This is a genomic window from Enterococcus sp. DA9 (assembly GCF_008000875.1).
Classification (GTDB): domain Bacteria; phylum Bacillota; class Bacilli; order Lactobacillales; family Enterococcaceae; genus Enterococcus_B; species Enterococcus_B lactis.
The window spans coordinates 485,001-542,671 of sequence record NZ_CP042839.1 but is presented as its reverse complement, the minus strand read 5'-3'; the positions used below and the strand labels follow the sequence as shown (position 1 = coordinate 542,671).

Genomic DNA, 57,671 nt, shown 5'->3' with positions numbered 1-57,671 from the left:
ATCCTTTTATGGCAAATAACAATAGAGGACAGCTATTTGTTTTCATTCTTATTGTAAGCGGTATTTTTGTCAGTGTATTTATCCAGTATCGTTTAAAGAAAATTTCGCTCAATCAAGATCAGCAGTATATCCGTATAAAACAATATGAAAAAGCGTTGTATTTAGGAAAGGAGAATAATTAATGTTTGATTTTTTGCAGAAATACCTGATGGGACCTATGGGGAAAATTGCGCAACTTAAAATCGTTCGGGCTGTCATGGCAGCGGGGATGGCTTCTATTCCTTTCACGATTGTAGGTTCGATGTTTTTGGTTTTGAATATTTTGCCATTACCGTTCCCATTTTTAGAAGGATTTTTTAATGCAACTTTTTTCAAAGTTAGTGACTTGTACATGATCGTCAATACAATGACGATGGGTATTTTATCTATTTACTTTGCCATTGTGTTTGCTTATGAATTAACGTCAATTGAACGAGATGAACAAAAGTTGAACGTTAATCCGCTCACGGGGGCATTACTATCTGTTTTTGCATTCTTTATGTGTATCCCTGAATTGATCATGAACGATGGTAAAATCAGCTTGATTGCTTCTATCAATGAGACAGAAACTGTAGTAAATGGGATACGGATGGGCTCTTTTGTCGAACGTTTAGGAACTTCAGGAATCTTTACAGCTATTATTATGTCGATTATTGCGGTCGAATTGTATTGTACGTGTGTCAAGAGAAATTGGGTCATAAAAATGCCAGATGTTGTTCCGCCAGGAGTTTCTCGTTCTTTCACTGCTCTGATCCCAACATTTGTCATTGCGTTTGTGGTGATGATCATCAATGGATTATTAGTTGCGCTAGGAACGGATATCTTCAAAATGATTGCTATCCCATTTGGATTTGTTACGCAGCTGACGAATACGTGGCTTGGTGTCATGGTAATTTATTTCTTGATCCATGCATTGTGGATCGTAGGAATCCATGGAGCGAATATCATCACTTCTTTCTTGACCCCAATCGTATTAGCTAATATGGCAGCTAACGCACAAGGCGCAAATTATCCGTTGGCAGGAGAATTCAACAATTCTTATGTAACCGTTGGTGGATCAGGTGCGACCTTAGGATTGATCATCTTTATTGCATTCCTCGCGAAATCTGATCAGCTGAAAGTGTTAGGAAAAGCCTCTCTTGTACCAGGACTATTCAATATCAACGAACCAATTATTTTCGGGATGCCAATCGTTTACAATCCCTATTTAGCGGTTCCGTTTTTCTTAGCACCGATGGCTTCTGCTACACTCGCTTATTTTGCCATTCGGCTGGAAATCGTTAAACCGATGCTTGCACAGATGCCGTGGCCTTCACCAGTTGGAATTGGCGCATTTGTCGGCAGTGGGGGTGATTGGAAAGCGGCTGTGCTAGCTGTCTTTTGTGCAATCATCGCATTCATTATCTGGTTCCCATTTATTAAATTCTATGATAATAAATTATTGAATGAAGAAAGAGAAAAGGCAGCAGAATTAGCTGGCGAAAAGTCAGCTAACTGATTTCTAAGAGAGTGTGGGACAAAAGTAAAGAAAAACTTTTGTCTCACGCTCTAAACATGTGTAAACGGCGGAAGCAGAAGCAACTCCTTCGGAAATAAGCTGAAATTCACAAAAATTTGAAAAGCAATTTTCGTGAATTCCTTCTTATTTCTTGGAGTTAAACGCTTCTGTCCCAGCCTCTATTTCCTACGATTAGTCAAGTAAAAGGTGCAAGAAAAATAGCTCGTAAACGAAAGCGACAAAATCAAGGCACACCAAATAAAGCCCCGTTCGTAAAAAATTTTCGATCTGGGCAAAGAAGTGGTATACTGTAAGTGGTTTAGTTAATGGTCCACTGAGACCGCGTACGCATAGTCGTACTCTGTATGTGCCCTAACCATAGCGTGCATACATTTCAGAAGCTTGTTCATACAAGCAACTGTGGCAACCTTCTCTTTCTTAGGGATAGGTTGCTTTTTTAATTTGTAGTAATAATCGACAATATGATTAGGAGCTGCGCGTTGCTGGCGAATCATATTTCGAATGGTGAAGAAAATAATTTTCCGTGCTTTGGGATTACCACGCTTATTGATGCGGTCTTGGCCAGTATACTTACCTGATTGATACCGTCGGATGTCGATTCCGACAAAAGCATTCAATTGTTTATGGGTTTTAAATCGTGTGATATCTCCTAATTCACCGAGCAATAAAGCGGCTGTGAGTGCGCCAATCCCAGGGAACGTTTGGTACAACAAAAAGCAAGGAGAGCCTTCGGCTTTTTTGATCATTTGTGTCGCCAGTGCTTCTTTTTGTTCGAGTAAATCTTGGAGAAGTTCGGCGTAATAGATTGTTTTTTGACATTGGATACTGTCTTTTTCAACAGCTGGATAGGCACACTGTGCATAGTGGATGATTTGATCTGCCTTTTGCTCGGCACGATTCGCGGAGATTTTTTTCCGTGTTTCGTTGATCAGTTTATTTTTTATTTTTGTCCGAGTAGATGCCAATACAAAATCTGGATGGGGAAAAAGACGGATCAATGTCAATGCGTAAGGGGTCAGCCTGTTTGAAAAGAACTGTTCAAGCTCTGGAAAAGTCAACTGAAGACAGTTGTGTAAATCCATGCGCAGACGAGTGATTTTCTTCTCAATTTCTTGATAAAAACGGGCTAAATCGCGCATCTCTAAGTAAAAATTGCTTTGTACTTCTTTTGGCTGACGTTGACTTTTAAGATGAGTCTGTGCGAGCCGATGGGCATCCGATTTATCTGTTTTCCAACTGCGTAAGGTGCTTTCTTCCATCTGTTTTTTCGCTTCTAACGGGTTTAACAAACAGTAAGAAAAGTGATGATCTTGAAAGAACTTTTCGACTGGTCTGGAATAAATCCCCGTTGCTTCAAAAACAATCAATGGACGTTCAGGCAAGTGCTGGATCTCTTCGAGTAATGCATGAAATCCTCTTTGAGTGTGTTCAATCTCGTCTTCAAATAAGCAGGTGTCGTCTTTGTATAGGACACTGTAGCTGTGTCCCATTGAAACATCTAATGCAAGAATGTAAGGCATTTGTTTTCCTCCTTTTTAAGTTTTGAAAGAACTTTACTGCTTCATTTCGATTCCAATTTCCTATACACGGGCTCATGGCCCCAACATACGTAAACCTGATTCTAAAATGACAGTAAAGAAGTTCGGTTTTTGATAGGGACTCGTAGTCCTCAAGGCTTTGTTCGAACTTTCTTTCACTCTTCACTATAATCTAAAAATAGAAAATAGAGGAGAACATCATTCGTCAATGATGTTCCCCTCTAATCTTAGTATGTTTTATTATAGTCAATATGATTCGAACGAAGTATCAAGGCAGAATACCGAGCGACTGAAGCAAACCTAGACATGTGAATATCAGATAAACGACTAGAAAAAATAGAGCAACCCTTCCGCCTAAGCGCGCGAAAAACTTAGTCTGATGCTTCCGACTCATCAAGTAAGAAAAAAGTAGCAGTAACCATCCAACAATCGATGCATCAACTGGCAAATGGAGATTTCTAAAAATAACGACCCCCATTTTGCCACTTTGCAAATTCAAAGTTAGAAAAATGACAGAAAAAAGAGAAAGAAAAAAGATACCGTTTGCTAAGTTGAAAAATTTTTTCATAATAACCACCTTTATATTATTGAAAAAATAATAAACATATAGAAAAATAGGAATAATAAAATATAATTAAAGTATACTAATTAATTAGTATAAATACTATAAATTTTGGAGGTTTTATTATGAAAAATAGTTTTTTTAAAGCTATAGTATTAACAACGTTTGTTTCAATTAATTTAGGGATGGGACCTGTAGTAAAAGCCCAAGAGGTTCAATTTGATACTCAGCAAAGTATGTCTTCAGAAATGCTGTCTAATTTAGAATTAGAAATGAATGAAAAAATTGCGCTTGATTTAAACAAATTTATTAGTGAGAATAAACTAAAAGTAACGATAGAAAATCCGACCGTAGAAATAAATGAAAACGTTATCTATAAAGGGTATAATGAAGAAATAATAAAAGATAAAATTAGTGAAGATATAGAGCAATTTAAAGAAAATTTATATGAAATGACTTTAAACACAGAAAAGACAGATGCAGAAAAGAAAATCATAAATAATGGGAGTTATTATACTGCTCGAGTATGATCTGGAGTTCCAGCAATAGGGCATGGTTACATAAATCAGGACTTTAGAGTAACTATTTCAGGCGGACGTGTGATAAGTACTAATTTTTTGGGGTCAAGTTATTCTAGCGGATTCTTAATAGGAACATGGTCACATAATCGTTCTTGGGCTGAAACTCGAGGAGGAGGAACTTTATTGGACATATATATGAGAGGAACGTTGCGATATGGCATAGGAGATTTTTCATATAATTATCCGGCAACTTTTCTTGATAATTGTAGAGTCAGTGGTAACAGGCTAGTAAATGTTTAAAACAAAAGACATAGACGGGACGCTATGAAAAGTTTTCTTTTCATAGCGTCCCGTCCACTAGAACATAAATAACATTACTCTTCAATCAACCGCTTCACGATTGCATAATCCCCTTCATAAGGTTCATCTACACCATTGATTTTTTGATAGGGATCAACCCCTTTTCCCGCAATGACGACTGAATCCTGCGGAGTACTTTCTGCTAAAGCACGTCGAATCGCTTCAGGACGGTCCATTTCATAATGAACGATCAATTCTGGATTAGTAATTGCTTCATTGATTTCTTCCGCGATTTTTTGCGGATCTTCAAATGCTGGGTCATCTGCCGTCAAAAAGGCAACGTCAGCTGTTTCTGATAGCACTTTTCCAAAATCATGTCGACGGGAGATTGCTTTGTTTCCTGGGCTGCCTAATACAACAATTACACGACCATCTGGATGTTCATTTTTGGCAAATTCTAGCAATGTTTTCAAACTTAGATAATTATGTGCGTAGTCCACATAGACATGCGCCCCATTTGTTTGGATCAATTGATCCATTCGACCTGGTACACGAGCTTCTTTTAATCCGGCTTGTGCATCTTGACTGGAAGCACCGGTTAGTGCTGCGGCAATGATCGCACTGGCTGCATTTTCTTGATTGAATCCTCCGGCCAGCAAAATATCATAAGCAGTATCGCAGATAGCTAAGTGATCTTGACGAGAAGATAAAGTAAACCCGTGGGTACCTTTGTCTGAATGGATCACTTGATAATTGCTTTCTTCCGAACGGCCATAAGTGATCGTTGGGATCTGGAATAGATCGGCGGTTTCTTTAAGCAAATCAAAATAGTCACTTTCGTGATTCAAAACAACTGTTTTTGAGTTTAAGATCAATTGACGCTTGCAATAGAAATAATCATCGAATGTTGGATGTTCGATCGGACTGATATGGTCAGGCGAGATATTCAAGAAGATTCCTACATCTAAAGTCAACCCGTACACACGTTGTGTTTTGTAAGCTTGAGAAGAAACTTCCATCACTAGATGAGTCATACCATTTTCAACTGCTTCTGCCATCATACGATATAAATCTAATGACTCAGGCGTTGTTAAATGGGATTTGAAATACGTTTTGCCATCTAGCGTTGTATTCATCGTAGAAAGCAATGCAGTTTTTTTATTCGTTGTGTGATCCAAGATTGCTTTAGTAAAGTACGCAGCAGTTGTTTTACCTTTTGTTCCAGTGAATCCAATCACTTTCAATTTATTTTGTGGATAGTCGTAAAAGGCCATAGCAAGAAGTGCCATTGCTTTACGGATATCCGTCACAATGATTCCTACTGCTGAATTTTCGTATGGCTGCTCTGATACGTAATATTGGATACCTTGTTCGATCGCTGAATCCAAATATTCTTCTTTGAAATTCATTCCTTTACAGAAAAACAGAGTAGAAGCATCAGCTTTTCTTGAATCATAACTTAACTGAAGAAATTCAGCTTTTTCTGGTACATCAAGATGCCAGCCTTTTGTTGAAACAAATTCTTTTAATAGATGTTCTTTTAATAGTAAATGACGGATGTCTTCTAAAGAGAAGCTCATTGATTGATCCCTCGCTTCATTCAATTTCTTGATTTATTATAGCACACTCTTTTCAATATATCGTTTGATTCCGCTATGACAAAATCCAGCTTTATTCAAATTTTCTTGACACAGGGGACAAGCGGATGAGTATTTTCATAAACAATGAACTGACTGTAATAGATAGGAGAACGAACAGTGTCTCTAACCATCCAAATACATAATAATTCAAAAAGACGATAAGGCTATTCGTAAGTAACAGTCCTTGCGGCATTGGAAGCCGAAAAAATTTGTGGAAAATAATCGGCGGTATCGTTATCCCGCCATTTGAGGCTCCAACGGCGTACAATGTGTAAACCCCAAGACTGAACAAAAGACTTCCTGAAATCAGTGAAAAGAAATGTGAGGAGAGCATTTCCACTTTTGGAACAATCTCTAAAACAACAGGAAAAAGCAGACTTCCCGCTACAGTTTTAAAAAATACTGATTTTCCTAATAGAACAGCGGCTAGAAGCAGCATCATAAGGTTGATGATCCAAACAGTAACTGAGCGCTGGATAGAAAAGGCCGTTTCAACTAAATGTCCGATTGCGCCCACTCCGGCGGAAGCTATATCATGAGGGAGCAAGAACCAATTCAATCCAACTGTGATAAAGAAAAGACCTAAAAATATAACGGGTATTTTTTTATTTCTTGTGTCATTGATATCTCCTATAAATGTTAGCCATAAAAGGCTGTATATTTCTTTACTTTACCAAAAAAACGAAACCGAATTCAAAAAAACAATCGTTCTTATAAAAGTTATATAAAATCGATTGCCAGTTTCTGTTTTACCAATTAAAATGATAGTAATGTTTTGTAGAAAGTTGGAATCTGACCGATGGATAATCAAAGAAAACCAGCATTAGATCAATTATCACCGCAAGAAAAAATGGCACGAGGCTCTGCCTGGATGACCGCCAGTAATATCATTTCAAGGTTGCTAGGAGCTGTCTATATCATTCCTTGGTATGCTTGGATGGGCGAAAATGCTAAGGCTGCCAATGGATTATTCAATATGGGGTACAATATATATGCATTGTTTCTACTGATCTCTACAGCAGGAATACCCGCGGCGATCGCAAAACAAACCGCGCGATATAATTCGTTGAATGAATATGGCACTTCACGACGATTATTCATCCGGGCATTACAGATGATGGGCGGGTTAGGTCTGTTGTTCGCTTTGTTCATGTACATCGCCTCTCCTTGGCTAGCTCATGCTTCTGGTGGCGGAGAAGAACTGATTCCAACGATGCGCTCTTTGAGTATCGCTGTATTGGTTTTTCCTTGTATGAGTGTGATACGAGGGTATTTTCAAGGGAATCAAGAGATGATGCCTTATGCGCTGTCGCAGATCGTTGAACAAGTGGCACGTATTTTTTATATGCTATTGGCTACATTCATCATCATGAAAGTCATGAATGGCGATTATGTGACAGCGGTCACGCAATCAACTTTCGCGGCATTTATCGGTATGCTAGCAAGTATCCTTGTCCTTTTGTATTTTTTGAAGAAACATCAAGCGTATACATCTGCATTTATCCACTACAGCGAAAACAAAGTAAATATTGCAACGAAGGAATTGTTGTTAGATACCATTAAAGAAGCAATACCGTTTATTATCGTTGGTTCAGGGGTAACAATCTTCAAATTAGTCGATCAATTCACTTTTATGAGGATCATGTCCGCATCCACTGAATATTCCAACGCACAGTTGTTAGATCTTTTTTCGATTTTCAGTGCCAATCCAGATAAGTTGACGATGGTAGTTATCGCATTGGCAACATCGATCGCGTCTACCGGGTTACCGTTGATTACAGAAGCTGTTACGTTGAAAGATCGAGTAGGGCTGGCAAAATTGACGAGCGGAAATTTACAACTGTTTTCATTTTTTATGTTTCCAGCGACATTCGGTGTCATGTTACTCGCCTATCCGCTAAACACATTATTTTATACACCAGATTCTCTAGGAAGCAATGTACTGATCCAAGCAAGTTTTGTAGGACTCTTCTTAGGGTTATATATGCTAGTTTCCAACATGCTGCAAGGAATGTTTGAAAACAGGGCAGCAATCAGTTATTTGGTTGTTGGGTTTCTGGTGAAACTACTTCTTCAATATCCAGCCATTCGTTTATTTGAAGTGTATGGCCCTTTATTAGCGACAATGCTCGGTTTTGCTGTGTCTTGTACCTTAATCTTAAAGAGGATCCATGAAGTAGCCCGCTTTAAACCAAGTTTTGTCTGGCGTAGGACATTACTGATCTTTATTCTTACCTTGATTATGCTTTTTGCTTCGTGGATCACAAAGATAATTTTTGGGACTTTCTTAAATGAAGATAGCAAATTCCAGTCTCTATTATTGATTCTTGCAGTAGCAGGTATAGGGGCATTGGTGTACGGTTATTTAGCTTTGAAAATCCGTTTGGCAGAAAGACTACTAGGACCAGGAATAGCGCGTTTACGACACAAATTAAAAATAAAATAAGTGAATGGGAAGAGCAGAATCAATGCTCTTTTGAAATGGGGGAAACGCATGCGTTTAGATAAATTTTTAGCAGATATGGGACTTGGTAGCCGCAAAGAAGTCAAAGGATTGATCAAAAAAGGAACGATTGAAGTCAATGGGCAAGTGGTCAAAAGCGATAAAACGCAAGTAAACGAGTTTGAAGATACGGTTACTTATTTAGGAGAAATCATTGCGTATCAAAAAGATTTTTATTATATTTTGCATAAACCTGCAGGAGTCATTTCTGCTACTCAGGATAATCATGACCAAACCGTAATCGATTTGTTGAAAGATCAAGATTATCGGGAAGATCTTTTTCCAGTTGGCCGATTGGATAAAGACACGGAAGGCCTCCTGATTTTAACGAATGATGGGATATTTGCTCATCAGTTATTATCACCAAAAAAACACGTGGAGAAAGAATATCTAGCTGAGGTTAGCGGTATAATGACAGAAGAAGATATCCGTTTATTTGCAGAAGGATTAATTATTGATGGCGATGAGCAGACATTGCCGGCAAAACTCCAAATTGATCAAGTAGATCAAGAGTCAGAAACTTCAATTATCCGACTGATTTTGCATGAAGGGAAGTTTCACCAAGTCAAGCGAATGGTCAAAGCAGTAGGAAAAGAAGTCTTATATTTAAAAAGAATCCGTATGGGGAATTTTTGGCTGCCTAAAGATTTGAATAAAGGGCAGTATCGCCCCATGACCAAAGAAGAGCTAGAACAAGTGAGAGAAAAATAAGTGAATGGACAGTTAAAAGAATAAGTAGCGTAGTTGTAGCGCCATCTGAAAAGCAGACTTATCCGTCTGACTTTTGGATGGCTTTTTTGTGAAATTTCGACTTATTTCCGTAGAAGCTACTTCTGGAACACTGTTTGTTCAGAATAAGGGACTGTGACAAGACTTTTGTCACAGTCCCCATTGCTCCTTGTGACTCGGAGTTAGATAGTAAGGTCACGATCTCCCTAATATTCAGGACAAAACGCTGATTTCACAACCTCTGACAAACGGTGTGCAATCAGCTGACCCTCGGTATTAGCTCAAAAAACGGCAAAATATGAGAAACTATTTTTCCGTTCTTTTCTCTAATACTCAGGACAAAACGCTGATTTCACAACCTCTCCTATACTTTGTTTCATTTTCCCTATACTTTGTTTATTTATTCTCATTATTGAAAGCGCTATAATTGCGTTGGGAATGAATCGAAAGGGGTTTTTAGATGAAAAAACGAAAGGGGTTCAATCATTTTTTTATGAATCTATGGCGTTATAAAGCACTTGTCCTGATGGCTGTACCGGGTATGCTTTGGATGATTTTTTTCTTTTACATACCTGTAATGGCGAATGTCGTAGCATTCAAAAATTTTCATATTTCAGCAGATGGGTTCCTGGCTAGCCTGAGGGAAAGTCCTTGGGTGGGTTGGGAAAATTTCAAATTTTTATTTTCTTCGGACCAAGCATTTCTCATCACTAAAAATACAATTTTATATAATGTGACATTTATCCTTTTAAATCTGCTCATTTCAGTCGTATTTGCAATCATTATGAGCGAGTTGAGAAATAAACGACTTGTTAAAGTTTATCAAACGATGTCCTTGCTCCCTTATTTTCTATCTTGGGTCATTATCAGTTACTTCGTTTACGCCTTTTTAAGTCCCGACAAAGGAATATTCAACCAGTGGATTACTGGACACGGAGGAGAAGCTGTCAATTGGTACAATGAACCGAAATATTGGCCATTTATCTTAGTGTTCATCGGTACATGGAAAGGGATTGGTTATAACAGCATCATTTACTTTGCATCTGTTATGGGAATCGATCCGACTTATTATGAAGCTGCTATGGTTGATGGAGCTAGCAAATGGCAGCAAATCAAACATGTGACGATACCACAACTGATTCCATTGATGACGATTTTAACGATTTTAGCCGTAGGAAACATTTTTCGAGCTGATTTTGGCCTGTTTTATAACATTCCTAGGAATTCCGGTGCATTGTACGATGTGACTCAAGTTTTGGATACGTATATCTACAATGGGCTGACATCCACAGGAGATTTTGGTATGACGGCTGCTGCAGGACTTTATCAATCAGTTGTTGGTTTTGTCTTATTGATGATCACAAATACGGTCGCCCGTCGTTTTGATAGCGATTCTGCATTATTCTAAGGAGGAAAAAAATGAAAAAAAAGAAAGTGGAGAGAGTCCAAGTCCGTTCTTTCAATAAGACGACCAATTTTTTCTCTAATATAATGATTGCACTCTTTGCTATTTCCTGTATTTTGCCATTTATATTTGTTATTGCCATCTCTGTTACCGATGAGTCCGTATTGTCGACGCACGGGTACAGTTTTTGGCCAGAAAAATTCAGTCTATTTGGTTATACGTATTTGTTCGACCAGATGCAGGATAAAATTTTCCAAGCGCTTTATGTTACTATGCTTGTCACTGTTTTAGGTACACTGATCAATAGCACGGCTACTTCTTTATATGCTTATGCGATTTCGCGGTCAAATTTTCCATTCCGTCGTTTTTTTACCGTTTTTTGTTTGATTACGATGTTGTTCTCACCCGGTATGGTAGCTAATTATCTTGTTATGACAAATCTTCTCCAGTTAAAAGATACGATTTGGGCATTGATCTTGCCAATGGCTGTCAGCCCCTTCAATATTATTGTGATGCGCACATTCTTTAAACGTTCGGTCTCTGATTCGATTATTGAATCGGCGCGGATCGACGGAGCTAGCGAACTTCGAATATTCGTTCAAATCGTTTTACCGTTAGCTGTTCCTGGTATCGCAACAATCAGCTTATTTGCCGCATTGGGTTACTGGAATGACTGGTTCAATGCTTTACTATACATTCAAGATGATAAGCTAGTTCCACTACAGTATCTTTTGATGAAAATCCAAAGTAATATTCAATATCTGACGCAAAATTCAGGAGCAGGAAGCCAATTGACAGGTGGGCTAGCTTCAGTTCCAGGAGAATCCGCCAGAATGGCGATCGTAGTTATCTCTACGTTGCCTATTGCGATCAGCTATCCATTTTTCCAGAAACATTTTGTCAAAGGTCTAACGATCGGTGGAGTAAAAGAATAAAAAAATATAAATCATAAAATTAGGAGGAAGAAAAATGAAGTTATGGAAGAAACTAGCCTTTACAGGTGTTTCAGCATTATTGGTAGGTACATTAGCGGCATGCGGAGGTTCTGGTTCTAAAGAGCAAGCAGAAGCTAGTGATTCGGACACTTTGCAGATGTATCAAATCGGCGATAAACCGGATAATTTCGATCAATTGATGGAAGTGGCAAACAAACGAATCGAAAAAGAGATCGGTGCAAAAGTCAATATCAATTACATTGGTTGGGGCGATTACGAAAAGAAAATGAACGTCATCATTTCTTCCGGAGAAAATTACGATATCGCCTTTGCGAACAACTATGTTTCCAATGCTCAAAAAGGAGCCTTTGCTGATTTGACTGAATTAGCGCCTAAGTACGCTGAAAAAGCGTATAATGATTTAGATGAAGCTTATATCAAAGGAAATTTGGTGAATGGGAAATTATATGCCTTTCCAGTAAATGGAAATGTCTTTGCTCAACAAGTACTTACTTTTAACAAAGCTTTACTAGATAAATATGATCTTTCAATTGATGGAATCCAATCTTACGCTGATGCAGAAAAAGTTTTGAAGGAATTCCATGAAAAAGAACCAAACACGGCCGCTTTTGCCATTGGACAAGGATTCAAAGTCCAAGGAAACTTTGACTATCCTTTAGGGAACACTTTACCATTTGCTATTGATCTGGATGGAGATGATTCAAAAATCATCAATCAATACGACAATGAAACGTATATCGGCCTGTTGCGTACGATGCATAGCTGGTACAAACAAGGACTCATTCCAAGTGACGCTGCAACGAGCAATAAGGACTATCCACTAGAAGGAAATACTTGGCTGATGCGTGGAGAAACACAAGGACCCTATGATTACGGCGATACGATTTTGACAAATGCAGCAAAACAAGAACTAGTTTCAAAAGCAATTACTGTTCCATTGAAATCTACAGCTCAAGCACAAATGGCAAATTTTGTCGTATCCAATACTTCAAAAAATAAAGAAAAATCAGTAGAACTTCTAGGGCTGCTTAACAGTGATCCAGAATTATTGAATGGACTTGTTTGGGGAATCGAAGGAGAAGCATGGGAAAAAGTCGATGGTTCAGAGGATAAAATCAAATTGCTAGATGGTTATCAGCCAAACACACATATGTCTGCTTGGAATACAGGAAACAACAAGATTCTATATACACAAGAGTCCATTACGGATGACATGATTGCCAAACGCGACCAATCGATTGCTGAAGCAGAAACTTCACCGATTTTAGGATTCAGCTTCAACACGGACAGTGTGAAAACAGAATTAAGTAATATTTCAAATGTCATGAACCAGTATTTGGATGGATTGAATACAGGAACTGTTGATCCAGATGAAACATTGCCGAAATTAAAAGAAGCTTTAGATAAAGCTGGTTATGACAAGGTATTGAAAGAAATGCAAAAACAATATGACGAGTTTCGACAAGAACAATAATGAATAAAGACAAAGAGGTTGTGACAAAAACGTGTCGCAACCTCTTGTTCCGAATAAACGGTGTTCAAAACCTTGCATCTGCGGCAATCAGCCCAACCGAACGAAAAACGTAGAGAGCTATTTTTGTTCGGCTGTTCTTATTACTTGATGCAGGGCAGCTCTTTTACAACCTTTAATACTCAGACCACCGTGCTGATTGCCCAACCTTTTTTGTATAATGAGAAAGTAGAAACTTAATGTTTGGAGGAGAAGATATGTTAGGGAAGGTTTTGGAAGAGTTGTTTATCCGAATCTGGGTCGTTATAAAACTAACCTTATATTTCTGGATATACACGTTTGTCGGCGGAATCATCTTTGGATTAGGTACGGCATGGAAAACAGTCAATGAGTTATTTTATTTATATGGATTCGAGTATAAAGAAATCACGTTAAAAAGAGGCTGGAATATATATAAAAGAAATTTTTTAAGAGGAAATCTGCTATTTGGTTTATTTTTATCTAGTACTGCTTTATTGAGCTACAATCTATATCTATCTGTTCAAATCAAAGGACTCATTTTTTTAGCTATTGATTTTATTTTGCTTTTTGCCTTATTTTGTCTATTTGCTACTTATCAATACAGTATGATTTTAGACAGTGAATATACGATCTCTGTTCCTAATCTACTAAAGCTGAGTTTTATTTCGGTTTTTTCCAGCTTTTCGTCTTTTCTAAAAACAATTATTGGTAGCGGTATAATTATAGCTGTGACTTGGCAATTCAAAGGATTGATCTTATTTGGTGTCATTGGTCTTTTGACGGTTTGGAATGGTACGACGACGAAACAGTGGCGTGAAGAGTTAGATAAACAGTTGGAAAGTTATGAATAGGATCCGGATTCTATTTTCAAAAGGAACGTTACTGAATCGGCTGTTGCGGAAATATGCGGTTATCATGATTGGTGTAACGATGACTGCTACTATTATTTTTAGTGTCCATACGTGGGATCAAAACCAAAAGCAAGCAGAAAACATGACAAGTGATGCCGTTCAAAGTACAAGCAGAATGCTGAATGACAAAACAACTTTGAGTAGGATCATTAAAAACCAACTCGTCGGTGATTCCGAAAAAATCGAAAATGTCACTACCTACTTAACAAAACCCATAGATCAGTATTTGATGTATGTATATGAGCAGCAAAACAGTACCGACGAATTAGTTTCTTTCCCAAATCAAATCAAAGATCTTTATATAAATTATGAAGAACTAAGTGCGGTATATATCGTACTGAATCAGCTACCGGAGTATTATGAATCCTCTAGAGAAAACAAAGGCGGAGAAGTAAAAGCAGGAACGCCAAAATTACTAGACGCCTTTTATATCAAGTTGCCTATCACACAAGGAGGAGCTGAGTCAGGCAGTATTTTTATCGGTTTCCAAAAGAAAGAGCTAGATACGATTTTAGAGAATCTAACGTCATTCAATGGACTCTCTTTATACATGATTTCTGGCACGACAAATCGCTTGTATACGTTCCATGATAATAAAATAGCTAAAGAAACGTTTGGAAGACAAGAAACGATTATCTCAGAGAGTCTTCAGAAAAATTCACAATTGCCAATTGCTAATCTGAGAAAAAATAATTTTATCCAACATCAAGAACTGTCGGATGATTACCGAATATTAGCTGTATTAGATAAAAAAAGCGTAAAAATCGAAACGGGGAAAAACCTTGCCCCGCTGATTGTAGGTATCATTGTTTTAGACAGTATATTGCTTATCTTTCTTTATAAAACATTCAAACGATATTCACAGCAAATATCCATCGTCATGCAGGCAATGGAGCAAACAGCAGCAGGGAATTTAGAAACCCGGATTGATACAACAAAAACGGAATATGAACTAAAGGAACTTTCAATCGGTATCAACGAAATGTTGGATAGCATCAATCAATTTGTCGAAGACATCTACAAACTAGAAATCAAACAGCAAGATGCACATATGCGGGCGCTTCAAGCACAGATCAATCCGCATTTTTTATACAATACATTAGAATATATCCGAATGTATGCAATCAGCGAAGGAAGCGAAGAATTAGCAGATGTTGTATATGCTTTTTCTGCCTTGCTCCGAAACAACACAAATCAAGAGAAGACGATCACTTTGAAAGAAGAACTGGACTTTTGCGAAAAATATGTCTATTTATATCAAATGCGTTATCCTAATCGAGTGGCCTATCATTTTATGATCGATCCTGATTTGGAAAAGATCGAAGTACCTAAATTTGTGATTCAACCATTAGTTGAAAATTATTTTAAACATGGTATTGATTTTACTCGATTTGATAATGCCCTAAGTGTCAAAGTCTTACAGGAAGACAAGCGGGTAAGAATCATCGTCAAAGATAATGGAAGAGGGATGACTGAAAAACGGCTAAAACAGGTGGAAGAAAAACTGTCTCATCCCAAAGTGGAACTTCACGAATCAATCGGTCTGCAAAACGTGAATGAACGTTTACGTGCCAACTTCGGCAGCAGTTATTACATGTCGCTTGAGAATAATGAGACAGGTGGACTGACTGTTTCTATTACATTCAAGGAGGGGTGAACATGTACCAGGTGTTATTGGTAGATGATGAATACATGATTTTGAATGGGTTAAAAAAGATAATTGATTGGAAAAGTTTAGGGTTCCAAATAGTAGCAACAGCGGAGAATGCCAAAGAAGGACTATCTGTCCTTGAGCAACAGCGGATTGATCTAGTGGTAACGGATGTGACGATGCCAGAAATAAACGGACTGGAATTTATTGAAGCGGCTCAAAAAGAACATCATAATTTTGAATTTATGATTTTGTCCGGGTACCAAGAATTTGATTATTTGAAAGAAGACATGCAATTAGGCGCAGTGAATTATTTGATGAAACCCGTGAATAAGTTCGAATTGATTGAAAGCCTCAAGAAAATCAAAACACGGTTAGACCAGCAAAATGAACAAAAAAATCAGCAAGAAATCTATCAGGAACTATTATTCAGTCAATGGTTGAATGAAGAGTTAGATGAAGCAAGTGAAGAAGAAATAATAGGACAAATCAGTGAGAAACAGCATAGAATAGTATTGATCCAATTATCAAGAATTCATGATCCTCTTATCAATACATGGTTGAAAGAACACCAGCAAATCTTTTATTATCAAAGAAATTATGGAGACCGTATATTGATTACGCTGTTGTTGGAGGCAGATGAAGTTGATGGATTTTGCTGTTTTGTCCAAGAAAACATCCCTGATCAGGAATGGCTGATCAGTATCGGGGAAGAGACAGATTCATTGGACAAGATCCCTGAAACATTTCAACAAGCGAAAGACAATCTACAATTACATCAATTTTATGGAGATAAAGACGAGCATGTTTTTTACGCAATACAAGCAACAATAAAAGAGCAAACCATCGATTTTTCAAGTTTCAGACGTGTGTTGCAAAATAAACGATTAGATGATGCCCAAAAAATGATCACTGATTTTTTCGAGCAATTTCAGTTAGCAGCCATGATGCCGGAAGACATCCGGTACTCCAGCTTTTTACTGTTTATGGAGATTCAACGGGAATTGATTGATCTAGAAGATGAGGAATATTTACAAGGAATCGAAAAAATTCATCAGGCAAAAACGGTGCAAGAACTCCATCAGCTTCTTCTGTCGTTCGTCCAAAAGCACCAGAGACAGAAAAAATACAGTGGCAATGTAGAAAAAGTAATCGAAATCCTGCATCAGCATTATCAAGAACCACTTACACTCAAAGAAGTGTCAGAAAGTTTGCATTTAAATGTCATGTATTTAGGGCAGTTGTTCAAAAAAGAAACGAAAAAAAGTTTTTCAGCTTATTTGAACCATTTGCGTATGGAAAAAACAAAGCAGCTGCTTTTGCACAGTAATCAAAACGTCAATGAAATAGCAAGTGAGATTGGCTACAACAATACCACGTATTTCTCTAAATTATTCAAGAAGATTGTCGGCAGATCCCCTAAGGAGTATCGGGAAAAAAGAGGAGAATCCTAAAAAAAGAAGCGTATGGAATGAATCAATGTTCAAAAGTTTGCATCTGCGGTAATAAGCCCAACCAAACGAAAATAGGAGGAGCTATTTTTGTTTGGCTGTTCTTATTACTTGATGCAGGACAGCTTTTTCACAACCTTTTGTTAGTTATCGTTTGATAAAGAAAAAGGCAAATCTTTTGATCGATACTTCTTAGGATGAGGGACGATACCTAATTGGTAAGAAATCTTGCCGCCTTTCAGCAAATCTTGATGGGTAAAATATAATTTCGTATATTCTTTGTCCATCCGATTGATTTTATGGATAAATTGCTGTTGCGGCCGATTAGGAGTGGCTTCAATCGTCAATTCCTTTCCATTTGACAAAAGCACAACAGCCTTGTCCATTAAAGGCATACCGATAACATATTCACCGGTTCCTGGTGTGACAGGATAGAATCCCAGACTATTGAAGATATACCAAGCAGCCATACTTCCGTTGTCCTCATCTCCAGGGTAACCCGTTGAAGAATCGTTGAAAGTTTGAGTCATCAATTGTTTAAGCAATGGCTGTGCCATTTCGGGTTGTCCAATATAGCTGAACAAGTATGGGTAATGAAAACTTGGCTGATTGGAGATAGCTAACTGCCCAAATTCTATCGCAGCCATCTCGCTCATTTCATGAATCTCAAAACCATATCCTCCTGTTTCAAATGTCGGAGATTGATTGCACAAATCAATGAGTTTTTCTTTGAATCTCTCACTGCCGCCATATTTTTCGATCAACCCTGCAAAATCATGATAAACAGCAAAGCTGCTTTGCCAAGCACTGCCTTCTGCATAATCTTGTCCCCAACGATGAGCAGAAAATGGTTCTCTGAATTTGCCATTTTTATCTTTGGAACGCATCCATCCTGTCTCATAGTCAAAAATATTTTGATAGTTCAATGATCGTTGCTGATATTTTTTCACCGTTTCGTCCTCTGCTAGTACTTTGGCAACTTGACTAATACAAAAGTCGCTGTAAGCATAGTCTAGCGTATGATTGACCGATTCATGGTAGTGATTAGGAACATAGCCGTATGTCAAGTAATCCTCTGTCCCTTGTCGTCCATAATTTGGATGATTACTTTGAACTGTAGCGCCTTTCTTCATTGCTGTTAGAATTTCCTGCATCAAGTCTGGCCGAATATCTTTTACAGCAGCATCTGCAATGACTGCATCAATTAATGTCCCAGGCATTAGTCCACGTTCGTCAGGAGACAGCCATTTTGGCAAATAGCCACTTTCTCTATAGCTGTTCAAAAAACCTTCCAGCATTTCTTCGTACTTTTCTACAGCAATCAAAGAATAAAGAGGATAAACCGTTTTATACGTATCCCAAAACCCATTATTTGTATAGAGAACACCAGGTTTCACAGATCGACTAGTCGTATCATAGTGGATTTTTTGCCCACTAGGATCCATTTCATAAAATGTCTGCGGAAATAAAAACACTCGATAGAAGTTATGATAAAACGTCCGCAATTGTTGTTGATCATGGTGTGTGAGCTGTATACGATCAAAATAGGATTGCCATTGTTTCTGGCTGTTAGCAAGGTAAGTCTCTTTGCTTTGGTTTTGTTCTAGTTCCAGGTTATAAGCTGCTTGTTCCGAGCTGATAAAAGATGTCCCGAATCGGATGATTTGTTTTTTTGTCTGTTCAAAATACAACGGGATCGAATCGCTATTTTTGTTGGAAACAGCTAACTCATCAATTGTTAAAGGATATTCAAATCTCAATATAAAATAAAAAGAAAAATCAGGATCTTCTGAACCAGCAAAATGTGTGATTTTTCCTTCCACTGTGTAAGGATCTATAACAAAGAGCTGATGACGTCCCGGAAAGGATAAAAGTAAACCGCTATCATTTCTGCTGTAATCAATAGATAAGATTCCGCCATACATACTGGGTATCAATGTAGAGCGGATGCCATAACGCAATTGACGGATCGACAGATGAGTCGGACAAAATATACTTTCTTCTGGGCGGTAAGAACTTTGAGCATGAAAAAGGGTATTTTCCTGTAATTTACCATTGATTGGCGTGAGCAGCATATGACTAAAATCGCCCATCCAAGGACTTGGTTGGTGGGTAAGTCGATAACCTTGAAAAACACGATCCTCAGGATGAAACCACCAGCTGCCGTTTTGATCGGTCGTTTGCGGTGCAAAATAATTCATCCCAAAAGGAACGCCAGTGTAAGGCTGGCAGTTCCCGTTAGAGAAATTTGGCTGATTAGCTGTGCCATGTCTAGTATCTATTTGACCGATATTCATTTTATTTCTCCTTTGTTGATTGTCTTTTGATAAATGAAACTGGAAATTTGCTGTCGGAAGGACGTTCGTTTGTCTCTAACCAAGTGATCAAAGCCTCTCCAGCAAGCTTGCCTAACTGTTCAAAATCTTGTGCAATGGTTGTCAGCGGTGGATCAACAAGAGCGGCTGCTTGGATATCATCAAATCCGATGATTGAAAAATCTTCAGGAACATGATAATCATGCTGTCTCAAGAAATTCATCGTCTGGATAGCAACAACATCGTTTTCGCAAACAAAAGCGGTCACTTCATACTTAGTGATATAAGAAAGCAATTCATCGAATGTCGCGCTTTTGTCATCCAGCGAAGTGTGGAAAGCCAAACCAGCTTTGTCTAATGCTTCAAGGTAACCAAGGTAACGCTGACGTACGGATTGTGGATGAGTCTGTGCACCAAATAAATAAGCGATTTTTGAATGTCCCTGTTCGATCAAATGAGAAGTAGCGAGCACACCACCTTGGAAGTTGTCGGAAAGCACGGTAGGAAAAGGCAATTCATAGATTTTTTTATCCAATATGATAACAGGGAATTCCTTTAATGAAAGCTCAAAAAGCAAGTCAAGATGCTGTTCTGTATCAAAGGCATAATAAATCAATCCATCAAATTTATGGATGAGTTCTTTTGCCGTTTTATTTTGTAAAAAATCATGTGTCGTCATCATGACATCCATCTGTTTATCCTGCATCACAGGATTCAATCCCTTGGTAAAATCACCAACAGACAAATCAGCGACATATGGAAGAAGAAACAGAATCCGCCGTGTTTTTGTAGGTGAAGGAAGCATCTGCTCCGGAGAAGCTGATTTAACAAAACTGCCTTTCCCACGAACGCGATAAATCAGCCCTAATTGCTCTAATTCAGTCAATGCACGTTTTGAAGTGATTCTGCTTACTTTATAAGTATGGGAAAGTTCCTTTTCAGTTGGTAGTTGGCTATCTACAGGTAATTCACCAGTTAAAATAGCCATTTGCAAATCATTAAATATTGTCTGGTACAATGGTTGATTCATATAAACACCTCTTAATGATATATCATATTTAAATAATACCATAATAGATGAAAAAGTAAATAAAAATTTATTTTTTTGAAAGCGTAGACATGAAATGACACAAGAGGTATAATCTTTAAAGATATATCAAATGAAAAGAGGAAATTTATATGGTTTATAAAGATATACCAAAGTCAGTACAAAAATTTATGAATGATATCACACAAAAATGCGGGAAAAACCATGCGGACTGGGCAACGAATTTTACAGCAGCATTTGCCAACACATTATTGACAACAGTCAAAAAGCAAAATGACGGTACTACTTTTTTATTGACAGGAGACATTCCTGCAATGTGGTTGCGAGATTCTACTGCACAAGTTCGTCCTTATTTAGTGATTGCAAAAGAAGATGAGGAACTAGCTGACATGATTAGTGGGTTGGTCAAAAAGCAATTTTTTTATATCAACATCGATCCATATGCGAATGCCTTCAATGAAGAAGCGAACGGTGCGGGACACCAAACAGATCACACAAAAATGAACGATTGGATCTGGGAAAGAAAATATGAAATTGATTCTTTATGCTACCCGATACAGTTGGCCTATCTTCTTTATAAAAATACAGGAAAAACGGACCAATTCAACCCAACTTTTATTGAAGGGATCAAAAAAATCTTAGGCGTGTTCGAAACAGAGCAGGATCATGAACACTCTCCTTATACATTTATACGAGATACGACAAGAAAAGAAGATACGCTGATCAATGACGGACGAGGAGCCAAAACAACTTTTACAGGTATGACATGGTCTGGGTTCCGTCCTAGCGATGATGCTTGCCGTTACGGATATCTGGTACCATCCAATATGTTTGCGGTGGTCGTGTTAGGTTATGTGGAAGAAATTTTCCAAACGATACTCGATGATAAAGAAATCGTACAGAAAGCACAAATATTGAAGAAAGAGATTCAAGAAGGTATCCAAAATCACGGACGGACGGTTAATCAAAAAGGGCAAACGATTTATGCATACGAAGTAGATGGAATGGGGCACGCGACGGTCATGGATGACAGCAATGTGCCCAATTTGATCGCGGCACCTTATTTGGGTTACTGTTCGGAAAAAGAGGAAGATTATCTTCAAACAAGAAAAACATTGTTGAGTAAAGAGAATCCATATTTTTATGAAGGAAAGTACGCAAAAGGAATTGGTTCTTCCCATACGCCAAAAGAGTATGTTTGGCCAATTGCACTAGCTATGGAAGGAATGACAACACCAGATAAATCTGAAAAAGAACGGCTATTGAATTTGCTTGTAGCAACTGATGCAGGAACACATCTTATGCACGAAGGATTTGATGTGAACAATCCTGAAAATTATACAAGAGAATGGTTTTCTTGGGCAAACATGATGTTTTGCGAATTAGTCATGGATTACTTTGATATTCGAGTAGAAAAATAGGAGGTACTGTAAATGAAAAAGAAAGTATATATCATTTCTCATAGTCACTGGGATCGTGAATGGTATATGGCTTACGAACAGCATCACATGCGGTTGATTGAATTGATAGACGATTTATTAGAGCTATTTGAAGTTGATCCGTCCTTCAACAGTTTTCATTTGGATGGGCAAACGATTATTTTAGATGACTATCTTCAAGTAAGACCAGAAAAAAGACAGGCGCTCCAACAAGCAATCAATGAAGGAAAATTGAGAATCGGACCATTTTATATCTTGCAAGATGATTTTCTGATCAGTTCGGAATCAAACGTGAGAAATATGCTGATTGGCATGGAAGAAAGCCGTAAATGGGGAACCCCCGTCATGTTAGGTTATTTTCCTGATACATTTGGAAATATGGGACAGACGCCTCAATTAATGAAACAAGCTGGTATTTCAGCAGCGGCGTTTGGCCGTGGGGTAAAACCAATTGGCTTTGACAATCAAGTTCTGGAAGCAGAAAACTATTCTTCTCAATACTCAGAGATGTGGTGGAAAGGACCTGATCAAACAGAAATTTTTGGTCTGTTATTTGCCAATTGGTATAGCAATGGGAACGAGATTCCCGTAGAAAAAGAAGCTGCTCGTGTCTTTTGGAAGCAGAAATTAGCAGATGCAGAACAATATGCATCTACTGATCATCTATTAATGATGAATGGTGTTGATCATCAACCAGTACAAAAAGATATATCAAAAGCAATTCATCTCGCAAATGAGCTGTTTCCAGATTACGAGTTCATCCATTCTAATTTTACTGACTATCTGGAAGCAGTTCGACAAGAGTTGCCAGAAGACTTAGGTTCAGTAGAAGGAGAATTGACAAGTCAAGAAACGGATGGCTGGTATACTTTAGCCAATACAGCATCTGCTCGCGTTTATTTGAAACAATGGAATACCAAGGTCCAACGGCAGCTAGAAAACATCACAGAACCACTTGCGACGATGGCTTACGAAGTTACAGGGATTTATCCCCACGATCAATTAGATTATGCTTGGAAGACATTAATGCAAAATCATCCTCATGACAGTATTTGCGGTTGTTCAGTCGATTCTGTCCATCGGGAAATGATTCCTCGTTTTGAAAAAGCAGATGAAGTCGGAAAGTATCTTGCACAAGATTCTTTAGAACAACTGGCCACAGCAATCGATACAACTGGATTTCCAAAAGACAGCTTTCCATTTGTCGTTGTAAATACTGCAGGAATGGATAAAACTGGCGAAGCAGAAATAACCATCGAATTAGAAAGAAAAAGATTCGCTGAGGGAATACCGGAACATCTGTATCAAGAGTTAGAACAGTTGCCTAGACGGAAGTATCACGTAGAAACAAAAAGCGGGGCCACTATACCAGCTATTTTATCTGAAGAAACTGTACAATTTGGTTATGATTTGCCGAAAGATCGTTTCCGTGTGCCATATATGGCAAGGACAATCAAGGTAACTTTACCAATAAAAAACATGCCAGCTTTTTCTTGGGAAACATTCGCGCTTGTAGAAGGGGAAGCGAAAGCAGAAGAAAAGGAAACAATGATCCGTCAGAGTGGACGAATCGTCGAAAACGCCCACCTGCGTTTGACGATTAAAAAAAACGGTACCATTACAATGGAAGATCGTAAAAACAAACGAAAATGGAATAACCTGCATATTTTTGAAGATATCGGTGATATAGGAAACGAGTATATCTTTAAGCAACCTGTCTATGATCAACCAATCCTATCCAGTAATCAAGAGGACTCTGAAGTAAAAGTATTAGTAGATACACCAGAAATAGCAAAAATAAGTATTCTACAGGAAATGGAGATCCCAGTTTCTGCAGACGAGCGTTTAGAGAAAGAACAACGGATGGTTGTAGAATTTCGTTATCGAAAAGCAGAACGATCTAAAGAAAAACGGATCCTTCAAATAGAAACGATCATGACAGTCAGAAAAGATAGTAAAAAAATCGACTTTGAAACGACTCTTGACAATCAAATGAAAGATCATCGATTGCGTATCTTGTTTCCTACAAAGTTACATGTGGAACATCACGAAGCAGATAGTATTTTTGAAGTAGTAAAGCGCCCAAACCATGTATCTAGGAGCTGGGAAAATCCCACGAATCCGCAACATCAGCAAGCATTTGTCAATATTCATGATGAACAGAACGGTGTAACAGTTGGTAACTTTGGTTTGAATGAATACGAAGTAACAGCAGATGGACAAATCGCGGTGACGCTACTTCGCTGTGTGGGAGAACTAGGAGATTGGGGGTATTTTCCAACACCAGAAGCACAGTGTTTAGGTAAGCATCAGTTCAATTACAGTGTTGAACTACATGGACCAGAAGAAACATTCTCTACTTATTTGCATGCATACGCGGCACAGATTCCTTTTTCCACTCAACAAATCAAACATCATGAAGGAACATTGGCATCAAAACAACAATATTTAACGATAAAAAGTGAAACGTTTGCAATTACAGCTTTGAAACGGAGTAAGTTTAGTGATAAAGTAGTAGTGAGAGGTTTCAATATGTCTAGTCATTTAGAAAAATTAGAAATAACTAAAGACAATCGAAAAACGGTCATATTGAATCTGCTTGAAGAACCAACGCAGCAATCGGTTGTCCCGATAATCCAACCTTATGAAATTCGGACAATCGGATTCGAGGAGGAAAACTAAATGTATGGCGGAATAGAAGCAGGCGGAACAAAATTTGTGTGTGCGGTTTCAGAAGATGGAGAGATTTTGGAAAAAACAAGTATTCCTACCACAACACCAGAAGAAACATTGGATCAAGTATTTGAATTTTTTGATCGTTATGAACTGAATGGAATCGGGATTGGCTCATTCGGCCCGATTGGTATCGACCAAACAAAAGATAATTACGGATACGTTTTGGCAACTCCCAAAAAAGGATGGGCACAATTTGATTTTCTCGGCACAATCAGGAAACGCTACAATGTTCCTGTTGCTTGGACGACGGATGTCAATGCGGCTGCATACGGGGAGCTGAAGCAAGGGGCGGCACAAGGAAAAAATAGTTGTATTTACCTTACCGTGGGAACAGGAATCGGTGCAGGCGTTGTGATCAATGAGGAAATTTTTTCAGGAATCGCACATCCTGAAATGGGACATATTTGGGTAAAACGCCATCCAGATGATCAATATGAAGGCACTTGTCCTTATCATAAAGACTGTTTAGAAGGATTAGCAGCAGGTCCGTCTATTGAGGCACGTATAGGAATCAAAGGGCAAGATCTGCCACAAGATCATCCGATTTGGGATATTCAAGCTTTCTATATTGCTCAAGCACTGATCAACTATACGTTGACGTTAGCACCTGAAAAGATTATTTTAGGCGGCGGGGTAATGAATCAGGATCATCTCCTTCAAAAAATTCGTCAGCAATTTGTTGAATTGATGGGTGGCTACATGGAAACACCTCAAGTAAGTGAATATATCGTTCGTTGGGGACTGCCGAATGAAAGTGGGATTATCGGTAGTTTGCTGTTAGCAGAACACGAACATCAAAAGTAAGCAGACAAGTTACACAAAAAGAACGTAGTCTTATCAGCAGATAATGATAGGACTACGTTCTTCTTTCTATTTCCACAATCCGGGTAAAGCTTTACCAACTATTTTTTCTTGAGTAAATGGATGAATCATGTGCAGTTCTAATGCATGGAGCATCAGCCGTTCAGCTGGTCTATTTTGGTAAAGAGGGTCTCCGACGATTGGATGCCCTATATGAGCTAAGTGAACTCTGATCTGGTGCGTACGACCGGTTTCCAAAACACAATACACTTGTGTTTTTCCAGAAAGTACTTTGTCGACAGTGACATGTGTCAAGGCGTTCTGACCATTTTTATCATCTACGACCCGTTTTCTCCGATCATGGCGATCGCGTCCGATTTTATTGGTAATAGTCCTATCTTTGGCGATTTTCCCCCATACGATGGCTTGATATCTCCGATAGATCATTTTTTGTTCCAACATTCTTCCAAGTATCGGCAAGACAAATGGGTTTTTTGCAAATAAAACAGCGCCGCTTGTTTCTTTGTCCAAACGGTGGACAACATAAGGTCGTTGTTTTTTCGTATCGAGATAAGCAGCTAAGTGATTGAGCAAGGTACTGTTTTCTGTTGGTTCGTTTGGATGAGTCTTCATTCCTGCAGGCTTATCCACTATAATCAAATGTTCATCTTCATATAAAACACGGATGTGCTTCGCATCTCCTAATTGGACTTCTTGATAATTATAATCTGTTTCTTCGAATAACAATGTGATCTGGTCATTGCCTTTTACTTCATGATGGAACAAAGCAGGTTGTTGATTGATCCAAACGTTTTTACGTATACGCAAAAAGTGCCGAACCTTTCTAGGAACTAACCATTCCTTTTCAAGCAAGTCGCGAATCGTTGTTTCAAGGTGGTTCATAGGTAAAGTAATCGTGATTTTCACAAGTGTACTCCTTTCGGTAAAATTGCAGACTAATTGTACCATTTTTAAAACATATTTAAGAAAAAACTTACATTTTTCTGTTCATTCTTATGTTACTCTACTTGCACTAGCGAAAAAAAACAAATCGAACTACAACTTAAGCAGGAAGAAAACACTCTTTCATTATGGTAAAATAAGACGATTGAATTGAATAGACAGGAGAAGAAGCGAATGGATTTTCAAAGCATTTTAGGAAAGATAAAAGCTGCTTTGATCAGTTTTTGGCGATGGATCAGACCATATCTCGGACAATTCCATCGATGGCGAAAGCGCATTTGGAAAAAATATCATGTGAACAAATTGATTTTGCTGATTGGTTTGATCTGTGTCTTAGTGACAAGTATCTACCTTTTTATTTTAGCCAAACAAGCAAATGTCGAAACGTTAAAATCTGGATTAAGCCAATCGACAGTCATTTATGACAAGAAAAATGAAGAAGCTGGCACACTGTACGCCCAAAAAGGGACATACGTAGAATTAAACGCGATTTCTCCCTATATCCAAGATGCGGTGATCTCGACAGAAGATAGGAATTTTTACGAACATCACGGATTTGATATCAAAGGAATCGCCCGTGCGGCTGTTCGGATGGTTTTGTCTGGCGGAACATCAGGGGGCGGAGGAAGTACGATCACTCAGCAGCTTGCCAAAAATGCTTATCTGACATTAGATCAAACATTTGATCGAAAAGCGAAGGAATTATTTTTGGCAATCGAGATCGAAAAGAAGTACAGCAAAGAAGAAATCTTGACCATGTATCTTAACAATGCCTATTTTGGCAACGGGGTATGGGGTGTCCAAGACGCTTCCAGAAAGTATTTTGGAGTAGATGCAACGAATGTTACGCTATCTGAGGCTGCTACTTTGGCAGGAATGCTGAAAGGTCCTGGTATTTATAATCCGATTGATCACCCAGCAAATGCGAATGATCGGAAAAACACAGTATTAAGCGTAATGGAAGAAAACGGAAAAATCACAAAAGAACAAGAACAAGCAGAAAGCCAGACAGACATCAGTGCTTATCTTCATGACACATACGACAATTCAGATTCTGGTTATCGTTATCCTTATTATTTTGATGCAGTGATCGATGAAGCAGTTAACGAGTATGGTCTTGATGAAGAAGATGTCATGAATAAAGGCTATAAAATCTATACAGCTTTAGATCAGGATTACCAAAAGCAATTAGAAGCTACTTATCAAAATAATGCATTATTCCCAGCAAATGCTTCAGATGGTGCCATGGTCCAATCTGCTTCAGTAGCTTTAGATCCGAATACAGGCGGTGTACAAGCATTAGTAGGACGAAGAGGAGATCATGTCTTTAGAGGATTCAGCTTTGCTACACAGATGCGCCGTTCTCCAGGATCAACGATCAAACCATTAAGCGTGTATACACCAGCGTTGGAAGCTGGCTACAAGCCTTCTAGTGTCTTGAAAGATGAACCGCAAAGTTATTACGATGCGCATAATTTTGACGGGACATACCAAGGAGAAGTACCGATGTATCAGGCTGTTGCACAAAGTTTGAACTTGCCTGCTGTATGGCTTTTGCATGAGATCGGTTTACAAAAAGGATATGATAAAGCAGAAGAATTCGGCCTGCCTTTAGCAAAATCTGATAAGTATTATGGCTTAGCTCTTGGCGGATTAGAAAAAGGAGTATCTCCAATGATCATGGCGGGTGCTTACAGTGCATTTGCCAATGAAGGTCAGATGTATACGCCGCATCTCATCACGAAAATCGTTGATTCAACTGGAGCGGTGATCATCGATAATACAAACAAAAAGCCAAAACAGGTCATATCAAAGGAAACAGCCGATGAAATGACTAGCATGCTTCTTGGTACATTCTCAAATGGGACAGCAGCTGCTGCGAATCCTGCAGGTTATACGATAGCAGGGAAAACAGGAACCACAGAAACTAATTTCGATGCCACGAAAGCAAATGACCAATGGATGATTGGGTATACGCCAGACGTAGTGATTTCGACATGGATGGGGTATGAAGAATCCAGCAAGCTGCATTATTTGGAAGGGACAAGTGGAAATGTTGTCGGGAAAGTCTTCAAATCAGCGGCAGAAGGTATCCTTCCTTATACTTCCAAAACAGGATTTAGTGTAGCGGATGCCTATGCCACAGGAGGGCAAGTAGTAGCAGCAGATCAAGTTGGAAACACAGGTAATTCTAATGGAGAGTCTGGAAATTGGCAAGATAACTTGAATCAATACGGTGAACAAGCAAAAGAAGGATTGAAGAATTTCGGCGATATGGTGAAAGAAGGCGTTCAGGGAATTGGTGAAGCGGCTAAAGACCTCTGGCGGAAATATCAAGGAGAGTAGACCCTTTGAAAACGAATAACCCCATGTTACAATAGAGAGTAACTACTAAAAGAAAAGAGGGCATAACATGTCAAACATCTACGATAGCGCAAATCAGATCGAACGTGAGATCCGTGAATTACCAGAATTCAAAGCGTTGAAAGAAGCGTACGAGAAAGTACAAGCAAACGAAGAAGCACACAAGCTATTCAAAGACTTCCAAGCGATGCAAATCGAATTACAAGAAAAACAAATGAGCGGACAAGAATTCAGCGACGAAGATGCAATGAAAGCACAAGAAATGGCTGTAAAAATTCAATCAGAAGAAGTAATCAATGATTTAATGCAAAAAGAACAAGGGTTCAGTACGATCATTAATGACTTGAACCGGATTATCATGACGCCAGTTCGCGACCTTTACAGCGAATAGAACTATTTTATGAAACAACAGAGGTTGTGAAAGAGCTGTTCAGCCTTGAGCGATGACAAAATTGCTTCTTATTGCCGATAGACTGTCGCTTGAACACCATTTACCAAGAGGTCGTGAGCCTACCGTTTAACTCTGAGTTACAAGGAACAATTTCAAAAAAAGCTTCTCATGTTTGATGACTATTGTGATTTGTGACCGAGGAGTTGGCAGGAGAACACCGTTTATTCAGAAAAAGGAGAGACGACAAAACTCTTGTCGTCTCTCCTTTTTTTGTCATTCATTTTTCAAACGGTAAAAATAGCCCTCTTGAGCTAACAGCTCTTCGTAAGTACCCATCTCAACGATTTTTCCTTCATCGATCACGACGATTTTATCTGCCTCTTTGATTGTTGAAAGCCGATGAGCCACAATAAAAGTAGTGGGTGTTTCTGTCAGGTAATTCAGGGCCTGCTGGATTTTTTTCTCTGACTGGTTATCTAAAGCTGAAGTTGCTTCATCTAGCAAAATGATTTTCGGCTGACGTATCAATGCTCGTGCAATAGAGATACGTTGTTTTTGGCCACCAGACAGCTTGTTGCCATGTTCGCCTACTAAGGTATCCAGACCATCAGGAAGCTGGTCAATCAGTGAAGAAAGTTGCGCAGCTTCGATGACTTCATCTAAACGTTCTTTTGATACGTTTTTCAAGCCATAAGTGATGTTCTCTTTGATCGAAGCGGAGAACAACAAAGTGGTTTGAGGAACAACGGCTAAATAATTACGCACACTTCGCATATCCAATTCATCCAAAGGCTGATCATCCAAGAAAATCCTCCCTGAAGACGGCTGGATAAATCCAATCAATAAGTTAAGGAGTGTAGATTTTCCAGAACCAGATGGCCCAACAAAAGCAATTGTTTCTCCAGCTTTCACCTCTAGAGAAAAATGATCGATAATCGGCTTGAGTGAGTCCGGGTAATGAAAAGAAACATCCTCAAAACGAAAATTTCCATCCAAATGTTGGATTTTTTTCTTACCGTGATAAGTTTCTACATCGCCAGCAATCAACAGTTCACCAATAGAAGTAATAGATTCCATGCCTTTTGAAATCGTAGGAATCAGTGTGATCATTCCAGAAACGGAATTGACGATCGTTGTGAAATATGTCTGATACATCACGACATCACCTGGTTGGATACGCCCTTGTAAAGCTAATATCCCAGTGAAAATCAAACAAATCAGCTGAAATATCTGAAAACTAGCCCAGCTGACTGATCCGAAAACAGATTGCAGGATATCTAAGTGGAATCCTTTTTCATAGATTTGGGTAAAATGCTTATTTAAGCGAGTGGTTTCGTGTTTTTCTAACCCATGAGCTCGAGCAATCGGTGCTAATTCGATCACTTCGATCACTTTTGCAGAAGTTTCTTCCATTTCTTGCCGGAAATCTGAATTGGACTGTCTGATCCTTTTCCGGAAAAAAAGAGTAACTAACGCGGCGAGAGGGACAGTCAATAAGAAAAACAAGAAAACGACAGGACTTCTATAAAGCGTGATACCTAAAGCCACGAATAAATTGACAGCAATGTTCAATCCGCTGACAAATACTTGAGAGGACAATGTTTGGATGGCTTCTACATCACGGATGATCTTTGATTGGATCCGGCCAGATTGCAATTCTTTTTGATAGGGAATAGAAAGTTCTTGGATTTTCTTGATAAGGGTCGCTCTTAGTCCAGCTTCTACTTGCCGGATCGAAGTGCTATGGTATTTTACATGAAAATAATTCGTCAATATATTTTGACCGATCAGACAAGTCATCAAAAAAGCGTTGAAATAAATCGCCTGCAATTGAGAGGAATCTTTTGATGAAGCTGCATTGATTACATTGGCAATAGCGATCGGCATTAACCAAGATGGAAGATGTTTGATAATAAAAAAGAGTCCTGACATAGCAAAGCGCCAATAATTCCCCTGATAAAGATGCAGCAATGTCTGAAAAGCATTTGCATGATATTTTTGATAACTTTTCTGTATTCGTTCCTCCATAATCTTCTCCTTAACAATCTTGGTAAATAAACTGCAAGTGTTCTATTGCTTCAGGAACATAAATCTCAGGAGTAGCTTCAAGAGTGGCGTACATTAGAGGACGCTCATATTTGATATAATGCAGTACCGGTCGGAAATCTAAACAGCCTTTGCCAACAGGAACCATGCGGATCTTTCCATTTTCCATGATGTAGTCTTTGAGATGAAGGGCTGTAATACAACCCTGTAAATTGTCCAAGGCACCTTGGATCACTTTCTCCTGATCAGTATGATTTTCTTTATGCATCAAATTCGCACAATCTAAAATAATTTTTAAATTTGGTGAAGCTACTTCATCGACTAAACGTTTGGCTAACTGATAGTTATAGATTGGATGATTGATCCCTGCTTCAACAGCAACAGTTACGCCAAAATTTTCTGCATGAGCGACTAATTCAATGACAGAATTTCTAGCGATCTGATAAGCTTCTTCAGTAAAATTTTCTTTTGTGTAACCGACAGAGACACTACCAGTTTCTGTAGCGATCATCTTGGCTTGATAGGCAGAGCACAGAGCAATTTGCTGTTTGAAAGTTGCTAATGCTTGTGCACGAACTTCTTGATTTTTGCTGGATAGGTTGATATAGCATCCTAAAATGGAAAGTTCGATATTGTTTTTTTGGAAGTATTCACCAAAATAGGCAGCACTTCCAAGTGTCATGGCATTTAATTTAAGTTGTTCAGGAAATGCTTTTTGCGGTGCAAATTGGATATGGGACAAGTGAAGCTGTGATACTTTTTGAACGATTTCTTCACGATTTCGAACCTCTAGATCATGGGCACGAATGCCTAAATTTAATGGAAACATTTCAAACTCCTTTTTGTAAATAATCAGCAAGAGGCAGACGGGATTCTTTTATCAATTCAGCAATTATTCGGGCAACTTTATCAGCGCCTTCTGGACTAAAGTGGGTATTATCCTTTAGTCCTTCTGGGTAATTTTCACAACTATTAGGCATAAGATGCAGATAGAATTTTTTTGTCTCTTCTTTTGAAAAGGTCTGGAAATATTCTTGTGATCGTGAGAAAACATCTAAAAGCGGAATATGGTATTTCTCAGCAAATGCACGCATCGCTTTTGGATAGTCTCCAAGTATATCTGGATTCAATGTTCCATTTTCTAAGTAATCTCGTCGCGTCACAGATGTCAGCAAGACCATGTGGACATTCGCTTTTTTTGCGCATTCAAAAAATATCTGCAGATTTTTTAAATAGCTACCGAAGGGAAGCGTACCTCTTTCTTCTTGGATTTTCTGGTCGTTATGTCCAAATTGTACAAATAAGAAATCATTTGGCTGAAACTGTGAAGCTAAACGGGCTAACCTTCCTTCCTGGATAAATGTTTTAGTGCTGCGTCCATTCTTTGCTTGGTTATTAATCTGGATCTCAGGTGAAAAATAAGCAGATATTTTTTCTCCCCAACCTGTCTCGGGACGCTTGTTTTCATCTTTTTCTGCCGCAGTAGAATCACCGGCAATATGGATAGTAGGCATGTTATCTCTTCTTTCATAAAGGTTTATAGGCAATGAAGCAGAACAGCAAGAGAAGAAGACGGAGCAAATTTGGTCCGTCTTCTTCTCTAAAACGTGGATAAACGGATTCCGTTATTTCGCTATCCTGTTTTTGATTCGTTACTGTTACTATTAATCAATTAGGCAAAAAAGCCAAAGTAATTTTTAGCATTTGTATAACTAATCGCTTGAACGAGACTTCCTAAAAGTTGTTCATCCTCAGGTGCTTCCCCTCGCATGACCATTTCGCCTAAAAATTCACAAAGAACACGACGGAAATATTCATGTCTAGTGTAGGAAAGGAAACTTCTTGAATCTGTCAGCATGCCGACAAAATTCCCCAAAGCACTACCATCAGCAAACTGTGTCAATTGATCGCGCATACCAGCTCGAGTATCGTTGTACCACCATCCAGAACCTAACTGCAGTTTTCCATTCTGTTCTTTTTGGAAACAGCCCATCAAAGCTAAAATCGCAGGGTAGTCATTTGGATTCAGTGAATAGAGGATCGTCTTTGGCAACTGATTCGTTTCTTCTGCACGATTCAATAATTTTTGCAGAGGAATAGTCAAAGAAAGATCATTCATTCCATCATAACCGGTATCGGGTCCTAATTTTTCCAACATTTGTGTATTACAATTACGATAAGCATGAATATGCAGCTGCATTGTCCAATTATGAGAATGATAGAAGTGGGTCAAACGTATCAGTGTTTCTGTACGATAAGCATCGATTTCATCTGAAGATAATAGTTTGTTAGCTCGTGCTTTTTGAAAAATCTCTTCTAATACTGTTTCATCCGCTTCTTTATAGCGTAAGGTGTCTAAAGCGTGGTCGGAAACACGACATCCATGTTGATGGAAGTATTCTATCCGCTGCCCTAAAACTTCGATCAGTTCTTGATAGGTGGTAATCGTTTGGTCAGCTGCTTCTTCCAGTAGTGTAATCCATACATTAAATCCTTCTTTTTCAATATTGAGTGCTTTGTCTGGACGGAATGAAGGGAGAACTTTCAAATCTGGTTCTTCATGAGCAAGCAATTGATGATAGTGTAAGTCATCTGCTGGATCATCTGTCGTACAAATCACTTCTACATTCGATTTTTTCGCGATTTCCCGCCGACGGAAATCAGGAGATGCCAAAATTTCATTTGCTTGTGTCCAAATTTTCTCTGCGTTTTCTTCATTTATCAACAAGTCAATATCGAAGAAACGCTTCAATTCAAGATGTGACCAACTGTAAAGCGGATTGCCGATAATTTTTGGTACGGTTTGACACCAAGCTAAAAATTTTTCAAAATCAGAAGCATTTCCTGTGATTTTTTCTTCAGGCACGCCGCAAGCTCGCATCAAGCGCCATTTGTAATGATCGCCTCCTAACCAAGCTTCTGTCAGATTGCTGAAATTGTTGTTTTCGTAAATTTCTTTTGGATCTAAGTGACAGTGATAATCAATAATGGGCATATTTTTTGCGTAGGAATGATAAAGATTTTTCGCCCAATCGTCTTTTAATAAAAAATCATCAGATAAAAACATAAATCTTCCTTCTTTCTTTTTATACTGTTTTATGAAAATCAAAGTGTTACTCCGTTTTTAAAAATGGCAATTTCTCTAACGTCATTTTGTTCATTTTTCGTTTCTTCTCCACTAGCCACAGCGATGATTTTTTGAACAAATGATTCTAAGATCACTTCCATTGGTTGTTCTAATAAGACGCCTGCATTAAAGTCCATCCAATGACCTTTGCGTTCAAAAAGAGTCGTGTTCGTAGATACCTTGACCGTAGGGACATATGAGCCAAACGGAGTCCCTCTTCCTGTGGTAAACAAGACCAACTGGCAATCGGATGAAGCAAGAGCAGAGGCAGCTACAAGATCATTCCCGGGAGCTTGCAATAAACTAAGTCCTGGTTTTCTGATTTTTTCGCCATATTGCAGTACATCAACGACAGGAGAGCTTCCTGATTTTTGCGTGCAGCCTAAAGACTTATCTTCTAATGTAGTGATCCCACCTGCTTTATTACCAGGAGATGGGTTTTCGTAAACTGGTTCCCCGTAAGACAAGAAATACTGTTTGAAGTCATTGATCAAGTCAACGATTGAACCAAAAACTTTTTCATTTTCCGCTCGTGCCATCAATACTTGTTCTGCACCAAACATTTCTGGCACTTCTGTTAAGATCGTGCTACCTCCTTGAGCAATCAAGTAATCAGAAAATGCACCAAGCAAAGGATTGGCAGTTATTCCCGATAGACCATCAGAACCGCCGCATTTCAAACCGACATTCAACTTAGAGAGCGGGACTGGTATGCGCTGGTCGTTTTCGACCGCGGTTAAAAGTTCTTCTAATAGAGCTACGCCTTGTTCGATCTCATCATAGACATCTTGAGCCACTAGAAATTTCACTCGTTCTTCATCATATTCACCTAAAATTTTTTTGAATTCAGGAACGGTATTGTTCTCGCAACCTAATCCAAACACTAAAACTCCGCCAGCATTTGGATGGTTTACCGCGTCTGCTAAGATTTCTCGAGTATTTTGATGATCTTTTCCAAGCTGTGAACAGCCGTAGGGATGCTTTAAAATCGTAATATGATCAAACTGTCCCAGATCCGGATGTTTTTCTTTGAACTGTTTGACGATCAGTTCAGCAATTCCATTCACACACCCAACGGTAGGGACTAAGAACAAGTCATTACGAATCCCTACTTTTCCATTTTTTCGTAAGTAGCCTTGAAATGTTCGGTTCTCAAAAGGATAATGACTTGGATGGACATCTTTTTCATATCGATAATCCAATTCACCAGAAAGGTTGGTTTTTACATTATGAGTGTGCAGCCATTGACCGGCAGTTACGTCTGTCGTCACGTGCCCGATTGGATAGCCATATTTGATCACGTTGTCTCCAGCTTTCAAATCACTCAATGCAATCTTGTGACCTTGCGGGATATCTTCAAGAGTGGTGATCGTTTGCTGATCAATCGTCAGTTGTGTTTGCTTTGGGATAGGTGTTAATGCGACAACAACACTGTCTCGTTGATTTAATTTCATTGTTGGTTGCAGGGTTTCAAGCATGGACCATCGTTCCTTTCATTTCTTGTAATACTGCTCGGACACCTTTTTGATCGATTTTTGTAGCCATTTCTTGAACAGTATCTGCCACATTCGGTAATTGAGACAAATCTTCTCCCCAAAGCGCAGCGTTTTGCAATAATCGAAGAATAGCTGTTTCATTATCAGACCAAGCATCAACAAATTCGCTTATCGTCTTTTCATCATCATGGGGCTTTACTTGATCGCCTCGATACATAAGAAGTAACGCAGCTAGTGAAACAGAGATTAGCGGTGGTACTTGATTTTTTTCTTCGATATACTTCTTGAAGACCGGAAGCAGACGGGTGCTGAATTTTGAAACACTATTTAATGAAATCGCTTCTAATTTGTGATGGGCAAAAGGATTCAAGAAACGTTCTTTGATTTGATCAGCATAAATGGCTAATTCATCTTTAGGTAAAGAAAGCATAGGAATCAATTCTAGATCGAATAGCTGATCAACATAAGCGGAGAATAAAGGATCTTTCATTACTTCTTCTACAGTTTCCAATTCCGCCAACAAAGCAAGAGGGACCATCGCTGTGTGCGGTCCATTAAGCAAATGTACCTTACGTTCACGATAAGGAGTCATATCATCTGTGATGATGACATTCAAGCCAGCCTGTTTGAATCGTAGTTGATTTTCCAACTCTTTAGGTCCTTCGATCACCCAAAGCATGAATGGTTCCGCTTTGACCATCAATTGATCTTCATAGTTATGTCGTTGATTGAAAACATCTGCATCCTCACGAGGATAACCTGGTACGATGCGATCAACTAAACTACAACAAAAAACATTTTCTTTTTCTAACCACTCAATAAAAGCAGGTTCTAAATCCCATTTTTCTGCATAGCGTAAAATAATTTCTTTTAGACGTTCACCGTTTCTGTCAATCAATTCACAAGGAATAATGGTAAAACCAGCTTTGTTTAATTCAAAACGTCGATATAAAAAGGCTGTCAGTTTGCTCGGGAAGCTCTGTGGTGGCGTATCTGTTCGTTCATCAGTCTCCACAAATTGGATTCCTGCCTCTGTTGTATTGGAGACGATATAGGCTAAGTCGTCATTTTCTGCTAGAGAAAGATAAGCATCCCATTCATGATAAGGATTGATCATCTGTTCTACTATGGTGATAATCTCGGAAGTATCAACGATTTCGCCATTGCTGAGTCCTTGTAAAATGACCGTATATAAATTGTCTTGCTGGTTCATCATATTCCCAAGACCTTGTTCTAAAGGCTGAATGATGGCGACATTTCCTTTAAACAATTGTTGGTTATTCAGTTGCTGAATCTGCCAATCAACAAATCCGCGCATAAAATTGCCTTCGCCGAATTGAAGAACTTTTACGGGAGCCTCGTTTTTTTTCACTAATTCTTTTGTCAGTTTATTCATAGATTACTTCCTTTCTGTGTTATGCACACGTTAACATTTTTATATAAAATTACTTGCAGTTTACAAGTAATTGATCGACTCACGAAGCATCAGTAAGGTGGAGAGCTCCATTTTAGATTGTTCGATCGGCCTGTCTTCAATCAAATCCAATAAAAGCTTTGTTCCTACTTGACACATTTCTTTCAACGGTTTGTGTACTGTAGTAAGCGGTGGATTAAGATAGGAGACGACTGGAGAATCATCGAACCCAATCAGAGAAATGTTCTGGGGAACACGAAGACCAGCTGAATGTACAGCTCTCAATGCACCAATCGCTATGTCGTCGTTGCCACAAAAAACCAGAGTAGGCAGGTCAGAAAGCGATAATAGGTACTCCATGTTTTGGAGGCCGCTTTCTAAGCTGTAGTCCCCTGTTAAAAAATAGGCTGGATTGGCAGGGATGCTTGCTTTTTTTAGACTGTCCAATACACCTTTTTCCCGTTCTTTTGTCGAACGAAAGTTTTTTTTCCCACCAATATAAGCGATCTTCGTATGTCCGCACCCAATACCGTAATCTACTGCCTGCATAACACCGGCCGCATCATCGGCAGTAACATTGATAACCGCTGGATCATTGATGTGACGATTGACAACTACGAAGGGAAACTCTTTTTCTTTTAGATAATCGATAAAAGGCTGATCTTCATCACTTTGACTCATAACGATTAGACCATCATAACGTTGCAAATTGATTTCTGTTAAATCAACAGCATCGATACTTTCGACAGATAAGCTGTAGTTTGTGTCCAACACTGAATGGATACCTGCAATGGAATCTGCTAGGAAATTTGATGAAGTTCCTTTATGCAAACTTGAGAAAAACAGTCCGATAAGATATTTTTTTTGATTTACTAAACCTTTTGCACTATAGTTCGGCAAATAATTCATTTCCTTAGCTAGTTGCCGTATTTTTTGTTTTGTTTCATTTTTGATTAAACTGCTGTTATTCAAAGCACGAGAAACTGTCGTATGAGAAACACCAGCTGCTTTAGCGATATCTTTGATCGTTACCATTCCATCATTTTCCTTACTTTTTCACTTTTTGTTAACGCATTCATCATATTACGATAACTACGATAAGTCAATAGATCTTTGGTATGAAAAGATTGCACACGTTAAAAATTACTTGGCTTTTTATTTTTAATTATGCTATTCTTAAAAACGGGGAATGCTCATTTAATTAGATGAGTATCAATTTTACAGAAAAATGAAAGCCTTTTACTTAAAGGGAAGAGAGGAAGAAAATGAAGAAAAGTACAGTGTTTTATAAAATATTTTTACCGATGTTTTTATTAGGAGCCGTACTTGTCATAGGATTTAGTTTATTTATTTATCAGAATACCTATGAGTCGATCGAATCGAGTTATTTAACAGATAAAAAGAACCTACTCAGGCAAGTCAAAACGAACGTTGAATGGAAAATCAGAACAATCGAATATTCGTTTTCTACGTATGGTTCGACCAAAAATTTCTCGGATATATTCAAGCATCCGCTGACATATACAAATTACTCCACTTATTCTGAAATCAGGAAAGAGCTAAACTTTATAGAAACAATTGTTATGGATGATAATAATTATGATTTACTCAGTTTAGCTGGTAAATGGGGAGTAATCAATGGATCGTTGACTCAACTGACTGAAGAGGAAGTTGAAAGGTATCAACAAAAGTACATAAATAACAAAGATAATTTATTTTGGCAAAAGAAAAATAAAGGAATCGAAATGGTGATTCCTTTACCAATGTTTGAAAAAGAAAAATATGCATTGGGAATTGCTACGATAGAGAAACATACAATAGAACAAGTTGTTGGGGAAAGTGGAGAAGATATACTTTCTATCGAAAACGAAGATGGAAAGCTTTTTTCTACACAGAAAGTAAAAGAAGAAGAGCAGCCAGAAGCATTAGCGGATGTGGATCTAGAGTACAACCAGTTGAAAGTGATAAGAGAAAATGGGACATCCTATATCGTACTGAAATCAGATTATAATAATTGGATTTACAGATTAGAAGTTGATTCTAGTGCAATTGGAGCAACGATTCGCAATCTGAGAATCGGGTTAGTTGCAGTGTCTTTGACACTGGTAGGACTGATCGGTCTCCTTTCCTATTTATTTTCGGACAGATTTGCCCGTCCAATTTCTCAAATTCAGGAACGTTTGAATCTTAAATCAAAAGGATTCAGTGGGAAAGAACTAGATTTGGTCGCTCAATCAGTCAGTCGGATCATAGGAGAAAAAGAAGCGTTAAGTGCACACTTAGTTACCCAAAAGCCACAACTAGAAACGTTATTTGTACTTAGTTTATTTAGAAATCGAGTAGAAAGGCGAGAACTAGACCAGCGGTTGCAGCAATTTGGTTATAGTTCTCAAAATGACTGCTATTATACGGCCTTGGTTCAAATCGATCTGTTAGAAGATAGTCACGGTGGGGAGCGTGATTTGCTACTTTTAGCAATCAACAACATGATCACGGAAATTGTGCCAAAGGAAAATCGAATGCTGCCGATCGTTTTGAATGAAGAAATGCAAGCCACTATTTATCGAATGGATAAAGACGATGCAGAAGCAAGCAAAAAAGTCATGGAGTATTGCCGACTCATTCAAAAACGTGTAAAAGAATACTTGAAATTAACTGTGAGTATAGGTATCAGTAACCGATTCGAAACGCTGAATGAAAGCAAGCAATCGGTTGACCGAGCAAAAGAAGCCCTGTATTATCGTGTAAATACTGGTCCGAGTTCGATCATATTTTATCAGGAAATTGTTCCTGCTGCGCATGAAAAAACGCTTATTAGATATCCAGTAGAAGAACAGAATCGATTGTTTGAAGCTATTCGTTCCGGAAATCAGGAAGTAAGGAAGCTGGTACATGAATTAATTAATGCATTGTTCGCACAAAATAAAAATCCTCTGAGCCGAGAAGTAGTTTCGGTCCGTTTGATCAATGAGCTCGTTCAATTAGGGCAGTTATTGGGAGTAGATTCAAAAAATTTTGATAACATGAAACAAATCTATGTAAAAGCATTGAATAATTATCATCCTAAAGAGCTAGAAAAACTTGTTTTAGAACAATTAGTCTTGCCAATCACAGAATGTTCTCAAGCAATCACTGATCATGAATTTAAAAATCTTTCGGAGAATATCATGCACATCGTCTATACAGAATATGACCGTGATCTATCTCTAGATGTGATTGCTGATAGGTTGCATTATAACCCTAATTATTTAAGCAATGTATTTAAAAAGGAAACAGGAGAAAAATTTGGTGATTTCGTCCAAAATCATCGTCTAGAGGTAGCGAAAAAGTGGTTGAAAGAAACAAATCTCTCTGTAAAAGATATTGCAGAAAGACTGCAATATCGAAATCCGCAAAATTTTATTCGTTTCTTCAAAAAGAAAGAATCGATCACTCCGGGAGAATATCGAAAAAAATATTTGTGAATCAAGAGGCTGTTTTTCTTGTGATCTGATTCAAGCAATAAAAGAGGACAGCGAAAAACAGCATTTCATGTTTTGTGCTGGCTGATTTTATTGCCGCAGAATCAACAAGATAAACGCCGTTTAATCAAGAGGCTGTTTTTCTTGTGGTCTGATTCAAGCAATAAAAGAAAGGAGAATAACCTTAGTATTTGACTTTATGGATAGTTAAATTTCAAGGCTAAGCACGCAAAAAGGACTGTGACTAAAGCTTTGTCACAGTCCTTTTTGCGAATAAACGGTGTTCAAGAGACAGCTTATAAACAATAAGGCTGAACGTCTCTTTCACAACCTCCATTTTATGTCCCATACACAATCAACCTTTAACAGAACCTACGAGTGCGCCTTTGACAAAGTATTTCTGAACAAAAGGATAAGCAATCAGCATAGGGACTGTGGCAATAACGATAACAGCCATTTTAACTGTTTGTGCTGGTGGAATCACATCAACGGCACTACTTTCTGCTTGCATCCCGCTTGATACAATGACGATCTGACGTAAAAGGATCTGTATCGGCCATTTAGATGAATCGTTGATATACAAAATAGCGGTCATATAAGTGTTCCAGTAAGTAACAGCATAAAAAAGTGAGATAGTAGCAATAGACGGTAACGCTAATGGTAGCATGATTTTGAAAAATACACCAAAATCTGTGCAACCATCCATTTTTGCCGATTCTTCCAAACTATCCGGCAAGGCTTGGAAAAAGTTTCTCATAATGATCATGTTCATTGCATTAACAGCTACAGGTAAGATCATTGCCCAATAAGAATTGACCAGTCCCAGAGAACGAACAACCAAGAATGTGGGAATCATTCCCCCGCTGAACAACATAGAAAATACAACAAGAAAGTTGACGAATCCTCGACCAAACAAGTACTTTCTGGAAAGCCCGTATGCCATCAGTGAAGTTGCGCACATGCTGACGATCGTTCCAACCCCGGTAACGCCAATCGAAACAGCAAGTGCTCTAAAAATAGTTGGCGTAGATAGAATATAGCGATACGCGTCTAGAGAAAAGGTAGTAGGGAAAAGGATAAATTTTTTCGCGACGACTTCTTGTGTAGAAGCGAAAGATGTAGCGATGATATTTAAAAAAGGCACGATACAGATCAAAGCTAGCAAGATCAGAAACGTATTGTTGAAAAATGTAAAACTTCTTTCTCCTATAGAGACTCTCTTTTTCATATAGATAGGCTCCTCCTCAAAATAAATTAAATGTTCTGTTTCTATGTATTCAATTTATCATCGGTGAAAGATTACGTATATAATCATTTCCTACGTTAAGTGCCAGATAGAAAAAAATAGAATAGTTACTAGGCGTATCTTATTTGTGAAGAAATACACTTTTATATTTTGCGAGTATAAAAATCATTGTCGTGTAAGCGTTTTTACGTGCGATAAAAATGATTATATACGTAATTCGGATAGTTATCTATCATAAAGTCATAAGCAGCAAACATTCATAAAACTAAGGAGGGGCTTATGGAAAGTGTAAAGAAACAAGAACCATTTCAACTGACGCTATCGAAAAAAGAAGAAAAGCTCAGAAGACGAAAAAAAATAATTGCAGGAATCAAAACGAATAAATTTTTATACGTGATGATTCTGCCGGGGGTCCTTTATTTCCTGATCTTTAGGTATCTTCCTATGGGAGGGCTCGTTATTGCTTTTCAAGATTATCAACCATTTTTAGGGATAATGGGCAGTCCTTGGGTGGGATTCAAACATTTCATTCGTTTGTTTACAGAGCCGACTTTCTTTACTTTATTAAGGAATACTTTGATCTTGTTCGGGTTAAATATCTTCGTGTTTTTTCCGATGCCAATTATTTTGTCCCTACTATTAAACGAAGTAACGAACAAGCGACTGAAAAGTGGGATTCAAACGATCATTTATATCCCTCATTTCATGTCTTGGGTAATCATCGTTTCGATTACTTATGTATTTTTGAACGTTGACGGAGGGGTATTGAATGAATTCCTTGCAACGATGGGATTCGAAAAAATCAGTTTTCTGACATCTCCTGAGTGGACACGAACAGTCTATATTGGACAAGTAATCTGGAAAGAGTTGGGCTGGTCTACAATCATCTACCTTTCAGCAATCACTGCAGTAGATACACAGTTATATGAAGCAGCTGAAATGGATGGCGCAGGACGCTTGAGAAAAACATGGCATGTTACATTGCCGGCGATTCGTCCAGTAATCATTACCTTGCTGATTCTAAAAATCGGTCAGACACTGGACTTAGGTTTCGAGCATATGTACTTGTTATTGAATTCATTGAATCGAAGTGTTGCAGAAATTTTCGACACCTACATTTATACAGCTGGATTGAAGAATGGACAATTAAGTTTCAGTACAGCAATGGGATTGTTTAAAGGGGTCGTAGGATTATTCATGGTAATTTTAGCTAACAAGATCGCCAAAAAGCTAGGAGAAGACGGCGTTTACTAATTTAGAAAGAGAGGAAAAGACATGCTGCAGTCATTAGATAAAATAAATGGAAGGCTAAATCGTATTTTACAGTTGGTTTATTTGAATTTTCTGTGGGGTGGTTTAGTCATTGCAGGTCTGGGGGTTTTTACTTTTGGTCCTGCATCTTATGCAATGGTTGCAGTGATTAGAAAATGGCTGCGCACAAAAGAAACATTTCCTTTGACGAAAACGTACTTCTCATATTTTAAAGAAAACTATCGTGAAACCTTGCTGATGAGCTGGATATACGGCGTCATCGGAGTTGTTTTACTTGTGGATCTTTCTTTCATACACAATTGGTATCTTAGAATCGCTTTGTATATTGCTGCGTTCTTGTATTTGCTCTCAGCACTCTATATTTTTCCAATTATGGCACATTATGATTGGAAAGGATATTTTTTCAAAATGAAAATGGCATTTTTGTTCGGATTCTCTCATCTTCATTATTCATTAGTATTAATACTAAGTCTGGTGGGTATTTACCTGATGATCATCCAAACAATGCCAGGTGTTTTAACCTTTATCGGTGGCAGTCTCTTCTTTTCCGCAGTCACGTGGACAGCAAATTCTATATTTTGCCATTTGGAATGGAAGAACTCATATACAGAAAAAACAGAAGAAAACAAAAATATCATTAAAACAGTGAAGGAGAAAATTTATGAAAAAAGCAACGCTCGTAAAATTAGGTCTTAGTTTTGCAGGAATTTTAGCACTTGCCGCATGTGGCAACAGTTCAAACAACAGTTCTTCAGAAACAGAAGATGGGAAAACCAAAATCACTTGGTTGAATATTTTACACCATGCTTCCCCACCAACTGACACAATCGTGAATCTAATAGAAGAAAAAACCGATACGGAACTTACATTCAATTGGATTCCTGATGCTTCAAAAGAAGAAAGACTGACAACTGCATTGGCTTCTGACGAACTAGGAGATATCGTTACACTTCAAATTGCTATGCTGAAAAACTCTTCTGTCCGAAGTGCGTTGAAATCAGGCGTATTCTGGGATGTATCGGAATATTTAAAAGACTATAAAAACTTAAGCCAAATCTCTGAGGATAGAATCGAAGCTGCAAGTATCGACGGAGCATTGTATGGTGTGCCAATGCAAAAGGACTATGCTCGTGCTGGTTTAGTCATTCGAAAAGACTGGTTGGATAATCTTGGATTAGATGTTCCAACTACGATGGATGAACTTTACGAAGTAGCTAAACAATTTACAGAAAACGATCCAGATGGAAATGGTGTGGATGATACAGTTGGTTTTGGTGATCGTGCGCCTAGTGATATTCGTTATACCAGCTTTAAGCTGTTCACTTCTTATTTTGGAGCACCGAATGGCTGGGCTGTAGATGATAATGGCAAATTTACTCCAGAATTTGATACAGAAGAATACATGAAAGCGTTGAACTTCTCAAGAGATCTATTTGAGAATGGCTATTTGGCACAAGATTTTGCGGTTACTCAAAAGACTGACCAGCAAGAACAATTTGCACAAGGAAAAACAGGAATCTACACTGGGATGGTGGATATCAAGAACCTGAAGACAATGGGACAAGGTATTCAAGATGATATGGAATTAGTCCCTGTAAACAAGATTTCAGATGGTGAAGGCGGCGGTTATCATGTTTGGTCAGAAGGAAATGGTATTGGTGGTTTGTTAGCATTCCCTAAATCACAAGTAAAAGACGAAGCACAATTGAAGAAATTACTGCAATTTGTTGATGATCTTCTAGAAGAAGATATGTATAAATTGATGACTGGTGGTATTGAGGGAACACATTATGAATTGAATGATGATGGTTCTATTGAATTTATCGATATGGATCTTTGGCAACAAGAAGTGCAACCGCTATCAAGTTCTCGCCCTAGTGAAGTGACGTTCTCTTTCAAAGATGCAGATCCTGAAAAAGAATTGTCGAATCAATTGATCAAAGAAAACGAAGAATTCGCTGTAATGGATCCTTCTGTACCATTGGATTCTGCAACGAACAATGAAGTAGGGTCGGAAATCGAAAAAATCGTTATTGATGCTACAGTGCAATACATCATGGGACAGCTTGACGAAGACGGATTCAAGAAAGCTGTAGAAGACTGGAAAGCACAAGGTGGCGACCGAATCACACAAGAGTACGAGGAAGCTTACAAAGCCGCACAATAGTATAGATGATTGGGACAAATACTTCTTGGTATTTGTCCCAAATCCTATTTTAACTTTTAAAGGAGAGTAAATAATGGAAAACTGGTCAAAGAAATTAGCAAAAAGCATCATGGAAAGAACACCTCGCTTATATGAAGAAAAGTGGTATAAAGGAAAATGGTCTTATGACTATGGCGTCGTACTTAAAGGGTTCCAATTACTTTGGGAACAAACCCAAGAAAAAATTTATTTTGATTTCATAAAAGACAATATCGACTATTTCGTGCAAGAAGATGGAACAATCCGTGGCTACAGCGTTGAAGAATACAATATCGACCATGTAAATACCGGAAAGCTTTTCTTTTTATTGTACAAAGAAACAGGCGAAGAAAAATATAAAAAAGCAGCAGAACTCCTTTCCCAGCAGTTGGCAAACCATCCGCGTACATCCGAAGGGGCTTTTTGGCATAAAGAAATTTATCCTTATCAAATTTGGTTAGATGGATTATATATGGGCTCACCATTTTATGCTGAATTTATCCAGAATTTTAGTGAAGAAAAAGATTACCAAGATGTCTTGAGACAGTTTGAAATCAGCTATAAACATTTATTCGATCCAAAAACAAATTTATTAATCCATGCATGGGATGAAAAGAAAGTCCAACCATGGGCTGACCCAGAAACAGGTTTATCTCATCATTTCTGGAGTCGATCGATTGGCTGGTATCTGATGGCTGCGGCAGATACCTATGAATTGCTTCATGCGGAAACGGATTGTTCTTTGCTGAAGGAAATTTTAGAAAAGACATTGACCGCACTACTTCCGTATCAAGAAGAAAACAGTGGGACATGGTATCAAGTAACAACAGAAACAAAACGGAAAGGAAATTATCTGGAAGCTTCTGGCAGCAGTATGTTTGTTTACGCAATGGCTAAAGGGGTACGCTTAGGCTTGCTGAACAAAGAAGAGTGGCTGCCGCAAGTGAAAAAATCTCATCAAGGACTACTCGATGAATTTGTTCTTGAAACAAAAGAAGGCTGGTTGAACTTGAACAAAAACTGTCAAGTAGCAGGGTTAGGCGGAGCAGAACAACGAGATGGTTCATACGCTTACTACATCAGTGAGCCGATTATTTGTAATGATCAAAAAGGTGTCGGTGCATTCTTGCAAGCATTAATCGAAGTGGAGGCATTATAAATATGTATGATATTTTGACATTTGGCGCATCAATTGATGAATTGAATACTGAAGCAATACAACAAGCGATTGATGCAGCAGCAAGCGCAGGAGGCGGGACCGTAGTTGTGCCAGCAGGTGAATTTTTAACAGGGGCTTTATTTTTAAAAAGCAATGTAGAACTTCATTTGAGCGCAGGGGCGGTTTTGAAATTCTCTGACGATCCAAAAGATTATCCTATTGTTCATTCACGTTGGGAAGGAGTCCATCGAAAAGTCTATGCTTCCTGTATCTATGCTCAAAATGTAGAGAACATCTCTGTCACTGGTTTTGGTACATTAGATGGAAATGGAAAAAAATGGTGGCATACTTTCCGAAACGAACCAGATAATCTGGCTTATCCTCGTCCTAAATTGATGAGTTTCCATAACTGCCATCGAATCACTGTGAAAGATATCAAACTGATCCAGTCACCAAGCTGGACGATCAACCCAATTCTTTGTAGCAACGCGACGTTTGACAACTTGACGATTTTGAACCCAGCAGATTCACCAAATACAGACGGAATCGATCCAGAATCCTGCAAAAATGTGCGTATTAGTAATTGCCATATTGACGTGGGAGATGACTGTATCGCAATCAAAGCAGGGACTGAAGATACGTACGAAAGGATTGCTTGTGAAAATATCACGATCACAAATTGTACGATGGTCCATGGACACGGAGGGGTCGTGTTAGGAAGTGAAATGAGTGGTAGTATACGTAATATTACCATTTCAAATTGTATCTTCCAAGAAACTGATCGAGGAATACGATTGAAATCTAGACGAGGTCGAGGCGGGATCGTTGAAGACATTCGAGTATCCAATATAGTCATGGATAATGTGATGTGTCCATTTATACTGAATCTTTATTATTTCTGCGGTCCGCGAGGAAAAGAACCATATGTATGGGAAAAAACGGCTTATCCGATAGATGAGCGGACACCAGCATTCAGAAGGATCCATTTTTCGAATATCACGGCAAGGAATGTCCATGCTTCTGCAGGATTTATTTATGGATTAGCAGAACAGTTTATACAAGAAATCACATTTGATAATATTGATGTTTCAATGGCCCAAGATGCAGTTCCCGGTGTCCCTGCTATGATGACAGGGATAGAGGAAATGAGCAAGCAAGGATTTTACATTGGTTTTGCGGATAAGGTTACCTTTAATCAAATGACGATTGAGAATCATGAAGGACCAGCATTTCTATTAGAAAATACGAAAGAAATAAGTATTGAGAAATTCCGGTCAACTCAATCGGAAAATATGGATGAGCTGGTTGTTCGTAAAAACTTTGCTTATGCAGTTGAATGACTTTTTAGGTGATCCATCTAGCATACTTACTCCTAGTGGAAAGCGATTATACAGAGAAAAACAAAATGGGTTTATGCTTGAATATTATCAACTGTACTTAAATGAATTGGAAACAGTACCAGCACTTTATGCTTATCCGGAGAAAGAAGGACCGTTTCCGACGGTCCTTTACCTGCATTCTCACGGCGGAGATTTTTCAGTCGGGAAAAGTGAATTGATCCATGGTGCTCCTTACTTAGCTTCTCCATCTTTTGCAGAAGTACTGACGGGAATGGGATATGCTGTTTGGTCGATTGATGCTTGGGGATTTGAAGAACGCGGAGGTATTTCCGAAAGTGAGTTGTTCAAACAATTTTTATTAACAGGAAAAACGTTATGGGGAATGCGTATTTATGATGTGATCAGCTTGATCGATTATTTGGAGACAAGGGAAGACACAGATACTCAACGGATTGCAACGATTGGTCTTTCTATGGGAGGCTTATTAAGCTGGTGGGTGGCGGCATTGGATTCTCGTGTCAAAGTTTGTATTGATCTAGCAGCACAGGTGGACATCGAAACACTTTTGCTACATCGTCGCCTAGATCATCATGGGTTTTATTACTATGTGCCAAACCTACTGACAGCTTATACAACGTTAGCAATCCAAGAAAAAATCGCTCCGCGCCCTCGTCTTAGCTTAGTTGGAAAAAACGATACGATGTGCTTGGACGAAGGCGTACTGAAGCTGAGAAAAGGGCTGGACAAAAAGTATCAATCAATGGGTAGTCCAGAAAACTTTTCTTCTTTTTCTTTAACAGGCGGTCATATGGAAACACAAGAAATGAGAAACATTTGGAAACAATTCATAAAGGAGCATTTATGAGGATGAAAGACAAACTGATAATTGGAAAAAATTCTATAGATACCCCGACGGATTTTGAAACTATCCAAGAAGGAATCGATTATTTGGCAGACCTGCCGGATAGCCATCCAAAGGTCTTGATAGTAAAAGAAGGAAGATATGATGAATATATAGAAAGCAGATTATCCAATTTTAAACTTGTGGGAACAGGAACAGTAGTGATCTCCGGTAATCGTTTTGCAAAACAGGAGTATCTTGACGGTAGCCAGTTAGGGACTTTCCGAAGTGCTACTTTCTTCTTAGAAGGATCGAATGTCGTATTAGAAAATCTTCACATCGAAAATACAGCAGGTCCAGGAGAAAAAGTAGGTCAAGCTGTTGCTTTATTCAATTCAGGAGATCGCGTGTTGTTAAAAAACTGTCGACTAACTGGTTATCAGGATACTTTATGCACGGGTCCGTTGCCTGACTTGCAAAAAGATGGTACACCTTTTTGTACACCGGCTTCTGTCAATCCTGATTATTGTCGTCAGACCTATGAATATTGCTGGATTGAAGGAACGGTGGATTTCATATTTGGTGGGGCAGATGCAATTTTTCGCCAGTGCCGTATCCATAGCTTAGCCAGTAAAAATCCTGGATATATCACAGCAGCATCTACGCCAAAAAAACAAAAATCAGGGTATCGTTTTGAAAGCTGTACCTTGACTGCAGAGCCTGATACTAGAAACGTCTATTTAGGAAGACCGTGGCGTCCGTATGCAAATGTCGTGTTTGAAGCATGTAAGATAGGTGGGCATGTTCACCCAACTGGTTGGGATAATTGGGATGACAAGAAAAATGAACAGACTGCCAAATTCTCTGAACGAAATAACAATTATGAAACACCAATCAAAAGACCTGAATGGATCCATTTAGAAAAGCAGGGGGTTCTGAAATGAAAAGAAAATGGGAACTATTGCTAGGAATGATCGGTGGCAGCCTATCTCTGATTTTCTTTGGCGGGTTAGCAGTTACTTTAAGTAATATGTCTGCGTCAGAGTTTAAAAAAAGTTATCAGTCGCTTGCTGTCGATCATCCATCTTTGTCTTTAGAAAATACATTTGAGCTATTAAAGGACATGACTGGTCTGTTTGCCGTTGTATTGTTTATTTCACTTGCTTTTTTAGCAGTAGCACTATTTTTGACGGCTAAAGGAAAATACTTAACAACTGCCACTGGCTTGTATTTTATAACAGGAGTTATATTGTTGGTCGGCACTCAGTTTATTGCGTTTCCTTTTGCGTTTTTTTATTTTGCCGCTGGGGCATTCAGTTTGTATCGAGTAAGAATAAGAAAGGAAGCCTGAATCATGCAGACTATCAAAGTGAAAAATCCTATTTTGAGAGGGTTCAATCCAGATCCTAATATTTTAAGAGCGAAAGACCGATATTACATTATTGTCTCCTCTTTTGAATGGCTTCCAGGAATTCGAGTATATGAGTCGAAAAATTTAGTCAATTGGTCACATACAACGGATATTTTGACCACTCAAGTATCTTTGCAAGGAAATCCTACAAACGGAAGCATATGGGCACCGCAAATCAGTTATGCTGATGGATTGTTCTATCTTGTTTACACAGATGTCAAAAGTGCAGGCCGTCCGTTTAAAGATGTCCACAATTACTTGATTACTGCATCTGAGATCACAGGACCTTGGTCCGAACCGATTTATTTAAATAGTAACGGCTTTGATCCTTCTTTGTTTCATGATTTGGAAACAGGAAAAAAATGGCTTGTCAATGAATTATGGGATTATCGTCTGGACACACCGAATAAGTCCAGCGGTATCGTATTGCAAGAGTATGATGCAGAGAAGAAGAAGCTTGATGGTCCCATCTATAAAATATTTGCAGGTACAGAATTAGCGAAAACGGAGGCACCGCATTTGTATTTTCGTAACGGGTATTATTATTTGATGACGGCAGAAGGAGGTACAGGAAGAGGACATTCAGTCACAGTCTGCCGAGCAAAGAATATTATTGGTCCTTACGAGCTTGATCCTGGTTTTCCTATGCTGACAGCTAGTGACAAACCTGCTTCTACATTGCAGTGTACAGGACATGGGAGCTTAGTACAAACCCCGTCAGAAAAATGGTACATGATATATCTTTGTACCAGACCATTAAACGGTGCGGCTATTTTGGGAAGAGAAACCGCTATCCAAGAAGTGTATTGGACGTCCGACGATTGGTTAAGACTAAAAGATAGCCAGACAGCTCCGATGGAAGAAATAATGATTGAGACGAATGAAGAGGTACAACAAGAAAGAGCGTATCAGTTTATGGATACATTCGAAGGAGAGCTAAAAAAGAACTGGAATGCCAGACGTATTTTGCCAAGGGCTGATTGGTGTGATACAAAAACTAGACCTGGTTTTTTACGACTGATTGCCGGTGAATCTCTTCAATCTACCTTTGACCATCACTTATTAGCTATTCGGCAAACGGATTTTACTTTTGATGCGGAGACAGCATTTGAATATACACCTAATAATTTTAATCAGATGGCTGGACTGGTATTGTACCTAAACGAATCCAATTATATTTATTGCTATGTTACTTGGGATGAAAACAAGGGAAAATGTCTTCGTATGATAGAATCAGAAAACGGAGTTGCACAAATAGAAGAGTGGAGGATTCCACTCACAGAAAAGAAGACTTTCTTGAAAGTAGCCGTAAAGAAAGAGACAGCACAGTTTTATTTGAAAGACACACCATCTGAAGAATGGAAGGAAGTAGGTCTACAAAAAAACATGTGTATACTCTCAGGTGGATTTACGGGGAATTTTATCGGGATAGTCGTACATGATTTAAATAGAAAAAGAGGAAGTTATGCTGACTTTGAATTTTTTAAGTATGATGGAAAAGATCATGAATGATCTATCTCTCTAATAAATAGAGATTCACTAACTCGTTTTTGCTAGTTAGTGAATCTTTTTGTTTATCTATGATATTATGAAAATAATATTAATGCCTTTTTCTGCCAATATTTTTAAACTTATTTTTGTTTTTTCTCTGTCAAGATAATGCAATAAAATGTCAATATTGTGAATATCAAAACAAGAAAAAAAGAGTTATAATTTTGAAAACGTTTACTAGAAGAGGTAGGAGGAATTCAAATGCTTTCACAAAATGCTGTTACAGCAAATACAGTAAAAAAAGAAAAAAAGGAATTTGGGATTTCCGATAAGATAGGCTACATGTTCGGTGATTTAGGTAACTGTTTTATTTTAGGTTTGGTCAATAGTTTCTTGATGATTTATTATACGAATGTTCTTGGTGTTTCAGGAGCAATCGTAGGTACGTTATTCTTGATTTCAAGAATTTTGGATGCGTTTGCTGATGTGATGGTTGGAAGATTATGCGATGTCTCAGAGTTAACAGAAAATGGTCGATTTATTCCTTGGATCAGAAAAATGAAATATCCATTTTGCTTAGTGACAGTCATTTTGTTTTTGCCATTCGTCCAACATCTTCCAATGACGGTGAAGGTTGCATATATTTTTGTTTCATATATTGTTTATGGTATTTTTCTGTCAACAATCAATATCCCTTACGGAGCAATGGCAGCAGCCATTAGTTCAAATCCTAATGACCGCACCTCGTTATCCACATTCCGAAGCATTGGTTCTGCGATTGGCGGGTCAACTACAGGGTTCTTTATCCCGATTTTGATGTACACCCATAACAAGAGTGGGCAGCAAGTCGTTTCGGGGAATCATTTCTTTTGGATTTCCATCGGATGTGCGGCAATTGCATTTGTCGCATACATGCTGACTTGTAAATTGACTACTGAACGAGTAAGAGTTGTCAAAAACGAAAAAGTGTCTGCTTCTCAGTTGGTAAAAGGTTTGTTAGCTAACCGAGCACTGATTATTTTAGTCATTGTTGACATTTTCATTGTGATCAATCAGATTTTAGCTGGGACGAATATGACTTATTTATTTAATGATTACTTCCATAATAAACAAGCAATGTCTGTCGCTCTTTTATTTACTTACGGAACAGTAGTAGTTTTAGCACCATTTGCTACAAAGCTGACAAAATTATTTGGTAAAAAGGAAGCAAGCGTATTTGCGTTACTCGCTTCTTCATGTATGTACTTGCTGATGTATTTCCTTCATATAACAAATGCATGGGTATATCTGATTCTTTTATTTATTGCTACTTTAGGATCTGGTTTATTCAATTTGATGGTCTGGGCATTCATTACTGACGTGATTGACTATCATCAATATAAGACAGGCTTAAGAGAAGATGGAACAGTATACGGAGTGAATTCTTTTGCGAGAAAAGTAGGACAAGCATGCGCAGGAGCAGTCGGAGGATTTATGCTAGCACTCATTGGTTACCAATCGTCTACAACAGGTGGAGCCATCCAATCAGTTTTAGTACAAGAAAGAATTTATACGATGGCAAACTTGCTACCAGCATTCTGTTTATTTGTATCCGCAATCATTTTATTAGTAGGGTATCCGCTGAATCGTTCGAAAACTGTGTTTATTGGTGAAGAATTAAAAAAAATCAATGAAAGATAAGGAGAAAAGTATTGCAGACAAAAAAAGAGTTCATCAATGCTTTAGACTTTAAAACAAACGACATTCAACAAGATGATACAGTAATGCTGCAAAAGGCAATCAATCAAGGTGCAAAAGAACACTCGCCCGTATTTATTCCAAAAGGTATTTATTTAGTCGGCGCACTTTTTTTAAAAGATAAGAGCCATCTCATTTTCGAAGAAGGGGCTGTTCTCAAGGGAAAAACAGAGATCGAAGCATTTCCAGAGATTGATACACGAGTTGCTGGAGTAGAAATGAAATGGCCAGCAGCGATTTTGAATGTTCTCTCAGCAAAAGATATTCTTATAGAAGGAAAAGGAATAATCGACGGTCAAGGAGAGCATTGGTGGGAACTATATTGGGGGAAAGACCAAAAAAGCGGAACAAGAGCTGAATATGATCGAAAGGGACTGCGTTGGATTGCAGATTATGCTATTAAGCGTCCGCGGGCGTGTTTACTGTATCATGCAGAACATGTTGTCATTCGTGATTTGATTTTTCAAAAATCAGGTTTTTGGAACCTGCAAATCACTTATTCTAACGATGTATTAGTAGAAAAAATAATCATCCGTCATAATGATGGGCCAAGTACAGATGGGATTGATATTGATTCTTCAACAGATGTGCGTATCTATGAATGTGATTTGGCCTGTGGTGATGATTGTATCGCTATTAAATCTGGCAGGGACGGTAACGGTGCAAGAGTCAATCGAAAATCATCAAGAATCGAGATTGCGAGATGTAACATTCGTTCAGGTTACGGTGTAACTATTGGTAGCGAAGTTAGTGCTGGAGTTAGTGATGTGTATATTCACGATATCGATTTTTTTCAGTCAGACTGTGGTATTCGAATGAAATCTTCAAGAGAAAGAGGGGGAGTGATTGAAAATATCAGGGTAGAAAACCTGAATATGATGGATGTACAATTTCCGTTTTCTTGGATAATGGACTGGCATAATGAATATAATAGAAAAAATAGCAATGATCTTGAACGAATGCCAGAAAGCTGGCAAGCAGTGGCTGAAGAAATACCTGAATCAAAACAAATGACAAAAGTCAGAAACATACATGTCAAAAATGTACAGGCAAGTCTTTCTCCAGGCTATCCACTTCCTTCCCGGGCTTTTGACTTGGTAGCATTTCCTGAAAAAACTATAGAAGATGTCTGCTTTACTCATTGTACAATAACTGCAAAAGAATTTGGACGAATCGAAGCAGTTCAAAACTTATGTTTCGAAAGCTGTATTCTATCAATAGAAACAGGGAACACAGTTGCAAACAATACTTTTGACAATCGTTGAAATTATAATAAGGTCAAGCTAAAATATTATTTTAGCTTGACCTTTATTTTTTTTAATGATATATTAAACAACGTTGTCGCATCTGATTGAAACATTTTGTGAAATTTCCAAAAAAGAGTTGACACATGTTTTTAGACGTGATAAGATAACTGAGTCGTTAAAAAAGAACAGCTTGCGAAGCTTGATTCTATCGAAAAAAACTTCAAAAAAGTTCTTGACAAATAACAAACGACAAGTTATAATGAATGAGTTGCTGAAAGATTTTGAAAAACGAAATCGAAAAAAACTTTTAAAAAAGAGTTGACAATCACTTGCCGCTCTGGTATGATATAAAAGTTGCTACGGCAGCCAAAACAAATCGGAAAAACATTTCCGATGAAGTAGACCTTTGAAAACTGAACAAAGTAAGACAAACCAAATGTGTAGGGCGTCTTGATTCAATTCAAGACAACAAACATTTTTAACAAGCAAGCAATATGCTAGCAAACAAATTGAGCTTAACAATCGCAAGATTGTTCGAACTTTTTATGAGAGTTTGATCCTGGCTCAGGACGAACGCTGGCGGCGTGCCTAATACATGCAAGTCGTACGCTTCTTTTTCCACCGGAGCTTGCTCCACCGGAAAAAGAAGAGTGGCGAACGGGTGAGTAACACGTGGGTAACCTGCCCATCAGAAGGGGATAACACTTGGAAACAGGTGCTAATACCGTATAACAATCGAAACCGCATGGTTTTGATTTGAAAGGCGCTTTCGGGTGTCGCTGATGGATGGACCCGCGGTGCATTAGCTAGTTGGTGAGGTAACGGCTCACCAAGGCCACGATGCATAGCCGACCTGAGAGGGTGATCGGCCACATTGGGACTGAGACACGGCCCAAACTCCTACGGGAGGCAGCAGTAGGGAATCTTCGGCAATGGACGAAAGTCTGACCGAGCAACGCCGCGTGAGTGAAGAAGGTTTTCGGATCGTAAAACTCTGTTGTTAGAGAAGAACAAGGATGAGAGTAACTGTTCATCCCTTGACGGTATCTAACCAGAAAGCCACGGCTAACTACGTGCCAGCAGCCGCGGTAATACGTAGGTGGCAAGCGTTGTCCGGATTTATTGGGCGTAAAGCGAGCGCAGGCGGTTTCTTAAGTCTGATGTGAAAGCCCCCGGCTCAACCGGGGAGGGTCATTGGAAACTGGGAGACTTGAGTGCAGAAGAGGAGAGTGGAATTCCATGTGTAGCGGTGAAATGCGTAGATATATGGAGGAACACCAGTGGCGAAGGCGGCTCTCTGGTCTGTAACTGACGCTGAGGCTCGAAAGCGTGGGGAGCAAACAGGATTAGATACCCTGGTAGTCCACGCCGTAAACGATGAGTGCTAAGTGTTGGAGGGTTTCCGCCCTTCAGTGCTGCAGCTAACGCATTAAGCACTCCGCCTGGGGAGTACGACCGCAAGGTTGAAACTCAAAGGAATTGACGGGGGCCCGCACAAGCGGTGGAGCATGTGGTTTAATTCGAAGCAACGCGAAGAACCTTACCAGGTCTTGACATCCTTTGACCACTCTAGAGATAGAGCTTCCCCTTCGGGGGCAAAGTGACAGGTGGTGCATGGTTGTCGTCAGCTCGTGTCGTGAGATGTTGGGTTAAGTCCCGCAACGAGCGCAACCCTTATTGTTAGTTGCCATCATTCAGTTGGGCACTCTAGCAAGACTGCCGGTGACAAACCGGAGGAAGGTGGGGATGACGTCAAATCATCATGCCCCTTATGACCTGGGCTACACACGTGCTACAATGGGAAGTACAACGAGTTGCGAAGTCGCGAGGCTAAGCTAATCTCTTAAAGCTTCTCTCAGTTCGGATTGCAGGCTGCAACTCGCCTGCATGAAGCCGGAATCGCTAGTAATCGCGGATCAGCACGCCGCGGTGAATACGTTCCCGGGCCTTGTACACACCGCCCGTCACACCACGAGAGTTTGTAACACCCGAAGTCGGTGAGGTAACCTTTTGGAGCCAGCCGCCTAAGGTGGGATAGATGATTGGGGTGAAGTCGTAACAAGGTAGCCGTATCGGAAGGTGCGGCTGGATCACCTCCTTTCTAAGGAATATTACGGAGACTACACAATTTGTTTTTACTTTGTTCAGTTTTGAGAGGTTTACTCTCAAACACTTTTGTTCATTGAAAACTGGATATTTGAAGTAAATGTAAGTAATACAAACCGAGAACACCGCGTTGAATTTGAAAGCTAAACAAATTGTTTAGCCTGAAGCAAAATAGGCGGACGACCATGAAATCTTTGATTTTATGAGACGATCGATCTTTTTGCCGCACAGGCTGATTTGTGAGCTGGATAGAGTTTTTTAATAAGTTCAATTGCTTATTTTCTTGATCTAACTTCTATCGCTAGAAGAAGGATCAAAACCCAACCGAAAGGTTGATAAGGTTAAGTGAATAAGGGCGCACGGTGGATGCCTTGGCACTAGGAGCCGATGAAGGACGGGACTAACACCGATATGCTTTGGGGAGCTGTACGTAAGCTATGATCCAGAGATTTCCGAATGGGGGAACCCAACATCTTTAATAGGATGTTACGATTGTGTGAATACATAGCACATTCGAGGTAGACGCAGAGAACTGAAACATCTAAGTACCTGCAGGAAGAGAAAGAAAATTCGATTCCCTGAGTAGCGGCGAGCGAAACGGGAAAAGCCCAAACCAACAAGCTTGCTTGTTGGGGTTGTAGGACTCCAATATGGTCGTTCTTTCAGATAGTCGAATGACTTGGAAAAGTCAGTCAAAGAGGGTAAAAACCCCGTAGACGAAATGTGGAAGACACCTAGGAGGATCCTGAGTACGGCGGAACACGAGAAATTCCGTCGGAATCCGGGAGGACCATCTCCCAAGGCTAAATACTCCCTAG

General features: G+C 38.8%; 42 protein-coding genes, 2 rRNA genes and 1 pseudogene (2 of these 45 cut by a window edge). 30 read left to right on the top strand and 15 right to left on the bottom strand.

The annotated features are described in order from the left end of the window. Both FTX43_RS03385 and celB read left to right on the top strand, forming a co-directional pair. A protein-coding gene (locus FTX43_RS03385; RefSeq protein WP_002310821.1) for a hypothetical protein crosses the window boundary here: on the top strand, nt 1–182 show its end. Its footprint begins 337 nt before the window's first position; only the last 182 of its 519 coding nucleotides appear in the window; its start codon lies beyond the left edge, outside the window; its stop codon occupies nt 180–182. After that, nucleotides 182–1,537 (top strand): PTS cellobiose transporter subunit IIC, encoded by a 1,356-nt coding sequence (celB, locus tag FTX43_RS03380; protein WP_073490530.1) that lies wholly within the window; start codon nt 182–184, stop codon nt 1,535–1,537. Before FTX43_RS03385 ends, celB begins: the two co-directional genes overlap by 1 nt. 323 nt (nt 1,538–1,860) lie before the next feature. Here celB and FTX43_RS03375 read toward each other — a convergent pair whose 3' ends face one another. Next, on the bottom strand, nt 1,861–3,078 hold the full coding sequence (locus FTX43_RS03375) for an IS110 family transposase (RefSeq protein WP_073490895.1): 1,218 nt from the start codon (nt 3,076–3,078) through the stop codon (nt 1,861–1,863). 286 nt (nt 3,079–3,364) lie between these two features. Next, nucleotides 3,365–3,664 (bottom strand): hypothetical protein, encoded by a 300-nt coding sequence (locus FTX43_RS03365; protein WP_002320520.1) that lies wholly within the window; start codon nt 3,662–3,664, stop codon nt 3,365–3,367. Between the two features lie 119 nt (nt 3,665–3,783). Here FTX43_RS03365 and FTX43_RS03360 point away from each other — a divergent pair, with 119 nt between their 5' ends. Continuing rightward, complete coding sequence (locus tag FTX43_RS03360; RefSeq protein WP_065763819.1) at nt 3,784–4,188, top strand: hypothetical protein; 405 nt, start codon at nt 3,784–3,786, stop codon at nt 4,186–4,188. Nucleotides 4,189–4,553: 365 nt separating this feature from the next. On the opposite strand, the gene FTX43_RS03355 is transcribed toward FTX43_RS03360, so the two are convergent. Both FTX43_RS03355 and FTX43_RS03350 read right to left on the bottom strand, forming a co-directional pair. Beyond that, nucleotides 4,554–6,059, bottom strand: a complete 1,506-nt coding sequence (locus FTX43_RS03355; protein WP_002316984.1) for a UDP-N-acetylmuramoyl-L-alanyl-D-glutamate--L-lysine ligase — start codon at nt 6,057–6,059, stop codon at nt 4,554–4,556. A gap of 91 nt (nt 6,060–6,150) precedes the next feature. Next, nucleotides 6,151–6,740 (bottom strand): annotated as a pseudogene (locus FTX43_RS03350) (YitT family protein). Nucleotides 6,741–6,918: 178 nt separating this feature from the next. Here FTX43_RS03350 and FTX43_RS03345 point away from each other — a divergent pair. The 8 genes from FTX43_RS03345 to FTX43_RS03310 all read left to right on the top strand — a co-directional run bounded on the left by FTX43_RS03345 (nt 6,919) and on the right by FTX43_RS03310 (nt 17,220). Then, complete coding sequence (locus tag FTX43_RS03345) at nt 6,919–8,565, top strand: polysaccharide biosynthesis protein (RefSeq protein WP_002314455.1); 1,647 nt, start codon at nt 6,919–6,921, stop codon at nt 8,563–8,565. A gap of 48 nt (nt 8,566–8,613) precedes the next feature. Continuing rightward, the gene (locus tag FTX43_RS03340; RefSeq protein WP_002320519.1) at nt 8,614–9,333 is read left to right on the top strand and encodes a pseudouridine synthase; all 720 of its coding nucleotides are present in this window, start codon (nt 8,614–8,616) and stop codon (nt 9,331–9,333) included. 478 nt (nt 9,334–9,811) lie between these two features. Beyond that, nucleotides 9,812–10,759, top strand: a complete 948-nt coding sequence (locus FTX43_RS03335; protein ID WP_002310829.1) for a sugar ABC transporter permease — start codon at nt 9,812–9,814, stop codon at nt 10,757–10,759. A gap of 11 nt (nt 10,760–10,770) precedes the next feature. Continuing rightward, nucleotides 10,771–11,691 carry a carbohydrate ABC transporter permease gene (locus tag FTX43_RS03330; RefSeq protein ID WP_002310830.1) on the top strand — a complete coding sequence of 307 codons (921 nt, stop codon included), beginning with the start codon at nt 10,771–10,773 and terminating at the stop codon, nt 11,689–11,691. Nucleotides 11,692–11,725: 34 nt separating this feature from the next. Continuing rightward, complete coding sequence (locus tag FTX43_RS03325; protein ID WP_002320518.1) at nt 11,726–13,186, top strand: ABC transporter substrate-binding protein; 1,461 nt, start codon at nt 11,726–11,728, stop codon at nt 13,184–13,186. Between the two features lie 254 nt (nt 13,187–13,440). Further along, a complete protein-coding gene (locus tag FTX43_RS03320; RefSeq protein ID WP_002314457.1) occupies nt 13,441–14,055 on the top strand; it encodes a YesL family protein in 615 nt (204 codons plus the stop codon). Further along, nucleotides 14,048–15,772, top strand: a complete 1,725-nt coding sequence (locus FTX43_RS03315; RefSeq protein WP_002310834.1) for a sensor histidine kinase — start codon at nt 14,048–14,050, stop codon at nt 15,770–15,772. Before FTX43_RS03320 ends, FTX43_RS03315 begins: the two co-directional genes overlap by 8 nt. A gap of 2 nt (nt 15,773–15,774) precedes the next feature. Beyond that, nucleotides 15,775–17,220 (top strand): response regulator transcription factor, encoded by a 1,446-nt coding sequence (locus tag FTX43_RS03310; protein WP_147606736.1) that lies wholly within the window; start codon nt 15,775–15,777, stop codon nt 17,218–17,220. Between the two features lie 140 nt (nt 17,221–17,360). Here FTX43_RS03310 and FTX43_RS03305 read toward each other — a convergent pair whose 3' ends face one another. After that, nucleotides 17,361–19,514 carry a GH92 family glycosyl hydrolase gene (locus tag FTX43_RS03305; protein ID WP_147606734.1) on the bottom strand — a complete coding sequence of 718 codons (2,154 nt, stop codon included), beginning with the start codon at nt 19,512–19,514 and terminating at the stop codon, nt 17,361–17,363. 1 nt (nt 19,515) lies between these two features. Beyond that, the gene (locus FTX43_RS03300) at nt 19,516–20,562 is read right to left on the bottom strand and encodes a substrate-binding domain-containing protein (protein WP_080491752.1); all 1,047 of its coding nucleotides are present in this window, start codon (nt 20,560–20,562) and stop codon (nt 19,516–19,518) included. A 149-nt stretch (nt 20,563–20,711) separates the two neighbouring features. Here FTX43_RS03300 and FTX43_RS03295 point away from each other — a divergent pair, with 149 nt between their 5' ends. The 3 genes from FTX43_RS03295 to FTX43_RS03285 are packed head-to-tail and all read left to right on the top strand — an operon-like array spanning nt 20,712 to nt 25,559. Continuing rightward, nucleotides 20,712–22,001: a glycoside hydrolase family 125 protein gene (locus FTX43_RS03295; protein ID WP_147606732.1), complete on the top strand. Its 1,290-nt coding sequence runs from the start codon at nt 20,712–20,714 to the stop codon at nt 21,999–22,001. Between the two features lie 12 nt (nt 22,002–22,013). Further along, nucleotides 22,014–24,701 (top strand): alpha-mannosidase, encoded by a 2,688-nt coding sequence (locus tag FTX43_RS03290; RefSeq protein ID WP_002348181.1) that lies wholly within the window; start codon nt 22,014–22,016, stop codon nt 24,699–24,701. Then, nucleotides 24,702–25,559, top strand: a complete 858-nt coding sequence (locus tag FTX43_RS03285; RefSeq protein WP_002310840.1) for an ROK family protein — start codon at nt 24,702–24,704, stop codon at nt 25,557–25,559. It begins immediately after the preceding gene. 66 nt (nt 25,560–25,625) lie between these two features. Here the strand turns inward: FTX43_RS03285 and FTX43_RS03280 are convergent, their stop codons facing one another. Next, nucleotides 25,626–26,483, bottom strand: coding sequence for an RluA family pseudouridine synthase (locus tag FTX43_RS03280; protein ID WP_147606730.1), 858 nt, complete (start codon nt 26,481–26,483; stop codon nt 25,626–25,628). A gap of 210 nt (nt 26,484–26,693) precedes the next feature. Here FTX43_RS03280 and FTX43_RS03275 point away from each other — a divergent pair, with 210 nt between their 5' ends. Next, nucleotides 26,694–28,865: a PBP1A family penicillin-binding protein gene (locus tag FTX43_RS03275; RefSeq protein ID WP_002310843.1), complete on the top strand. Its 2,172-nt coding sequence runs from the start codon at nt 26,694–26,696 to the stop codon at nt 28,863–28,865. A 67-nt stretch (nt 28,866–28,932) separates the two neighbouring features. Then, nucleotides 28,933–29,274 carry a YlbF family regulator gene (locus tag FTX43_RS03270; RefSeq protein ID WP_002285994.1) on the top strand — a complete coding sequence of 114 codons (342 nt, stop codon included), beginning with the start codon at nt 28,933–28,935 and terminating at the stop codon, nt 29,272–29,274. A 273-nt stretch (nt 29,275–29,547) separates the two neighbouring features. Here FTX43_RS03270 and FTX43_RS03260 read toward each other — a convergent pair whose 3' ends face one another. The 7 genes from FTX43_RS03260 to FTX43_RS03230 all read right to left on the bottom strand — a co-directional run bounded on the left by FTX43_RS03260 (nt 29,548) and on the right by FTX43_RS03230 (nt 38,392). Then, nucleotides 29,548–31,302, bottom strand: coding sequence for an ABC transporter ATP-binding protein (locus FTX43_RS03260; RefSeq protein ID WP_002345670.1), 1,755 nt, complete (start codon nt 31,300–31,302; stop codon nt 29,548–29,550). Nucleotides 31,303–31,312: 10 nt separating this feature from the next. Further along, entirely contained in the window at nt 31,313–32,149 is an 837-nt protein-coding gene (locus FTX43_RS03255) for a sugar phosphate isomerase/epimerase (protein WP_002314466.1), read from the bottom strand. Nucleotide 32,150: 1 nt separating this feature from the next. Further along, a complete protein-coding gene (locus FTX43_RS03250; RefSeq protein WP_002335436.1) occupies nt 32,151–32,834 on the bottom strand; it encodes a rhamnogalacturonan acetylesterase in 684 nt (227 codons plus the stop codon). A 158-nt stretch (nt 32,835–32,992) separates the two neighbouring features. Then, a complete protein-coding gene (uxaC, locus tag FTX43_RS03245) occupies nt 32,993–34,387 on the bottom strand; it encodes a glucuronate isomerase (protein WP_002310847.1) in 1,395 nt (464 codons plus the stop codon). A 38-nt stretch (nt 34,388–34,425) separates the two neighbouring features. Next, nucleotides 34,426–35,925, bottom strand: coding sequence for a UxaA family hydrolase (locus tag FTX43_RS03240; RefSeq protein WP_002310848.1), 1,500 nt, complete (start codon nt 35,923–35,925; stop codon nt 34,426–34,428). Next, nucleotides 35,918–37,339 (bottom strand): tagaturonate reductase, encoded by a 1,422-nt coding sequence (locus tag FTX43_RS03235; RefSeq protein ID WP_002335434.1) that lies wholly within the window; start codon nt 37,337–37,339, stop codon nt 35,918–35,920. The genes FTX43_RS03240 and FTX43_RS03235 overlap by 8 nt, the downstream gene beginning before the upstream one ends. Nucleotides 37,340–37,399: 60 nt before the next feature. Next, entirely contained in the window at nt 37,400–38,392 is a 993-nt protein-coding gene (locus tag FTX43_RS03230) for a LacI family DNA-binding transcriptional regulator (RefSeq protein ID WP_002310850.1), read from the bottom strand. Nucleotides 38,393–38,622: 230 nt separating this feature from the next. Here FTX43_RS03230 and FTX43_RS03225 point away from each other — a divergent pair, with 230 nt between their 5' ends. Beyond that, nucleotides 38,623–40,821 (top strand): helix-turn-helix domain-containing protein, encoded by a 2,199-nt coding sequence (locus FTX43_RS03225; RefSeq protein ID WP_002314471.1) that lies wholly within the window; start codon nt 38,623–38,625, stop codon nt 40,819–40,821. Between the two features lie 352 nt (nt 40,822–41,173). On the opposite strand, the gene FTX43_RS03220 is transcribed toward FTX43_RS03225, so the two are convergent. Beyond that, nucleotides 41,174–42,046, bottom strand: coding sequence for a carbohydrate ABC transporter permease (locus tag FTX43_RS03220; RefSeq protein ID WP_002310853.1), 873 nt, complete (start codon nt 42,044–42,046; stop codon nt 41,174–41,176). 297 nt (nt 42,047–42,343) lie between these two features. Here FTX43_RS03220 and FTX43_RS03215 point away from each other — a divergent pair, with 297 nt between their 5' ends. The 13 genes from FTX43_RS03215 to FTX43_RS03155 all read left to right on the top strand — a co-directional run. After that, on the top strand, nt 42,344–43,318 hold the full coding sequence (locus tag FTX43_RS03215) for a sugar ABC transporter permease (protein WP_002320509.1): 975 nt from the start codon (nt 42,344–42,346) through the stop codon (nt 43,316–43,318). A 21-nt stretch (nt 43,319–43,339) separates the two neighbouring features. Further along, nucleotides 43,340–44,032: a YesL family protein gene (locus FTX43_RS03210; protein ID WP_002316990.1), complete on the top strand. Its 693-nt coding sequence runs from the start codon at nt 43,340–43,342 to the stop codon at nt 44,030–44,032. After that, nucleotides 43,998–45,503, top strand: a complete 1,506-nt coding sequence (locus FTX43_RS03205; RefSeq protein WP_002310856.1) for an extracellular solute-binding protein — start codon at nt 43,998–44,000, stop codon at nt 45,501–45,503. The genes FTX43_RS03210 and FTX43_RS03205 overlap by 35 nt, the downstream gene beginning before the upstream one ends. A 73-nt stretch (nt 45,504–45,576) precedes the next feature. Beyond that, a complete protein-coding gene (locus tag FTX43_RS03200) occupies nt 45,577–46,680 on the top strand; it encodes a glycoside hydrolase family 105 protein (RefSeq protein WP_147606728.1) in 1,104 nt (367 codons plus the stop codon). 2 nt (nt 46,681–46,682) lie between these two features. Then, nucleotides 46,683–48,020 (top strand): glycoside hydrolase family 28 protein, encoded by a 1,338-nt coding sequence (locus tag FTX43_RS03195; protein ID WP_002314474.1) that lies wholly within the window; start codon nt 46,683–46,685, stop codon nt 48,018–48,020. Then, nucleotides 48,007–48,885: a dienelactone hydrolase family protein gene (locus FTX43_RS03190; protein ID WP_147607132.1), complete on the top strand. Its 879-nt coding sequence runs from the start codon at nt 48,007–48,009 to the stop codon at nt 48,883–48,885. Before FTX43_RS03195 ends, FTX43_RS03190 begins: the two co-directional genes overlap by 14 nt. Continuing rightward, the gene (locus FTX43_RS03185; protein WP_002310860.1) at nt 48,882–49,805 is read left to right on the top strand and encodes a pectinesterase family protein; all 924 of its coding nucleotides are present in this window, start codon (nt 48,882–48,884) and stop codon (nt 49,803–49,805) included. Before FTX43_RS03190 ends, FTX43_RS03185 begins: the two co-directional genes overlap by 4 nt. Further along, nucleotides 49,802–50,212 (top strand): DUF4064 domain-containing protein, encoded by a 411-nt coding sequence (locus FTX43_RS03180; RefSeq protein WP_002345673.1) that lies wholly within the window; start codon nt 49,802–49,804, stop codon nt 50,210–50,212. The genes FTX43_RS03185 and FTX43_RS03180 overlap by 4 nt, the downstream gene beginning before the upstream one ends. 3 nt (nt 50,213–50,215) lie before the next feature. Beyond that, nucleotides 50,216–51,784: a glycoside hydrolase family 43 protein gene (locus FTX43_RS03175; protein WP_073490542.1), complete on the top strand. Its 1,569-nt coding sequence runs from the start codon at nt 50,216–50,218 to the stop codon at nt 51,782–51,784. Between the two features lie 240 nt (nt 51,785–52,024). Then, nucleotides 52,025–53,443, top strand: coding sequence for an MFS transporter (locus tag FTX43_RS03170; protein WP_002314478.1), 1,419 nt, complete (start codon nt 52,025–52,027; stop codon nt 53,441–53,443). An 11-nt stretch (nt 53,444–53,454) separates the two neighbouring features. Then, nucleotides 53,455–54,765 carry a glycoside hydrolase family 28 protein gene (locus FTX43_RS03165; protein ID WP_002335426.1) on the top strand — a complete coding sequence of 437 codons (1,311 nt, stop codon included), beginning with the start codon at nt 53,455–53,457 and terminating at the stop codon, nt 54,763–54,765. Nucleotides 54,766–55,288: 523 nt separating this feature from the next. Further along, nucleotides 55,289–56,848: ribosomal RNA gene (locus FTX43_RS03160) — 16S ribosomal RNA — on the top strand. Between the two features lie 344 nt (nt 56,849–57,192). Further along, a 23S ribosomal RNA gene (locus tag FTX43_RS03155) occupies nt 57,193–57,671 on the top strand; it runs 2,436 nt beyond the window's last position. Together the 16S and 23S rRNA genes form the textbook arrangement of a ribosomal RNA operon.

What these genes read in the sequence shown, in the direction of transcription:
- uxaC (WP_002310847.1), bottom strand. Translation starts at nt 34,387, where the DNA reads ATGTTTTTATCTGATGATTTTTTATTAAAAGACGATTGGGCGAAAAAT.
- FTX43_RS03340 (WP_002320519.1), top strand. Translation starts at nt 8,614, where the DNA reads ATGCGTTTAGATAAATTTTTAGCAGATATGGGACTTGGTAGCCGCAAA.
- FTX43_RS03315 (WP_002310834.1), top strand. Translation starts at nt 14,048, where the DNA reads ATGAATAGGATCCGGATTCTATTTTCAAAAGGAACGTTACTGAATCGG.
- FTX43_RS03335 (WP_002310829.1), top strand. Translation starts at nt 9,812, where the DNA reads ATGAAAAAACGAAAGGGGTTCAATCATTTTTTTATGAATCTATGGCGT.
- FTX43_RS03250 (WP_002335436.1), bottom strand. Translation starts at nt 32,834, where the DNA reads ATGCCTACTATCCATATTGCCGGTGATTCTACTGCGGCAGAAAAAGAT.
- FTX43_RS03255 (WP_002314466.1), bottom strand. Translation starts at nt 32,149, where the DNA reads ATGTTTCCATTAAATTTAGGCATTCGTGCCCATGATCTAGAGGTTCGA.
- FTX43_RS03310 (WP_147606736.1), top strand. Translation starts at nt 15,775, where the DNA reads ATGTACCAGGTGTTATTGGTAGATGATGAATACATGATTTTGAATGGG.
- FTX43_RS03195 (WP_002314474.1), top strand. Translation starts at nt 46,683, where the DNA reads ATGTATGATATTTTGACATTTGGCGCATCAATTGATGAATTGAATACT.
- FTX43_RS03185 (WP_002310860.1), top strand. Translation starts at nt 48,882, where the DNA reads ATGAGGATGAAAGACAAACTGATAATTGGAAAAAATTCTATAGATACC.
- FTX43_RS03275 (WP_002310843.1), top strand. Translation starts at nt 26,694, where the DNA reads ATGGATTTTCAAAGCATTTTAGGAAAGATAAAAGCTGCTTTGATCAGT.
- FTX43_RS03375 (WP_073490895.1), bottom strand. Translation starts at nt 3,078, where the DNA reads ATGCCTTACATTCTTGCATTAGATGTTTCAATGGGACACAGCTACAGT.
- FTX43_RS03290 (WP_002348181.1), top strand. Translation starts at nt 22,014, where the DNA reads ATGAAAAAGAAAGTATATATCATTTCTCATAGTCACTGGGATCGTGAA.
- FTX43_RS03355 (WP_002316984.1), bottom strand. Translation starts at nt 6,059, where the DNA reads ATGAGCTTCTCTTTAGAAGACATCCGTCATTTACTATTAAAAGAACAT.
- FTX43_RS03175 (WP_073490542.1), top strand. Translation starts at nt 50,216, where the DNA reads ATGCAGACTATCAAAGTGAAAAATCCTATTTTGAGAGGGTTCAATCCA.
- FTX43_RS03240 (WP_002310848.1), bottom strand. Translation starts at nt 35,925, where the DNA reads ATGCTTGAAACCCTGCAACCAACAATGAAATTAAATCAACGAGACAGT.
- FTX43_RS03230 (WP_002310850.1), bottom strand. Translation starts at nt 38,392, where the DNA reads ATGGTAACGATCAAAGATATCGCTAAAGCAGCTGGTGTTTCTCATACG.
- FTX43_RS03270 (WP_002285994.1), top strand. Translation starts at nt 28,933, where the DNA reads ATGTCAAACATCTACGATAGCGCAAATCAGATCGAACGTGAGATCCGT.
- FTX43_RS03300 (WP_080491752.1), bottom strand. Translation starts at nt 20,562, where the DNA reads ATGAATCAACCATTGTACCAGACAATATTTAATGATTTGCAAATGGCT.
- celB (WP_073490530.1), top strand. Translation starts at nt 182, where the DNA reads ATGTTTGATTTTTTGCAGAAATACCTGATGGGACCTATGGGGAAAATT.
- FTX43_RS03210 (WP_002316990.1), top strand. Translation starts at nt 43,340, where the DNA reads ATGCTGCAGTCATTAGATAAAATAAATGGAAGGCTAAATCGTATTTTA.
- FTX43_RS03360 (WP_065763819.1), top strand. Translation starts at nt 3,784, where the DNA reads ATGAAAAATAGTTTTTTTAAAGCTATAGTATTAACAACGTTTGTTTCA.
- FTX43_RS03285 (WP_002310840.1), top strand. Translation starts at nt 24,702, where the DNA reads ATGTATGGCGGAATAGAAGCAGGCGGAACAAAATTTGTGTGTGCGGTT.
- FTX43_RS03295 (WP_147606732.1), top strand. Translation starts at nt 20,712, where the DNA reads ATGGTTTATAAAGATATACCAAAGTCAGTACAAAAATTTATGAATGAT.
- FTX43_RS03190 (WP_147607132.1), top strand. Translation starts at nt 48,007, where the DNA reads ATGCAGTTGAATGACTTTTTAGGTGATCCATCTAGCATACTTACTCCT.
- FTX43_RS03215 (WP_002320509.1), top strand. Translation starts at nt 42,344, where the DNA reads ATGGAAAGTGTAAAGAAACAAGAACCATTTCAACTGACGCTATCGAAA.
- FTX43_RS03365 (WP_002320520.1), bottom strand. Translation starts at nt 3,664, where the DNA reads ATGAAAAAATTTTTCAACTTAGCAAACGGTATCTTTTTTCTTTCTCTT.
- FTX43_RS03220 (WP_002310853.1), bottom strand. Translation starts at nt 42,046, where the DNA reads ATGAAAAAGAGAGTCTCTATAGGAGAAAGAAGTTTTACATTTTTCAAC.
- FTX43_RS03345 (WP_002314455.1), top strand. Translation starts at nt 6,919, where the DNA reads ATGGATAATCAAAGAAAACCAGCATTAGATCAATTATCACCGCAAGAA.
- FTX43_RS03205 (WP_002310856.1), top strand. Translation starts at nt 43,998, where the DNA reads ATGAAAAAAGCAACGCTCGTAAAATTAGGTCTTAGTTTTGCAGGAATT.
- FTX43_RS03170 (WP_002314478.1), top strand. Translation starts at nt 52,025, where the DNA reads ATGCTTTCACAAAATGCTGTTACAGCAAATACAGTAAAAAAAGAAAAA.
- FTX43_RS03180 (WP_002345673.1), top strand. Translation starts at nt 49,802, where the DNA reads ATGAAAAGAAAATGGGAACTATTGCTAGGAATGATCGGTGGCAGCCTA.
- FTX43_RS03260 (WP_002345670.1), bottom strand. Translation starts at nt 31,302, where the DNA reads ATGGAGGAACGAATACAGAAAAGTTATCAAAAATATCATGCAAATGCT.
- FTX43_RS03225 (WP_002314471.1), top strand. Translation starts at nt 38,623, where the DNA reads ATGAAGAAAAGTACAGTGTTTTATAAAATATTTTTACCGATGTTTTTA.
- FTX43_RS03330 (WP_002310830.1), top strand. Translation starts at nt 10,771, where the DNA reads ATGAAAAAAAAGAAAGTGGAGAGAGTCCAAGTCCGTTCTTTCAATAAG.
- FTX43_RS03305 (WP_147606734.1), bottom strand. Translation starts at nt 19,514, where the DNA reads ATGAATATCGGTCAAATAGATACTAGACATGGCACAGCTAATCAGCCA.
- FTX43_RS03200 (WP_147606728.1), top strand. Translation starts at nt 45,577, where the DNA reads ATGGAAAACTGGTCAAAGAAATTAGCAAAAAGCATCATGGAAAGAACA.
- FTX43_RS03320 (WP_002314457.1), top strand. Translation starts at nt 13,441, where the DNA reads ATGTTAGGGAAGGTTTTGGAAGAGTTGTTTATCCGAATCTGGGTCGTT.
- FTX43_RS03325 (WP_002320518.1), top strand. Translation starts at nt 11,726, where the DNA reads ATGAAGTTATGGAAGAAACTAGCCTTTACAGGTGTTTCAGCATTATTG.
- FTX43_RS03235 (WP_002335434.1), bottom strand. Translation starts at nt 37,339, where the DNA reads ATGAATAAACTGACAAAAGAATTAGTGAAAAAAAACGAGGCTCCCGTA.